Genomic DNA, 55,277 nt, shown 5'->3' on the forward strand with positions numbered 1-55,277 from the left:
GCGTCCTTAGAAGATATTCCAAATTTGGTATCTTCATTGGCCATATTAATTTGCATAAGAATATCCTGACGTTTACCAAGGATGCCAGCAACACGGTCAATTTCAACAGCCAATCTTTCGCTATCAACAGAATGAATAATATCAAAGAGTTCTACTGCTTGCCGAACCTTATTGGTTTGCAAATGACCAATAAGATGCCATTCTACTTGATGTCCAATAGTTTGGGCCTTCTTAGTTGCTTCTTGTATTCTATTTTCGCCAATTGCCATTACTCCTGCGGCTATCGCTTCTTGTATTGCTGGAGTTTCATGATTCTTAGTTACAGCTACTAATTTAACAGAATTTCCTATATGTATTCGCGTACTACTTGTCCTATTTACAGCATTTGTAATATTTCCTATAATTTCGGTTAGGTTTTCAGATATAGACATAGTAAATCCTCCATTATATGCATTATTCGCGAATAAACATTAATTTCCTCTTACAGTATATCCTAAACCAAAAAAATATATTGACATTACAATGTTACGTCAAAGATATGCCGACATAATTCCACTTTCTAATTCTAATCATAAAAGGAGTAAATTTCAAGAAAAAATCTTGTAAGCAGTTTGCTTACAAGATAATCGCCGCACCTAATCGACCAGTGTGTCCATTTTCTCGCCGATAGGAGAAAAATAATTCATGATTGCAGGCAGTACATACTCCACTGACTACAATATTTCTATTCTTAACACCTACTTGCTCCAATCCCATGCAATTGGCTCTCCATAAGTCTAGATACCACCTATCACCAGTGGGCCTAACTAGCTTCTCCCAATCTTCGAACTGTTTTTTTAGCTTATTGATTACTACTTCATCAACCTCATAACAACAAGGTCCAATAGAAGGAGCAATACCAACTAAACAATCCTCTGGGTTTGTTCCATAATTAGTTTGCATGGCTAGTACTGCTTTTCCTGCAATATTTTCTACCGTACCTTTCCAGCCCGCATGAACGGCCCCCACAACTCCCTGCACAGGGTCTACTATTAACACGGGAACACAATCGGCAAATAATAGCATTAGAGGAAGTCCTGAAACATTTGTAATAAGAGCATCTGTATTTGGTATTGCTTCATCATAGCTTTTTGCGCCCTTTCCAACATCCTCAGCTGTAATTACCTTTACGTTATCAGTATGAAGTTGTTGTGCTGTTACAATATGATCTGGGTTTATCCCAATTGCATGACAGAATAGTTGACGGTTGGCAACTACATCCTCATCCTTATCTCCTGTATGTAACCCCAAATTTAAGGACTGAAATGGATGTTGGCTCGTCCCGCCCAAACGGCCCGATACACCATGTTTGATAGATAATTTATTAAAATGAGTAAATGTTCCATACCACAATCCATTACTCCCATAATTTAAAGTAAATTTTTCCATCGTACCACCACCCTCTCGTTATTCATTCTTACATACGCCACAACGTGTACATCCTGTAACACATGGAGCAGTAAACTTCTCTAATTCAGCCTCTTTCAATTCTTGCGCTAAGTAAGATGAATCTAATCCCATATCTAATTGTTGCCAGGGTAATATCTCATTCTGTTGATCTCGCTGCCTATATAAATAGTGTTCTTCTGAAAGAAAGTTCGCCTTCATTGCCTGTTTAAACCCCTTACTACCACCCCTTCTATGGGCTTCTAGTAAGGCTACAGCCAGGCGACGATCCCCTCTAGCTAATATAGCTTGAATATAAGCCTCTTTTGGTGACTCAACCAAAACTTCAATACCTTTTCTCTGGCGTAAACTAGAATTAATAAACTTCAGTCTTGCCTCGATCATTGAAACCTGAGCCATCGGCATCCATTGGAAAGGCGTAAAGGGCTTAGGAATAAACGGGTTAACGCTGAGTGTTAATTTCCCTTTACTACCTAGTGACTCCATATATTTTTTTATATTTTCAGCCATAATAACAATCTCTTCAATATCCTGTTGTTCTTCTGAAGGCAGCCCAATCATAATATACAAGCGAATGTGAGGAATACCTGCTTTGATGGACATATTGATCGCATTAAATAAATGTTCATCACTAATCGTTTTATTGATAATACGACGTAAACGAATACTTGCTGCCTCGGGGGCCAGGGTAGTCGTCTTATGCTTACTCACAGCTAACCCATGAATTAAACCCTCTGTAAGGGAGTCTGCCCTCAAAGAGGCCACAGACATATTCATTCCTTGCGCTAAAATCAAATTGCACAACTCATCAATCTCAGGGTAATCAGAAATAGCTGCGCCCATCAAGCCCACTTTATTACGAAACTTTTTTGCCTCTAAAATTGCTGTTTTCAATTTTTCCAAGGATCTGACACGAGGATTACGATAACAATATCCTGCCATGCAAAAGCGGCAATGCCGCCCGCAGCCACGAGCTACTTCAATTAAAAACATATCTCTAAACTCAGTATCAGGAGTTACAATGACCGTTTGTGCCTCATACTTATCTAAGTCCTGAATCCAGCGTCGCCCGACCTGATTCGGTATCCCCTCGGAATGTATAACCTTTTCAATTGTTCCATCTTCTTTGTATTTTACCTGATAAAAACAGGGTACATAAACACCAGAAAGTTGTGCCATTTGGAACAAAATTTCCTGCCGCGAGAGCCCGCGCCCCTTTGCATTGTAATAGGTATCGAGAATCTCATGAATTACCTCTTCCCCTTCACCAATGATGCAAATATCTATGAAATCAGCTAATGGTTCCGGATTAAAGGTAGCACATGGTCCTCCGACTATAATAAAAGGATCTCTCTCACTACGGTCAGCAGCTAATAAAGGTATCTTCCCTAGGGTTAAGATTTGCAAGAAATTAAAATAGTCCATTTCAAAGGTTAAGGAAAAGCCAATTAGAGGGAATTCATATAGCGGCCGCTGTGTTTCAACTGTCATTAAGGGTGTATTGGTACGAACATATTCTGGTTCTGTTTTTTTATCAGGTAAAAATAAGCGTTCACATGCTGTGTCGCCTCTTGAGTTAATTTGCTGGTAAATAATTTGAAACCCTAAATTAGACATACCTACATGGTACGTATTAGGATATACTAGCGCAAAACTCTGCTTCGATCCAGGAGCAAAAACCATTGCTCCCTGTTCCTCAGCTAAGGTTTTTTGTAGTTTTTCTTTTAAAAGCCATGTCAATATGATCACTCCATTTAAAACGCTCTATACTTCTAGACAATATTGATTCTTAATCAAATAAATTACAAATTAAAATCCATTTTTTTACAAATGCGCTACACGTTGCTCCAACTCTTCATGTTTTGCATCATTAAAGCGGTCAATCGTACTTAAATATCCAGTAATCCGCCTAACTCGCTTAATCTCCGACGCGGCGCACACAGGACAAACGTCCTTATCAATCACGCCAAGAAAGCCACACTTTTCGCAAAAGTCAACAGGGAAGTTAATGCCTGCATAACCCATATCCGATTGTTGCATATAACGAATAATCTCTTCTACCGCATCAAGGTTATTAATTGGTGGGGCTGCAAATTCAACATAGCTAATATGGCCTGCATTGGTATACTTATGATAAATGGCTTCTAACTTAATTTTATCATGTACACTAACGGAATAATTCACGGGAAGATGAAAAGAATTGGTATAATACTCTTTATCCGTCACGCCAGGAATTAAGCCATACTCATGGCAATCCATTTTCACAAAACGTCCTGCAAGTCCTTCTGCTGGCGTAGCTAATAAGGTGAAATTAAGTTTAAATTTATCCGTAGCTCTATCTACCTTATTCCGCATAAAGGCTACAATTTCTTCGCCTAAAATTTGAGATTCTTCTGCTTCACCATGATGATTGCCAGTCAAAGCAATAAGTGTTTCAGCTAAACCAATAAAACCAACTGACAATGTGCCATTTTTTATCACTTCGGCGATAGTGTCGTTTGGCTTTAGTTTATCTGAATCCAGGTATAGCCCCTGTCCCATTAAAAATGGCATATCCTTTACCTTCAGTTTAGCCTGCACTTGATAACGGTGTAATAATTGCTCACAAGTTAAATCTATAAGATCTGATAAACTCTGATAAAATTTCATTAAATTTCGTTCGGCTTTAATCGCTAATCTAGGCAAATTTATCGTTGTAAAGCTAAGATTTCCTCGCCCATCCGTTACTTCTGGGCCACATACATTGGACATTACTCTCGTACGGCATCCCATATAACCAACCTGATCGCCATAGGGCTTATTAAATGACGCATCCATAAAACTAAAAGTAGGATTCAGCCTTTGGGAGGCCACTCGAATTGCTAATTTAAATAAATCATAATTAGGGTTACCTTTACGCAGGTTAACCCCTTCTTTCACCCTAAAAATAATATTAGGGAAAATAGGATTTTCACCATGTCCTAATCCCCTCTCATAAGCAAGCAAAAGATGTTTTGTTACCATACGCCCAGCGGATGTAATATCTCCACCCACATTAATACTCGAAAAAGGAACTTGCGCTCCGGCTCTACTATGCATGGAGTTTAGATTATAAATAAAAGCCTCCATAGCCTGATATACTTCCTCTTCCTTGCATCCATCCATAAATGGGGCCATATCACGATCAAAAAAGGCAAAGGATTGACCACCATGCATATCATTTTGTGAACTTTGCAAAATAATGGCGGCTAAAGCTGCTGCTGATGTTGGCCGTTTTGGCGGACGAATAAAACCGTGCCCATTATTAAAGCCATTCTTTAATAATTTTCCAAGAGGGATTTGCACACAAGTTAGTGTTTTTCCATAAAAGTCCAAGTCATGTATATGAATATCCCCTTTGATATGGGATGACGCTATATGTTCAGGAATAAGGCGATTCAAATAATAGGCTTTACTAGCAGCACTAGCAATTTGTAGCATTTTCGCTGAAGGCGAGTTTGATATATTCGCATTCTCCCGATTGGTTTCTACCAATATTTCCGCAACCGCATCCATCAAGTAAGACTGGCCATCTCGCATACGAGTTCGCTTATCTCTATACAAAATATATGCTTTCGCAGTTTTAGCATGTCCCTTTTCAATCAGTATTTTTTCAACAGCATCTTGGACCTCTTCTACACCAAAAGTCCCAGCACTATATTCCTGTTTTAAGAAACGTAAAACATCCAATGTTAATTCCATTGCTAATTGTTTATCTGCTCCACCAACTGCTTTAGCTGCTTTAAAAATTGCTTCTGTAATTTTATTTTCGTCAAATACAACCTCACGTCCATCTCGTTTCTTGATTTTCATAACTACACCATATCCTCACTTTTAGAGTTTTAACTTGCCTATTCCTTATTCTTCATTAATAATTTTAATTCATCCATAAAATTATTAACATCTGTAAACTGACGATAGACGGAAACGAACCGCACATAGGCCACTTGATCCAATTCCTTTAGCCGTCTCATTACCATTTCACCAATCTGACCAGTCGATATTTCCCGCTCCATCGTATTACGAATATCCCGTTCTACCATTTCTCCAACCTCTTCAATCTTGCCAATGGGAATATCTCTCTTTTCACAGGCTCTTATAATTCCAGTTAATAATTTATTTTGTTCAAATATTACACGGCGTCCGTCTTTTTTCACTACGATTAAAGGTGATTGTTCTACCATTTCATAGGTAGTAAAACGACGCATACATTCTAAACACTCACGTCTACGTCGAATTGAATTTCCTTCTTCTGCCCCTCGTGAATCAATAACTCTACTTTCTATACAACCGCAAAATGGACAACGCATAATGTCCCCCTTCCAGATCTATTAACATATTGCTCCCATCAAGATGGTTCTATACTTAACCACCAATTTTAAAGGATCAACAAGCCTTTTTCACTTATGAATCTTTAACTATTTTGTTTTACTAGATGTTGTGTTTTAATATTTACTTTACGCCATATCTTGTGCTTCTCCTGCTAAATTTATTATTATTTTTATTTAATCATAATAAAAAAAATGAAACGATTGCTACTTTTAAAGAATTTGCAATCGTTTTATATTTTTTTATATGTAAATACGACTATTCTTCAACTTTTTACTTATCCAGATGCTTCATATCAGCAAAAGCTGTGGTTTCAACTAAAATAACATCAAACCCTATTTTATTAATTTTATCCCAAGGAATTACAATGTCTTCACTACGACCAAATAACCCTAAGAATCTACCATTTCCTGGCACCACAATCGCTGTTAGCTTACCGCTTTCCACATCGATTTCGATATCTGTGATCGCTCCCATTCTTTTACCATCAACAATGTTGATTACTTCTTTAAGCTTAAGATCTGATACACAATTGGTAATACCTTTCACAACATCCACCCCCCAATACATTCTATGAGGGACAAGAATATTTATGATATATCCGTAGAACGTGAATATCGCTATCCATTCATGGTTCTTTTTTAGATTTTTCTACATATGCTAGACACTCATGACCCGAAGCCCTCCTGACAACATCAGCAGGCGATGATGAACTTTTAATCCCCATTGCCTTGCACCCAAAAGGGAAGTTCTTATCCCAAGTAGTATAAAGATAAATACAGTTACGGCATAAGGGTCTTTCCATTATCATTTCCACCTCTAAAATAAGTAAACCACCAAAGTACAATAACCTTCAATACAATGCCCTTTGTACTGCGTTACTGTACCCTTGTGGTTTGCAATCTAAGTAATTATTTTTACGCTTTATAGTCAATAGTTACCCCGATGGTCCCAGCACTGTGGCTAGCATGATTTGATGATTTTTCTTTCTCTTCCTCAGCTTGTTGATTTTCTTGTTGGGGTTGATGTTTTTTCTTAGGGTCTGGCATATATTCAGGTCTCTTGAATAAACGTATGCGTCCTATAGGCTTAACTCGTAATGTTTTCTCAATTCCTTCGATTGGCAAAATACCTCGATCTCTTTCCAAAACATCATCACCTCTTTAAACCCTTTAATTTATTTAAACATGCTTCTTTATACCTGTCAATCATTTAAGTCTTACAGTTTATTATTTATAAGATTAGGATCAAAAAGTGGCATTTTATCCGTTTGAATCAGCGCATTAACAATTTCTTGTTCAAAGATTGATAATGCGGTCATTTCAACACGCTCAACATATTCAATAAAGGTACAGGACCCTTTTGTTATGGCTTGATAAAGTCCATTTTTTTTATCCTTTCTTTCCATCACGAAACCACGAAATAACCCTTGACACTTTTTCCTTTCATATGTCATATCATCACCTCATAGTAACCTATGAAAAAACAACTTTTAATAGCACTATAGATAGTAAATAAGGTTTAAACTATCCTTTTATGTAATACCAGTAAACAGTAAATATGAAAAGAACACGAACTCACATGTTCGTGTCTTTCTCAAAAAAGTTAAAATTTATACGCAACAGTTGCACGGAAAGAAGTGTTATCTTTCGCTATTGATTCAGTTGCAATATTACTTCTATATAATAAGTTCAATGAGGTTGTTTTATCAAAGGTGTGGTTATAAATATAATAAGCACCTTTTTGACCATTATCCCAATCAGTAGCAATATTGGATTTACTGCCAGTATTATGAGAATACGCAGATAATGTATTTTTACTGTCGAATGCATAACTTACCCCTAGAACAAGGGCGTCATTGTTGGTATCAGCATCTGATCTAAGATAATCAGCTACAAAATTAGCTTTACCAGTAGCATATTGCACATCGGTACCCCAATAAGTTTTATCACTGCCAGCATTAGGATTAGACTTAGCAATGGTACCTCCTACAGTCCATTTTTTTGCTGGACTATAAGAACCATGAAGGGAATAAACTTTGTCTTTAGTAGTTTGATCACTTTTACCAGCAACGAATTGTAATGAAGTCACACCCGATTTTCCATCTACAACTAAACCATCAAGGAAAGACATATTCTCCCCAATATATGACTCACTGCTATAGAGCAGAGCAGTTGGCGTAATTGATACACCTTGACGTCCTAATTTATATTTAAAATCTTTACCTTTGAAGATTATGCCATATTGATCAAGAGTAACTAAACCGTTATTGCCATATTTATTTTGATCAAAATCTGCACCAATTTTGTCGCCACTCAAACTTTGAGCCGCAAAGCGAGCAAATAAGTCTACATTCTTATCTAAAGCAGTTTTAGCATTCAAGCGAAAACTAAATATTCCACCTTGAGTATCGGCCACAGTGTCTTTGGTATTTGAGCGATACTGGGTTTTAATTTGACTATCGAATTCGACAGGTGCGGCAAAGACAGCACCCGCGGTTAGAGCCATAGCGGCAGCAAGAGCAGTTGTTATTATCTTTTTCATTTTAATTCCTCCGACGTTACTTATTCTTCCCCATGGCTCTTGGTACTGCAGATCTCCAGATTTATTTGGCCCCGCCCACCAGCCTATCTTGCAACTACTTCCTAATGTTTATTGATCCTCACCTCCATATCACATAGGAACATTACAAAAAATTAGGTTTTACATTGCATTCTACATATAAATATCAAATTCCTTCTTATCTAAATACATTTGTATTTTTAAATAGTACATTTTCCATTTTTATCTAAAAAAGCAAATTAAATTATCATAAAAGTACTTTCAGGAAACCATAAAATAGATTTAATCTAGCATTCGACTAGGTATAAAAGAACATGATATAATAAACGTAATCCAATTTTTTTCTGCCGAATTAACAATTACAAAAAGGAGGGACATTACTTGAACTTACTAGCTCAACTACTTGAGAAAAAGAAAAAGGCAAATGAGAATAATAAGTCTTTTTTGAAAGCTGCAAAAGGCAAAGCCGGCAATACCAGCCACCAAATTCCTATGAGAAAAACTGGCAGAGGTAAATAATCCTCAATATAAAAACAGATCCTAAATGACAGAACATATGCTCTGTCATTTTTATTTTGCCCTCACATAAAATCATACTATGAATATATTGTCTATCTTTTATGGAGGATAATATGAATGCACTATATGTGAGAGTCTCAACAGATGACCAGGCCCTTAAGGGCTATTCACTAGACGACCAAATCGAGGCATGTCGCAAACATTTATTAGCACTTGGCTCTACCAACGTAGAAGAATATATTGACAATGGCTACAGTGGCGAATTCTTAGAACGTCCAGGCCTTGAAAGGCTACGGGAAGATCTGCAAAAAGGCATAATTAAAACAGTAGCTATTTATGATCCTGACCGTCTTTCCCGCAATCTTACCAATCAATTGATCATTGCTGCAGAAATAGAGAAAGCTGGTGCAACTATTACTTTTGTAACGGGTGACTATGACTCCTCCCCTGAAGGCCATTTATTTTTCAGCATGAAGGGTGCCATATCTGCCTATGAAAAAGCAAAAATACGTGAACGCACCTCTCGTGGCCGGCGAGCAAAAGCAAATAAAGGAAAAATCGTCTTTAATGCTCACCCTTTTGGTTATGACTGGGATAAAAAAAATAGCATGTATATGATTAATGAAGAAGCAGCTAGAACCATACGCTTGATTTATGATTTATGCATTAATCACGGATTTGGGTCTAGAAAAATTGCCTTAGAATTATTGCACCTCGGTGTTGTTGGCATTAACGGACGCCCACTCTCAACCTGTACTGTCTCACGTATACTCACCAAAGAAATGTACCATGGACAACACCATCTATTTAAACAAAAAACCAGTAAAACTGGCCAAAATACACGTGAAATAAAAACCAATCCTCAGGAGTTATGGATTCCCGTCAATATACCAGCTATAGTAACCAGAGAAATATGGGAAGCGGCCAAATGCAAATACAAAAAAATAAAAAATTAGCAAAACGTAATAATAAGCACCGTTACCTGCTGCGAGGATTATTATATTGTGCCCTCTGCGGACGCTCCATGACGGCCTATGCTCGCACTTCTAAACGTAAAACAGGTGACGATGTAATCTATTATTATTATTCCTGCATTTCGAAAGAGTCAAGCTCCTATGCACTTAATGGTACTCCCTGCACATGCCGTAGAATTCCCGTGGATGATTTGGATTCTGCCGTTTGGGAATTTATTATTTCTATCGCCAAAAATAATAGTCAGTTAAAAGATTACTTATATTCCAAAAATAACCTCACTTACTCAAAAGAAATTAGCTACTTAAATAACCTCCAATTAGAACTTAAGAAAAAACAGATGAATACTATGCGCTGGTATCATGAAAACACAATCGACTACGAAACAGCAGAAAAGGCATTAAAGAATATTAACTCAGAATTAGAGACTATTCATACCACCCTTTCTGAATTAACAATATCTCAAGAAAAAGAAAACCAGCTGGTTCTATCACCAGCTGATTTTTTAAAAGCCAAAACCTTTAAAGAAAAACGGAATGTACTCACGAAACTTCCCTATCGCGTCTATGCGGCGCGGCAAGAGGAACATTTTGAGTTCTTTTTTGAAAGATAATTTGCCGTCTCTTTATATTGTCATTTGTGTATCTGATACGTTAAGATCTGACGTCTTTAACATATTTTTGCCTCCTAGCACAACTCTGCTTGTTCCATATATTATATGAGAACAGTGAATAAATGTGCTAAGGAGTAATAAACTCTTCATTTAACATTTTCCTTCCATAATTCAACGAGCTTAAAACGGAATTCAATTTTTCCATCTTGTTGTTCCTGGTTATCCGCATATCCTTGCTGTTTTGGTATAGCGGTCGCATTTGTTATATCAATGAAACACAGGGGAGGAAATAATACGCACCACCAATTTTTCCCCTCTGCCTTACCTATTAAGATTCGTACTGCTTCATATTTTCCAGCTGGCAGCACCAAATTACCATATGCTTTTATCGGAAAATCGAACATTCCAATCTCAATATCTACTGGATACTGAGCGCCATTCTTACTTAAAACTTCTTCACTTATTGTAATGAGCTCTTGTTTATGCGCAACTACAACCTTCTTTGCAGCCTCTTTATTATTGGCAGCTTCTAGGTAAGGTGCCAAATAAGCAATTACTGCATCGCGCACTTTCAATTTTAACTGCTGATCTTCCGTGTTGTCACTGTTAGCCAGTACATGTAAGCGAATTAAATCTTCTTTACCAACAGATACAGGCAAGCTTTCTCTACCCTGTAACGTTAAAAATCCCCAGCCTGCTATTATAAAAAAACCTAAACCTAGTAAACCAAATCCCCATAATAATTTTCTCTTCACAGTAAATTTTCTCCCACCTGTTTATATATATTTACGCATATGACCAAGGGCTGCTTTTTCTAATCTTGAAACTTGCGCTTGCGATATTCCAATTTCATCAGCGACTTCCATTTGTGTCTTACCTTCAAAAAATCGCAAATTAAGAATATGTTTTTCTCTATCGCTGAGCCTGCGTAATGCATCCTTAATAGCCACCCCTTCTAGCCAATTAAAATCCAGTTGTTTATCATCACTAATTTGGTCCATCACAAAAATAGGATCACCGCCATCATGATAAATTGGCTCGAATAAAGAAATTGGTTCTTGAATCGCATCAAGAGCAAATATTATTTCTTCCCGTTGAATTTTGAGCTCGTCAGCAATCTCCTTTATAGAAGGCTCCCGGGAATGTCTGCTGACGAGAGAATCCCTTACCTGCAATGCTTTGTAGGCAATATCCCGCATAGACCTACTAACTCGAATGGGATTATTATCACGTAAATAACGACGTATTTCACCAATAATCATCGGTACAGCATAAGTAGAAAATTTGACGTTTTGCGAAAGGTCAAAATTGTCGATTGCTTTCATTAGACCAATACAACCAACCTGAAACAAATCATCTACATATTCACCCCGATTATTAAACCGCTGGATTACACTAAGAACCAATCGCAAATTGCCATAGATTAATTGTTCTCTTACCGATAGTTCTCCATTTTGTAGCACCACAAACAATTCACGCATTTTAGTAGCGGAAAGCACCGGGAGTTTCGCTGTATTAACACCGCAAATTTCCACTTTATTTATAATCATTTTTTTCCCCCCATTGGTTTCCATAAATCCATTTTAATAAATACCATACATGAGCATTATTGCCATGCATAGTTAGTTTTATTCACAGAACCATCGTAAACATTAATTGACAACACCTATTTTAGCTATCATTAGCAGGATATTTAAGTAAAATTGTAACGATCTACTACCAACAATTGTTACTATTTTTCTGCATAAAAAAAGACCTAGCTTAGCTAAGTCCTTTGTTAGGTCTATTCCATACGTAGTATTTCCTTACGTAACCTTTTTATAATTCTTTTCTCAATACGAATATCACAAAACATGATAATATAAAGTTTCCTTCTATTAAATATATGCGTAGTTTATTATACTATGCATATATTTTTTTGCGCACGCATGTACACGCACCCGCACACACTAACCGCGACCCTGTTTCACGCAAAAAAAAGCCTCAACATCTAGCGTTAAGGCTTGTTTTTGTACGTATTAGCGAATAGCTCACGAATAGGCAAACGTATATCAACATTATATTAAATCGCAAAATTGTTTAAATAACATCATAGCCAATCCTATAAAAATTCCTACAGCTGCTAGGTAACTTCCATTTGCGACTAACCTAGCAATCTTACTTCCACCAAATGCTGATAATATCATTGGACCTACTATACTTATAATCCCACAAGCAAATATAGCAAGTGTTCCATTCACGTATATCTGAGCATCGGAACTAGATCCAGATATTAAGTCCCTAAGTCCAGCATAGCAAATTGTTGGTGTTAAGCAACTAAAAATTATTAATATGATTTCACGCATTGCGTAAAACCTCCCTAGCATTATTTATAAAATCATCGTTGACCATGATCGTACTATCTCCTGGTAATTTAAAAACCTTATCGGTAATGTAATGCTCTCTAATGGCCCCAGTTACCGTATTTATGACCGTACAGATTGAAGTATCATAATTAAATGATATACGCTCCCATGACTTACAGCGTTTCTCAAGCCACAATCTAGCCCAGTTTATACCTATACGCTGCAGGGGATTTTTGTGAACATCTATGTAATAAAAATATGGTGATGTTTGAGTACAGCGTTTAATTTTACCTTGCTGATACAATGCCGACAATCTCCTTTGGGCCACTCTAGCGGATGGATATAGTAGGAGTTGTATTTGTTTTGCATCCAATACGCCCCACTCCGTTAGAGTTTCGATAAGCCTGTTGTCCCTTTGCTTTCCCGCCCGTCTGAAATTGTTCAATCTGCTGCACCTCCTCGGGATCAAGATAAGGTGTTTGTATCTCAATTAGTTCCCTTCCGTTTCTCCACATGGCCCTTCCTGGTATGGATGGTAATAATGCGCCCTCGCCTGAGTCTAAAATGATACGGCTATCTATGTTTGATATTACTTGGTAACATAAGCGGCCTGAAAAATTTGCCTTTGCATCTCCAAATGACTTGCTGGTGAATATTTTGGATGATGGCCTTTGCGTAGCAGCTACATTGCAAATTCCTACTGACCGGCACAATCTGAGTAATGTCTCTAGGTCTTCCTGTGCATCCTTATCTTTTAATTCTGCCAGCTCATCAATAATTAGTACGATATATGGTAATTTCGTTACGCATTTGGCATTATATTTACCGATATTAACGAATTTAGATTGTTTTAATAATAGTTGCCTTTTCCGCATCTCCTGCACAAGCCTATCCAGTGCCTGACAAGCGGTTTCTAATTCGGTCACTAGCATGACACGATTTTCAAGATAGTTATACTCTGACATTTTCAAGTCAATCAATACTATCACAGGCGGCTCTGGAAGGTTTAATAATGAGTTAGCGATAACATGTATAGCATTTGATTTGCCACCGCCTGTAGTTCCTCCTATTAGCATGTGGGGCAATGATGCGAGATCGATAACTTCTAAGCCACGCTTGCTATACCCTATTGGTATTGGCAAGATTCCTTTAAGTGGATAATCTGCCGAATAAGTAAAATAATCACCTAGTAGATCGGTACTGATATTTAATATTGCCATTTTACCGGATTGACTGATATCTACCTGAACATTGTTTCCGCCTGCTGCATCCTTGAAATAATCTAGCTTGCTATAAAAATCTTTAAAACTAACCCCTGCAGGGAGTGCAATAGTAAATGTATAGCCGTTAGCGATTTTCTTCTTAGCGTGGATTTGTGGCCTTCGCTTATCTTCCCATAGGGCTTCGATCGTTTCTGTAACGGCTAGAGGTATTTCCATGTTCAGCATTGGCATTATAATTGATCGAATATCGTTTTTTATTTCAGCAAAAATATTTTCCTTCATATAATATCCTCCTATAAAAATCCACATATCTCATGATCCAAATCCTCGCTTATTACTGGCATAACTACGGGCTCCGCTCTCCCGACCAGTCTCCTACTCAATAACTCTTCTATATAAATAGCTATCCCCGGATCAATCCCGCCTTGCATTTCTGCCCTGGCCTTATCGCGAACCCATGCGGAAAAATTATTTAGCTGGCAAATATACTTCCATACTTCCTGATCGTTGATATAAACTAATTTTTGGTTTGCCATTTCATATCACCTAATACACCAAGTCCTATAGCATTATCCCAAACTGGTTCTTCGCTAGTTTCTGCTGTTGGATAGTATTGTTTTAACCAGGGCTCCAAAAGAATAGCTCCCCCACCAGCTAATAACACAGGGTATTTAATACTTAACAATCTTTTAGATATATCAGCGTAAATTCTCCGGGTTAATTGACTGGCAATCATATCACCTGGATTTTCAGCAGCATTTTCTAACTCTAGGCATCCGTAATTTAATGTGAAGCTATCCACATCTCGAAACCTACCATTAAATACACAGACCACGTTAACTGTCCTGCTTCCGATATCAATAACAATGCAATTAAGGTACCTGTTTTTTCTTGCCCAATATGCTCCCCCGCCCTCGATGCCAACTGCTATATCATCCTCGGACAACCTAATATTATGACGTTGGCCATTAACTGTTATGATGTGATTCCCTGACAATAAATTGATATACTCTTTTTTTGTTGCTTGATCGTGTTGTTCCACTGGTAAGCCTGTTACTACCCGAATATCTGTCTCACTCGCTAGCAGCGCAATTGCTGTCAAGGATAATATGGCGGTGTCTTCGTGGATCTTGCTGCGGGATACCATTTCACGACGGAACCTAGATTCGCGCTCTGCGAGTTCTCCCAGGAAGTTCCTCTGCCCGTTGATAATAACGTCATAATCTCCATAATCACCTATCTTTAGTTCTCTTGGCTCTCCTACTGTTGATTTAATGCTGGCCCTTCGATTTCCGGTTATAGCCTTTAGAGTGTCACGACCACAGTCGATTGCTATTACTTGCATATCATCTACCTCCAGCAGAAATAATACATCTTTTCAAATTCATGCGAGTTACAGAATCAGCGACAGTGTTACTCCCTTTTACCGGGCAGTATTCAAATATTTCTCCATTAATCTTTTTAACTTGATGGTACGTAAACATATAGCCACACTCAGGACAACCATCTTCTTCTCGTTCTAGCTTCCATGAGTACACTACAAAATGCAGCCCACAAACTTGACAAATATAGCTGTGAGCAAAAGTCCCTTGTTTCTCTGCTATTCCCATTTCACCGATCAAAACTTTATCAACTAACCATTTATCCATTTAACCCGCCCCTTTCTATATAGTTCTCCATATGGTTTGCTATATAGATATGCACGATTATTGATTCTGATACACTTTTATTGAATAATTTTCACTAAAATAGATAAAAATAATAACGCTCCTTTAAATTGGAGCGTCTTCAAGTAAATCTTGTAAATTTATCTCTGGGAAATCATGTTTCAGTTTATTCCAGCAATCCCAAATATGATCCCTCGTAGGTTCATTAACATGTCTTTCCCATTTATTGTATATCGTACGTTCTACTCCCAAATAAATTGCCATTTCTTTTTGGTTAATTCCCTTACCGCGCTTAGCAGCTAATTGTAACCGCCAATATTCTAATCTATTTCTGCATTCCATATAATCACGCCTTGTCCAATTATTACCATTATGTTATTCTATATTTAATAAAAATATCCTTTAAGGAGATTTAAAATGATTAAAACACTCATCATGTTATTACTCTTATTCTCAATTCCTTATACCAGTGCAGCTACTCCGAATAGTGATATAGTTATAAACAATATCGATAAGGTCCTTTTAGGGTTTAAGTATTCCAATACTTCTACATGGGGTATGACTACTCGAAGCGTACATGAAGATATTATTGATAAAAATGTTGCACCAGTATTAATAAAAAACAATTGTGAAATTGTCACTGACATAAAGTACCTAGATAAATTACAAAGTAAAGGATATGCAGACTCTACCAGTGCTGAAAAAGCGGATTTGCTAGACATTTATAAAGATGATGGTTTTCTTTACTTAATTTTTATAGAAGTTGATCCTGTAAGGCGTGCTGCTGGGATGGGTTACGAATCATCTGCTCACGTTAAGATTATCGATATGAGAAAATCAAACTATATTTTCAGTGGTAAAGTAAACGGAATGACAAAATGGGGTGGTGCGGGGACTGCATCTTCTAATGTAGGAAAAGAAATTAGAAAGATTTTAGAGGAAAAAGTATTTCCACCAAAAATGTAATCTAGAATAATATAACTCCCCAAGCAATTAAGCCTGGGGAGTTTTCATTTTCGTTCCATAAACCACTTGCCCTGATCACAAAATAAATAAACCTGCTTATTACATATCCTGCAAGTATACCTCATTCCCATCCCACCAGCTTTTAATGATGCAGCTTGGCGAACGTCTAGGAGCTTGTCAACCTCAAATACCCGCCCATCTTCCCATTTAATTGATAATGGTCTAATGTTTCCTTGTATATCATGTCTTGCTGTTACTTCTACGAAAACCTTGTAATTGCTCATATATTTCACCTCTAAAACGAACATATGTTTGTTTTTATTGTAAGGTTTTTTGAAGTGAATGGCAAGTAGTAGTTGTTGGGAATTGTTTTACGTGTTATTCGTTAAAGTGAAAATGTGTTCTCTAAACATTTTATCGTCAATAATAGCTCCGCACGCTCTTTTATTTTATCATTATTATCTAGAACATCATTAATCCATCTTTCAATAGCCACGCAGATATCTTCACAAAATATATCAACTTGTAGTTGTAATGTATTATTTAATTTGTTTAAATGTATAGTACCCCGCCCATGTGGTGCCACAAAATTAAAGTCTTCTAATATTTTTCTTGCTTTTTGACCTGTAATGTCTTGAGAACCTTGGTGTAAATAAGAACATCTCAATGCGTAAAAATCATCAGCATTTAGAAACACATGAGTAGTCTCATTAGCCCCTATTTTACGCGTATATTTTAAAAGCATATATTTGTTATACCAATTTTTATATCTCATACCTGTATTAAGAAGATTAGGGCTTTCTAATTTACTACACATATCAGGTAAGGCAAGAGCCAGAGCTAATGCTGCATACCAGTTTTGCTCATTAATGGATTTCCTAACGGCATCAACAAATACTTTTATACTCAATACTATCACTCTCCTTTTATTATTTATCTTTTCGGTATAATCCATTAATAACCTTTTAATATAAATAAAAAAAGCCCCGCCCTACCGATTAAGGTAAGACGGGGCCTATAATTTATTTCCGTTTAAGCAAATACCCACCTGCAGCAGTACCAAGTATCCATCCGATCCGTTCCTTCTTGCGAGAAGATTTTTCTTTTTTCATTTCTTCCGCATTTATTTTTGCTTGTTTTTCTAGCTCTTGATTAGCAATTAATCTTGCTTGAGCGTTCGCCATGTCGGTAACATCTATTTTAGTGGTAGAAGATGTAGAAAACTTAAGTTCTCCATTCTCACCTATTTTGACATCCGGTTGACCAGATACATTAGGCACTTCAACTTCTTGACCATTTACAATGGCAATAACTTTCCCTTGTCGCTCCACAAATTGCAGGATAGCACCCTCTTGGCTTGGGGCTTGTACGGTTACCTCTCTGATTGTCTCGGTTTTAGTATTTATCACTTGCTGGGGTAATGTGACAACGGTTTGCGTATTGGTTTTCTGTGCTTGATCAATGATGTGCTGTTTCCACTGTTGGTATTCTTGCCTGCCCCAAAACAAAAGGGCCAGTACAACGACTAGCCCCAAGAAATATTTCCAATTATTTGCGATAAACGACTTGCTTGCATCTAGATTGATCATCTTTATAAACAACTCCAATCTGGTAATTCTACTGTTTGTCCTGCTAATGCGTGAGTGCAATCATTCAGAAACTGAATTTTACCATCAGTAACAAAACTATGACAACAACATTGCCGATGGTCGTCACCTTCATCCCATTTAACTCGTATTGACGGTGAAATAGTTGGGCTATCTGCATTGCCGTTATACTGCCATACTGGTTGGTCTTCAAATGCTTCAACATTAACCTTGTGTGGATATTTACAACCAGGGCAGTCGAATAATAGTGATTTATTGTTATTGCAAAAATTTACTTTTGGCATTTATAAACCTCCTACATAATCAGTAATACCCCTAGCAATTGCCCTAGCAAACTGATCACGCTTACCTTCATCTGCTAATAACGCTTCATCATCTGCATTGGAAATAAAGGCTGTCTCTACCAACACTGCTATTGCATCAGTATTGCTTAATACATACAGGCCATTAACGTGAGGCGTAGCATTTTTAATACCACGGTCAGCCGTACCTATTGTATTAATAATTTGTGATTGGATACACGTTGCTAGTTTTTCGCCACCAACCGATCCATTACAGTACCATGTTTCACTACCTTTTGCCTCCGTGTTAGCAGCCGCATTGCAATGAATAGATACAAATAAATCTGAACCAAAGGCATTAGATGCACCGGTAATTTGATATAGTTCGTTTTCCTGTACCTCTAGCACGTCATAGCCTACATTACGAAGATAACTAGAAACACGTTGCATGATATCCCTTGCAACAACAGCCTCTTGCAATCCAGTTGCCCCTTCTGCCCCCGGATCTTTTCCTGGGTAATGTCCGCCGTTAATTGTTATTTTCATTATTTATCCCCTCCTGTGATTTCAGTCTGCTTTCTTCCTAACATGGCAATGAGCGGATCAACGCCTTGCATACCCATGTCTCGTAAATTCTCTAGAATACTTTTCGCCTCAATTAAAGCTAGATATGCGCTCATAATCTCAGTGGCAGCATGGCCCACAGAATATCCTATAATAGAAAATTGCTCTAATTGATGTGCGGCTATCAGAGCAAGCATGTACCAGATTATTTTTTTAAGGCCTTCTCTCATTCCCCGGCTACTAATCGTGTCAGTTTGCCAAGCCTTTATAAAACCACCTGCATCTTTCGAAAGCACACCCCATTTTGTCAGCCAATCCAATACTACCAAGCAACCTAATGCCCCTAATCCCGCATTGTAATCACCAAATAGCCATGTAAGACAAACGCTTAACAATATTTTTATCTGCCATGCCTCAATAAGTTTTTCCCAGTGTTTAACTATTTCCAATTCTCCACCCCCCAAAAATTTATATAAAAATAACCGCTACTTAGCGGCATGGTTCCTTCGGCATATCGTCACCTACAATAAAAATAGAGCCCATCGGCTCTTATACGAGTTTAATACCTATTAATATTTAGACACTTTATAGATTGTAGTACCGTTTATCAAGAATATACAACCTGTCTGCTCGCCAACATAACTAGTAACTAAAGGTATTTTAACCCAACTTATAGCATCTTTACTGAGGTATGTACACCGCGACATGCCACAAACTACATAAATTCCTTGTGCTTTAACAATGCCAAGACTCGCTTCTTCCATTTCTAAAACACACTCAGCTTTAGTTATATCGTCAATCTCTGCAAGTTTTCCTTTAAAAACACCAGCTGAACTTCTTTTAGGTAATCCAGTTGTTCGCCCAGTTATTGTTACATAACCACGGTCTATCCCTTGTTCGTCTGATGCAAACAAAAAAGTTTGGTCTTTATCATCATTGAGGATAAAACCTACTGGTCGTTGCACGGCGTTTTCTGTGCTAGTCAAGCGGTAAATGTGGCGATTAGCGTAGCGATAGGTATATGGGTCGAAAAATTCAAAGTCGTCGATTTGCGGCACACTGATAAAGAGTACCCACCCATTTGGATATTTCTCGCCGCAGGAGATAGCAAAACCGTCCTTTGTAGCATTACTACTATGGATATGGTGCACTGGCAAATATTCGTCAACACTGTTATAGTTCTGCAACAATTCAAAGGTCGTAGGTGTTAAATATTTTACCTTGTAAAATCTCCCGTTTCCGACACCATTACTGTCTAATCCCCCTGTATTAGAAGCATTAATTGTGTTTTCAAGGAAAGAATATAATCCGCTAAAATTTTTCTTGAAGCAAATCAAATCGCTAGTAACAAAACCATGCGGGGCAGACGTTGTTACAATAGCCTTTCCGCCAGAAGTCGCAATACTAGATACTGTTATCGGGGTTTCGTATTGAAAGCAATTAATCGGCTCTTTCGCCGCGCCAGTAGGCAGAATGTAATTTCGTCTGACAACTGACAATTCACCTGCGCTATATGCGCCTATGGAAGAATAGTCGAAGTTATTCCCAAATTTGGAAACATATGCCCCGGAGCCTAATTCATGCAAAACAACCCAAATTCGACCACCATCAGTAGTGCCAAGAATAACATGTTTTGTAGCGTTAATTCCGTTGTACGGTACATACACGGTGCACTTAGATTTAACCGAAAAAGGATTAGCTAAATATCCAGACATGGTGTATGGGAATGCTGCATCTTGTGGATTTGTTCCAAAATCAAAAGGATGTACAGCGCGAATTAATTTCATTCCGTTTTTATCAAGTATTGGCGATAAACCACCACTACCATAAGGCGTAGCATCTGCTTTCACACCACCTATATTGCTAGTATGTTGATTATAATTCCACGCAGGTAATCCAGGTTCGTATTTGTAAAGTTTTTGTTCCTCTGATGTTAACGAAGCATTCGCCGAAGGAATCCGTTCAGAAGATACAAAAGTATCATCCGACACTCTATAAACTGGTTCGTAAATAGCAGATAAATCGAAGTCAACCATGCCGCCGTTTGTAGTTTTATCGTCACTTGCTGCTGCCGGGTAATTATGATATATATTCCCAAGTCTAGTAAAAAAACATAGTCTCATGCTTGTTTCACGCGAATAATTTGAAACATCTGGTCCACCCTTTTTAAAAGGTATAAATCCTATAGCACCTATAGAATCTCCTGTTTTCCAGTTAGGCAATGAGGTAATATCAACAGTCCCTGCATTTACTCCGTCTGTTACGGTTAAAATAGTACTAGCTAAAAAAGCTTTCCAATTTTCCAGGGATGCCCATTTAGTAGCATTTACAATGCGCGATACATTAAACCCATCACCATGAAAATAGCTCCCATCCTCAGCCGTGAATAGTGAAACATCAGTAAATAAATTTGCAAATGACATTGTTATATTGTTTCCTGTTCCCGTCATTGTTGGTACTGCGCCGCGTATTTTGGTTACTTCTTTTAAATCTTTAATCAAAAACTGTCTTCTACCACTGGTTGTGATTGTCATTGCATTTCCGCCAACAACTCCTGCGCCAATCTCATAAACCTTACCTATCTCGGCATTTAGATTGTTTTGGGGGTACAATTCAGCAGTTATTACTCCGCCTGTACCTACTATTGAGTCAATGGTGCAAATAACCGCTTTAGCTTTAATATCTGGCGTAAAGGAATATATCCCCCCTATTGCAGTTGTAGCAGTAAAAATCCTTTTATGAAGAGGCGAAACATCTACAGGAGAGCTTGGGTATTCTAACAGATATGTTCCTGTAGCCGTTCCTGTACTAATAATACTTGCCGTAAATGTTGCATAGGCGTAAATATTATTAATATAGAAAGTGGTTGGCTTAACTATTTTGATTTTATTATCCACAGATATAGCGCAAGGTTCATCAGTATAGAGTAAATTCCCGGCGTAAGCACTATTAGCCAACACCGCTAATTCAATTGTGTTTGCACCATCGTTGCCGGAAGGAATAATGGTAAGTTTAAAATGTTTTTGCGTTCCTTTTGTAAAAATGTTTTTTGTTACGCCAGGTGATATTGGTTGGTAATCTATTGGTATTGCGATTGTTGAACCAAATTGCCATACCTTATATGCATATAATGGGCTATCTACCGCGCCATTAAAGGTAATGGTAAGGCTTTCATGCGCCGCCAAAGAACTTGCTGGGATTTTAAAGATTGTTTCGCCTTTTTTGAGCGATATTGTATTCCCAGATAATTCCGATGATGTATAACCAACTACTTGAGACGAAAACCAAAGACCAGTTGTTTTATCAAGCTTATTAACTTGAAAAGCAACGGTTGCCCCATAATCAGCGGCACCATTATTCTCAATTATGATAGTAAGTTCTTTTCCATATTCAACTGGGACACTTACGGCTTTACTTGTTAAAGCATTGGTTGCAATTTCTATGCGGTCTATAATTTCAACCGTTTTTAGTTTTGTTGGCGATAATAAAGGCATTTAATAGTCCCCCTTAATTTATTGTTACTGCCGGAATTACCGTAGGCAATCCATCAACATATGTAATAGCTGCCTGTGTGACTGTAAATGTTCCTAAGTGCGAAATGTGAGTAGCAGAAATAATTGTCACATTGCCGTCGTTGTTATAAGTGATGGTAAGCACTCCAGTTGCATTGTCTGGCCAAGTTATATTTAACGGTGAAGTAGGTCGTCCGTATTGGTTATAACTTATTGTCGAAGTAATGGTATATGCTTCGCTTCTAAACCATGACTTTATTGAATCCTTTAGAGTTAACAAAGCATTGCTATTAAGCATCCCATAATTTGTGATATTTGTTGCTGTTGATCCTAATGTTATGCTTAAAGTAGAGGTTGCAACATAAGTTACCCGCATATACGCCGCGTTGCTCGGTGATGCTGTCGTGTAATTCGTATAAGATCCATCCACAGATGATATAAAAGTCTTATTTGAGTCATAGTAACAGATATAACGTACAGTACTAAAAAAATAACTCGTACTAGCCGATATAGGAATAAAATCTGTTGTCTTCCAACCAGATTGCGTTGATGTCGCTCCAGTAGTCTTGTTGAGGATTGTATCTAAATAACTCGCAATCGAATTAACAAGGTTATTGCTTGAAACATAAACATCTGTATTTTTTACAGCATTACTTGCTAGTGGCGGTACATAAGCTGACTTTTGCCAACTGCCTGCACCACTTGCACCTAGCTTAATATACTGACCATTATTTGTTATTGTTGGATCGTTGGTGACTAAACAAATCGCATTAGCACCATGGGCCAAATCAGTGTTCATTAATGCAACTGTAGTAAATGCTAGGCTACCAATATTTTGAGCTGCAAGATTCGCTGCATTAGCTGAACTCGCGGCTGCAAGATTTGAATTATCAGCTTCTATTGCTTTTTGTGTAGCAATTACAGCTTGCCCAGTAGCTTCAGTCGCTTTGGTTGTGGCTATTCCTGCCTGAGTAACCGCTGTAGCAGTAGACTCTATAACAGCATTTTCAATTGTTTCGTTAATATTAGTTTCCGACTGTAATACATCATTTTTAACGTTTTCCACTATGGTTATTGCAGCTTGAGCTGCATTAGCGGCATTCGTTACCTGCGCAACTGATGCTGCCGATCCTTGATCTATAACAACTATATTATCTGTTCCTCTTACTACTATTACATTATCTGCCATTATTTCGTTACCTCCGCTGCTACATAAAACCCGCCTACTAAATTTGTTTCCACATATTCACCAGCACCGGACCACTGATTGTCATATACATATTTCGTGAAATCGTTTGGAGTTGGTCCATCTGCTGGAATACTTGCCATTTGTGTTGATGTTAAGTAAAAATAATACCATCCGTTTACCGCATCTGTTACAACTACTATTGCTTCTGCCAACACTCCACTCTGCGTTGTTGTTTTTATCTGACATTTACCTGCTAAATTCGTTAAATCAACAGGGGTATCACCTCGCCTCCATTGGATTGGTCCTGAACTAAAACTATTTCCTTGTCTTGCATAAAAATCATGTATTCCTGCCAATCAAATCACCATCCTTATATTGCCGTAATCAACCAAGTTGATGATCCACGCTTATAATACTTATCTTCATCTATTACATAGAGTAACCATCCTTGACGCGGAATGTAGTAATCCCACGCTCCACCAATAAACTGTGCTATCTGTCCATCTTTCCCCGCCCATACACCAGTGCTACTTGATGGAATAATATAAGCGTCTCCTTCTAATGGAGACGCTGGCGGAGCTGTCATATCTTTATCTTTTACGGTACGGTCTACCAAAAAGTCTAGCAGATTCAATCCTTGGTTATGTGTAACTTCTTTTTGTGCCTGCGACTGCACGATATAGGGCAGTCCCAAGTTTGGTGTTTTATCTGACATTAAATAATTTCCTCCCTTACTGTTCCTCTTCCGCGAGTTTCGCTAATTTGATAAATTCTAACGGTGATATTACTTTGTACACTACCAAAATCAGTTATTTGGTTAGCGACAGGGTATGTTGCTATTTTTGCTGTAACTGCTATTGTCCTTTTTACTGTACTACCACTCATAATATCGACTTCATATTTCTCAGATGTTTCGTTTAGGGGAGCATCTGAAAGGTCCTTCCACTCACCGTCATAGCGAGTTCTACGCATCCATGTCAAAGTAATATCTCCATTACTGTTTCTCACTCCCTCTACATGACAAGGTGCAAACGGTTTACTCATTGTTGCATTGTCCGTAAATGTCGTATTTGTGTATGTTAAATCGTCAACTGACTGTGTGGTTGGTCCAATCCGATATTGCCTTGCTGTATACCAATCACTACTATTTGATGTAATCTTGCCTAAAGTATTGGACGTTAGTAATACAAATCGCTCATTAATTGCATGTTGGCTAATTTTACTCTCGGTACCTAGTCTACCACGCAATAATCCTGACAACCTGTAAGTGTCGGTATTCAAAAGCGTAGCTGTAGTAAACTGCACTATTTCATTTCCTATTACTGCTGCATTATAGCCATTCAGTACATCTATTTCTGGTCTAGATTCCAATGTTCCGTTAATTAAAACAATATCTATCGTATTTTTATTATCCCAGAAATGTTCAGCTCCTGCGGCTAATTCAGTAATTGCATATCCCATTATTGCGTTTGCCGTGTGTTGTTGTAACAGGTCATACGTAGATCCATCATCGGACGTTTTAAAGATGTTGACTCCTGCGTAAACTTGACCAGTAGCTGCAAAATAAATCGAATCTGTCGCGCTGGTATCTCCAGGTAATTTTGGTATATCTATAAACTCAAAATATACTTGTGTGGCTGCATCTCCTTCACCTAATACTGTACTAGGATCAATGACTCTCTCCACTCGTTCATAAATAGTACCTGCAATTGCCACTGCTGATATTTTATTTAACCCCGGTTTTCCAAAAGATGATTGAGCCACGATGCAAGGATATAAGTTTCCTAGTTCATCTTCAAGTTTTAGCACATCACCCGGTAATACATCGGCATATTTACTTCCTAGAACTGTCTCGTAGGCAGTGCGATTTATCCATGCCTCATATAGTTTAGTATCCGCTAGTTCTTGCGCCTGCGAATCCGTCATTACTAGGCCTGAATCAATTGATGATTCTGTTTTCCCACTAGTTAATTGACGTTTACTAGATATTGTTTGATCTTGGTAATCAAAATCTGGTGATACATATTTTACAGTTACACTTCTAGGTAATTCAAGTTCGTCCGTTATTGTAATTTTTAGAGGTTCTGTGCGTTCTGTTTCATAGGCCCCCATATCTTCATATGGGATGATTAATGCATTTTCAGCGTGGCGCTGACGAAAATATATTTTCCCATCTCGTTCTACACCATCGAATAAATGCGTTAACATTAATGGTTCAATTTTATCACGTCCACTACTAGCACGCTCAACACTATAACCATTGACTGTAATCCCTTCAAGATCTGTAGTGTCTATATCAGATTGCTCTAGACCAGATTCAACAGTTATTTCTTTTATGACTTCGCTTAACCCATTTCTTTCTATTTCTATTTCAAATGTAAAATTTGGGATTCTACGACCAAAGTCATCTGTATAGATATCTTTAAAGATAATATAGGCTAACCCTCGATAAGCAGGTACGTTCCCAGTGCCCTCGATTGATTCCATGTAACTATCTGGTAATTGGTCCTCTGTACCTGAATGGATTGTAAATTCATGTTTTGCTGTATGTGGCTCAACCTTCAGTATAAATGTTGCACCATCTAGAATCGTATCCTCGGTAGATTTTTTATCAATAATGAACGACACAAATCCATTACTATAATAGGTTCCAAAATGAGCATCCGCATATTCTATACCGCTACTATCCTTAACACCTAAAACTTGCGAACTATCAACGTTTTTTGCTGTAAGCGTCCATGTTGATGTGGTTTGAGAATCTACACTTGCAAAAGTAAGTTTATTCTTATATTCTCCTGTTACTACGTATTTTGATTCGTATAAAGGAAATGCTGCCCCATCAGCCCATACACGTTTAATACGATTGATTGGCCCTTTACCAATTGCTACTGCGAAAGAGACACTGTAAGTGTAGGTTGTTACTTTCGCACCGCCTCCTTTTCCACCTTGTCGACTCGTTTTTTTATGTTCTACATATTTCGTACCCCACATGATGTTTCCAGCAACTCGTGCAGCACCTCCATATATTTTTCCAATGCTTTTTCCGTATGTTGATGTTTGGATTTGTAATCCTGACATCTTTGCCCCTTCAATTTTTTGTGGGAAGAGATAATTTTGATCGACATAGCTTCCAGCCATTGTCGCAACTCCTACCCAAAACGCATTCCATCCTGATCCTTGCGCTAACGCTGTAAATAAAATAGTTGCCATTAATCTACTACTCCAGGAAATTGAAATGCGTGCCGGATGCGCTTCTGCCAGTTTTCATCCATTCTCGTTTCTATGACTTTTCCAATTCCAAAGTCACCGCAAGCATGAATAAAAAATCCATCATATGATACTATTCCTAGATGGTGATCAGGGAATTTTTCTTTCATGGCAAATGTCAAAATATCTCCCGGTTTTACTTCCCTAACTGATATTTCTTTTAGATGTTTTTGAATCTCAGGATACATTTTTTCTTCACGACAATAGTAAAATGCCGTTTGCGGATAATCTACATTATCAGCAATACTAATTCCTGTTATTTCTTTATATATTCCGCGCACAAATCCGATACAATCACAAGCTACACCTTTTAAACTTTGTTGATGTTGCCATTTTGTGCCGATCCATGATCTTGCCGTCTTTATTATTTCATCTCGATTCATCTTTTTACACTGCTCCCTTCAGATACAGTATTAGCAGATCCCTGTGACGGATAACTGGCTGCATAATCATTCCCAGGTACGTGTGGCTCACCGCGAAAATTAATGACATTATTAAATTTATTCTTACACGTTGAAAAATTACCGTCACATCCGGCAATACACTTAAATGTATCACCGACTGCAACGGTAAATGTTACAGGAAGAAATGTCATAATCTTACCATTAATCTGTTTATATTCTTTAATCTCAAATGATTTGCCATTATTATTTCCGCTGGTAAACTCTAATAGGCCGTAATCAAAGTATTTATCTATATTTACTAAATTGGTATCAAATGTACCGTTTTCATGCACTGCTATAACTTGTCCTATAAAAGTATAACTGGTTAAGCTTTTACCGCATTTTGCGTCTCCTATGGTAGCTCTACATGTTTTTTGGTATATGTCGCCCGATTGTTGTTGGTACGCTTGCATTAAACCTCTTATTTCAGCTGTGAATGCTTGTTTTCCCATGGATATTTGTCCTAATGTTCCACGGCGGATCACACGTATAGGATCATTTGTATTTTTCCAGTTACATAAGAATATTTGAATTGCAGCCCCGTCATAACGTCCTGTTAGTATATCTTCTTTTGTTACTTTCTCGCTATCTATCATTCCGTCTACATCCAAGTTGTCAACTGCCATATCACGGGATGTTTCCACGGCTGTTGGAGTAAATCCAGTAGCTGCTTCATAGGTTACTCCGCCTATCAATATATCCTGATCATGACTGGTAAATCCCATAATAGCACCATCTGCAAGGGTTAATTTCCAACACCATGCGATTGTCGTAACTTCATTTTGAAGCCATGAAATCATATTTTTACCTCAATCAGCGATATTTCCGACATTGAATAGTTGTTAAAATCCTCAATGCTGGTGGGAATATAATCTGCATCAAAACGAACTGGTACATCAAATTCAAAATCAGCGGTAATAAGTTTGCCGATTAAACTGGTATTGGTGATAGTGATTGCTCCCGATTTATGATTAATCGTAATCCCAGTATTTATATAATTTCCTGCGGCATATAAAATGACTGTCCCCTCTACGGGCTTTCGAATGATGCGGGTTTCGCTTTCCTCTCCTGATATATACTTTTTTAATAGTTGCATTTGACAGGGAACTACATCTACGGTACCGATGATTTGATTTACCGCTTTATAATCTGACCAATCTTTATATCTAAAACCATATGCTCTGCCTTTTCTACACCGCCTAAAGGTAATTAACTTTGTAATATCCTTTTCATTTTTAACACCATGGGCAACATTATATTTACATCTGCCAAATTCCCAGTTTTGGTTTCTCTGCTCACTAGCTGAAGAAGTAGTCATGATGTCAGTGGAGTATTCTGGCCCACCTTCTGCGCCATAACTGATTCCTTCAGGAAACCTTATTTCATGAAATGAATTACTGGATGTATATGGTTTTGGTATTATATAATCCGACATTATCCATTCCTCCTAAATGCCCGTTGCATACCTCTTGCGGCAGCTGAACCAACTTGACTGCGTGATTGCCTAAATGATCCAGCATCAGGTGTTGAAACATTCATATTCACAACCACTGGTCGTTGACTTTGTCTTTGCTGTGATTGACCGCCACTTAGAATATTTCTAGTTTCATTAGCAGTATGCACATACCCTCCGCGATTAAAATTAATTAATTCAGGACCTTCTTCACCGACTAAGGCTAAACCGCCAGGATAAGAACCGCCTTTTGCAAAAAATTTTTTCACACTAAGCTTATTTAATTGATTTTGTCCATAGTCACTTATTTTTGGTGTTTTTGAGCTACCTGTCCCGCTCGAAAAACTATTTAAAATATTACTAAACCAATTTTGCAAAGGTTGAAAAATCAATTGTTGATAAGCCATTTCAGCGAACATATTTTCTATAGATGTCGAAATATCTTTTATCGTTCCTTTAATACCTTCTCCTAGACTTTCTACTCCTGTAAGCATGTTTTTAAAATGATCCGAAGTCTTACTATTAACGTTATTCCATGTCTGCACCATGTTGTCAGCTAAATCAATTTGCTGATCCTTGATTCTTCGTATAGCTTCGCTTGCTGCAGTAGTCATGTTGCGCCCTGATATTTGTTGCAATTGTTCGGTGGCGGTTACTTTTTCTTGTTCAAGCTTAACCCGGTCTTCCTTGGAGGTAGTTGCTGCCGTTATTTCAGCATCAATTGCGGTAATCTTAGACTGCAATGCCTGCCGATTTAATGCATCAATTTCAGCATATGTTTTCCCTTCAAGCTGTCTTAGCATGTTATTATGCTGCACGTCCAAATCATATTGCTGTAGTTTATTATCACGGATTTTTTTATTACGGGCAATTAATGCAAGCTCTTTTTTCTGATCAATCTCTTCATTAATTTTTGCTTGTACATTTTCGTATCCATCGCCTTTTCTTCCAACTTCTTTCTCACGTTCTTCTTTTTCTTTTCTGATTTTTTCCAACTCAATTTGATATTCAGCCTCGGCTTGTGCTTGTTTGTCATTGAGTATTTGAGCACCCATTAATGCACCATTATTTTTTAAAGCAGTCCATGACTCATTCCATACTTTGTTTATTTTAGCTGTGGCTATTTTTTCATACTCAACCATTTTATCTCTAACGGCTTGTGTTTCTATTCCGTATTTCCCAAAATCAATGGCTGATTTATCAAGATCACGTTGCATGTTTGCAAGTTCATCTTTGAGTTTCATTGATGATAATTCGAAAGTAGTGCTTGATTCTTCTGTTATTTTTTCATTGAGTTTCGCCATCATATCGGCTATTTTATCGTTGAGTTTTTGAGATTCTTCATAAGCCTTTTCAGCTGCTCTTGCTTCTTTTGCAGAATTATCTTTTTCTGCTCCAGGAAATTTTAATCCTAAGGCATTAGGGTCAATATTTGGCATTGCAGGTATTGGCGGGGTATTTCCTTCTTCCATATCTTTTCTAGTCTGATCATAGCTATATTGCTTTTGATATTCATCAGGGGTTAATTCAACTCTAACAGTTTTCTTAACTATCTCTTTTTTAGGAATAAATCCCTTGTTGGTATACTCTTCTTGTTCAACTTCTTGATTTTTGTAATACTTCCCATCTTCATAAAATACTTCAGCTTTTTTATTATAGCTATCAATACGGTTCTGATTTTTGAAGTAGTCAATTGCTACGCTCGTTGCCCAAGCAGCTGCTACTCCAACACCTAACCATCCACCTGCAAGGGCTAGAACAGTTTTCCCTAAACTTCTCACTGCATTACCCATGGCCCCTGCACCTGTGACCGCGGCAACTTGGGCTTCCCTTGCAGCTACAATGGTGGCTAAATGAGCATCCCGTACAGCGATTAATTGCGTTGCTAGTAAAAAATTACCGTCCTTTGCCATTTTAGCGGCTTGCAATTGCATTAGTCCCGCTTCTTCTGCTGTTACGCCTAATTTAATATAATCAGCAGCAAGGCCACGTATTTGTCCAGCAAGAACAACATTACCTGATTCCTCTGCTCTTAAAATACCAGCCGATAAGATTGCATTTTCTTTCTTGGCTACTGCTTTTGCTTTTTCAGCAGCAATGATAGTTGCTGCTGCTCCTTCGACCATAGCCATTTCTTGTGCAATGAATTTTTGTGCCAAGATACCTTGTTCGGCATATGCTGTTGTTGTCGCCATTACGGTACGCCCTAGCAGACTATTCGACGCTACTGCTCCATTTGTGGCAGCTGTAACATTTGTATACATGGTTGCTATATTTTGCAGGACATACCATGTAGCAAGCCCACGACCTACAGCGACCACATTGTCAGAAACCCATCCCGCTGCCGTACCTGCAACTTTAAGGGCAGGAACAGCAACTGTAGTAACTGGTAAAAATAACTCCTGTAGATCATCACCTATTTTTACGATTTTTGTTGATATATTGGTTAAATCTTTTTGCAGTTCAGGATTTATTTCCACTACCTTTGTTTCTGCATTTATGGTGATAAGTTTATTTCCAATTTCACCTAGCTGATTTTTAATTGCATCAAATATAGGCACTGTTCCAGTAGATCCAAGTCTAGTGATACCCTCTTTGATTTGATCAATTTTCCCAGAAAATGTGTTTTGAGTGTATTCACTAGCTACTTTAAAACCTTCGAGACGAGCCATTAAGAACTTGAATAACCCCTCAGAAGATTCCTTTGCTGCTTTAATATCTTTGTCTTTAAGTCCTAAAGCAGTGGCTAGTGTGCTGCTGGATGCTTGTATGCCACCTTGTACTAAATCACGCAATTCCTGTACTAACTGAGTGTTATTCAACCCTAGAGACTTAACTGCATTTACACCCGTACTAGTTAATTGTACAATTTCCTGCATGGTCATTTTCGCGGCAAGACCTGGGCCTAATAGTCCACGATAAGTATTAACCATTTCTTCTGACGTGGCAGCAGTTCTTAGAGCCTCATCATTCAACTGTCGCATAGTATCCTTTGAGATACTTATTGCATCGCCCCACTGCATTGTCTCGCCATTTAGCGTAGTCATGGACATGAGAATTCCCGCAATACCAATTTCATTTGTTTCCATGGTTCTGCTGAAATTCAGTGTCATATTCATGGCACCACTCGCTGCTGAACTAAGGGCATTATAGGCCATAACTCCAGCAGCAACTCCAGCGGCATTATAAACCGCGCTACTAGATGAAACACGGCTCATATTTGACACTTGCTGCGTGGCTCGCGCTACGGAATCTTCTAGTTGTTTAAATGCACCGCTCGCTTGGTCAAATGCCACTATTTTTATTTGTACATCTTTTGCTCCCATTATTTCTCCTTTCGCGAATTATCAATTGTCATACGTTCCAGCAATCTTAATTTCGCAAAATCAGCAGGGTTTAGATCTACATCTAGGAGTTCAATGACAAAATTAATAGCGGTATAATCTAAACCGATTACGCCGCCATCAATTACTCGCCACTGAGTCTGTATGTTTTTCCAAATACCCCATATCCTTTTGTTTTCGAAAAATAAATTAGGACATTTATTTTCGCACTTGGGGCAGTCAGTATTAAGCTTAGCCTTTTGGCATACTTCGCAATACTCTGCCTTTTGCAGATACCACTCCCAAATGCTTCTTAGTTTTTTATTGCTAAATCATCATTATATGTCATATTGTAAGTTCTAAGTGCAATGTAATTTGCTATGTTGTTACTTACATTATCAAGCTGTCCAGGGTAGATGTTGTCAATGATCCAGTCGTAAGTATCTTCAATTAATTCTCCAAACTTTCTATTTTCACCAGTTTTAGGTTTGCTAAAATTGCAACCCGCTTCATCCATAGCCTTACGTTCTTTTCTTGTGAGCGGTCGTGGTTCTGGCACAGTCCCAGCTGCTATTAGCTCAAGTAAAATCTCTCTATTTCTAGCTTCTTGCGCTTCGCGTTTTTCTTCCCGCTCTTTTGCCTCTTTTAGTTCTAATTCTCTAATTTCTTGTTCAGCCATTTTAAACTACCATCCTTTTTATTAATATGTTGCTTGTCCATTAACTAACGTTACGACGATTACTGCATTTTCCACACTGTTACGATAGAACCCCTTAAATGACAATTCCACTACAACACCTTTCGGGCCGTCAATTGTTGGGCTATTACGTTCATACATTAGTTCAGGGATTTTAAATTCTAATGAGTGCGTGCCATTTGTTAATTTTAATGCTATTTTTGATGTTGTTCCTGCCATGGCTTTGTTTAACAAGGTAGCATCCGTGAATAAAGCTGTTACATTACCGGATACTCCAATAATTCCCTCATTAACACTTCCCCTAAAGCCACCACTACCCAAAACATACGTGTCACCGTCAAGTCCCATATCTAAGTTAAGATCTGCTTTTGTGACAACCGCTAATGATACTCCATTATCCGTAATCGATGCTTGAAAGTTACCGAATTTAGTAAGTGGAATAGGCGTTAGCGTTGTATCAAAACTTGCATTAGAGATCGTTTCTTTTGCTCCCATAACATCAATGTTAGCAGTTAAATCACCATCTCCACCAAAGCTGATCCCAAACTTTCCAACCTTACACCCGTTAAATAAAAAATACTGGCCAATGTCAGGGAATGCTTGTTCTAACACTAATGATGGTTGGCTTAGACCAGGTTTAAAAACATGTGTATATGGTTCTGATGCTCCCGTTGTCACTGGATCTCCAAAAATCGCTTTAAGCCAGTACCCAATACCTAGTTCATCCACTGGCACTGCAATTGATCCTGAAACGTCAATAAACCCCATACTTGGTTGAGCAGGATCACGTCTCCCTGTTATTGTTTTATCTTCCGAAAGATTTTGTTTCGATTTAACTTTTGATGATTGGATTGGCATTAAAATACCGTTTGGCACCGCTGGTGTCGTATTATAAGTTGTCTCAAAATCCATTGCCAGCTGTCCACGGTAACCTTGTGCTTGTGTCATATTTACCTCCTAATACTCTAATTTCGTACCCATTGTCACCTGCATGTTTAGCGTCAAATTCATCCTCCCTGGGTACTGTGGGAAATTGCTACCTGGGTCAATATCATAATCAGCCTCGTTGACTGGGTAACTTGGATTTAATTCTGCTACTGTCTCCAGTATTAGTTGTCCAAGTGTATCTGTTTCAACGAGTCCTGGGTATGAGATATCGTTTCCTGAAACAATAGGATTTTTGTTATAAATGCACCATGCAATAGTCGCCATATATGTATTTTCTGGTTTTCCTGCACCTTCTAACTTTGATCCAGGCAGTAAAACTATATATGGACAATCGTCAGCTATAGGCGGGCTCTTTTCATCATAGCCATCATACAATTTAAATGTCTTGCCGTATTTTTCTTGACAAAATGCCTCTATCTCTGCACTTCCCCTAATAGCTACGCGCCACCGCTCGGAAATATCAGTAACCTTAATTGTCGGTATAAACATTACACACCTCTTGACTTATTGATATACTCAAATATCTTATCCTCTACCTTTGGACTGATCTTTCCTTCTAGAGCCTTGCGCATAGGATCAAATGTCTCACGAGCAGGGATAATCATGGCTGGTTTTGCTGATAAAGGAACGTTTCTAGATTTAAAATAATCACGCATTTTCTGCGTGATTGTCCTTACTTGTCCTGCTTCAATTTTTTCACCGCGTTTGATTGCTGAATTTGAAATCCACCCAATTGATTCTGACAAATCAGCAGGATCATATTTTGCTCTTACGGCACTCGCCATTTTACCAAGTACCCCAAATGTTTTTTTGTTTGTTTTTTCAAGTTTTGCCCTCATTTCCGCAGGCATAAATTTTGCGTATCTTACTCCACCAGGCGCACCACTTTTAATGCCATCTTTTATTTCTTTACGGACAAATAAACCAGCTGCCTGCATGCCCTTACGAATCCATACAGGCTGGTTTTTAATCATATCTTGTAAAAATGGTGTAGCTCCGTCAGATATGTCTATTTTCATGTTTGCCATTACATTGCACTCTCATTTGCAGTGCATTCGATACGGTATACTCCAGCGGAATAATTAACTATGTGAGCATAATTCCAAGTTTTGTTTTCATAGGTAATCGTATCGCCTAGTTTCGGATCAAGAATAACAGTAGTAACTGATCCGTCTGGTTGTTTTATTGAATTTGATTCCTGAACCTCAAAAAATGCCCTATCAGATGTTCCTTGCTGTCCAAAAGTATTACCTTTAGCATTATCCTCACCAATCTCTACTATGGCCAAAATTGCGTTATTGTTATATAAAACACTCTCAGCATGTTCATTAGGATTAAAAATGATGATATCCAAGTCAGCTATCATTAAATCTTTTAAATTCATTTTACACCTCCTAGATAGGAGAAAAGAGAGGGATTATCCCCCTCTTTAATAGTTAAGCAGCACAGTTGCTGTTGTATCTGCGGTTGCTTTCACATTCATAGCGTATCCGATATGTGTATTACTTGTTGAAACATTAGTAATCTTATTAGCTGTATCATCCCAGAATAACTCATCGCCAATACCCCAGTTAACTCCAGTTGCGGATGGGCATGTTCCGATTCCTTCTAGCAATACTGCACCTGTTGCGCCGTTAGCAATATTAGTTAATGCAATGCCACATATCTTCCCTAACGGAATTACTTGTCCTACCACAATATCTGCTGTAGCCGTGTAGTCAATGCTTCTATCATCTTGCATAAAAGTAAATTCTTTAGCCATATTATTTAATTCCTCCTAATTTTAATAGGCCGTAAATACTACGGCCTTAATTTATTACACTCCTACGTTTTTATAGAATCCACGGAAGTCTAGCGCACTTACGCCAACGTCATGCCGAATACGGTACTCCATACCGTCCACATCAAAACCAACACGCGATTCCATAACTGGGGTATCTACGCCGTTAAGATAATTGACCTCGATAGTATCTACTAGTCCAGGGTTAGCCGCTAAGTACCATCCTGTAGCATTTGTTAGCATAGCGTCAGAAACTAAAGTTAATTTATTGAAAAATGGATTCATTGTCTGGTTTGATTTAGTAGGATCAACACTTGAACCTATAAGTTGAGACCCTGTTACCATTAAATCAACTGGAACAATTAAAAACTCAGGATCAATGTTCAAATATTCTTTTTTACCAATGTTTTGTTGTTTACGCATCAAAGCAGCGGCTACACCTAAAGAAATTACCGACATTGCAGTACCAGTCCCTGTTAAATTTCCATGGTTAGCGTGGAACAGTGCTACATTGTCTAATGTTATAGCAGCATTATTGTTTAAAATATCATATACCATGCGATTAATCATGCGCTTAGCCGCCATGGAATACTTATTAGGTAAAGTAGATAATGCGCTCATATCATCATTGATGATAGCTTGGCGAGATAATGACCATTTACGACCATACGTGCCGAGTTGAACAGTGCTTTTACCTTCACTGACTTCAGCGTGTTTAAATTCACCCAGTTCTGTTAATGGCTTCAATTCGTCTGCTTCAGATAGGCGCAATCTGGTAGCTGTTTTAAAATCAGACAAGCTACCTTTACGTGTCCAAGTCTGAAATGTAGTTTGTGCAGCATTGTATGCCTGTGACATTGATTTATTGGCGATGTTAGCCAAGATATTAGGAAAATCAGAAGTTCCAGTGATTGCGTCGCGCACAAGCCCCATAGGATCATTGTACCCTGCACGTTTTCCTGTTTGACGTTCATAGCAATCACGAGCAAGGTCTAAAAGCTTCATACCTCGGAAATTTTCTGCTCCTGTTGCTGGTTTTTCATTAGTTAAGCCGCAACGCATAGCAAGTCCATCAGTAACGGCTGCTCGGAACTTATCGGCTTCGTCAGCGCCGACAGAGAAGTTAGGTCTTGCTGTTCTTTCTGCTTGTATTTTTTCAAGAATTGCAGACCGAACTTGATCGACTGTTTTACCTTCAGTGATATATGTTGACGGATCAACATCAAAATTACGACACATGGTCGTAATTTCAGTGGTACGTGTTCTTTCCTGCTCGATGGCGGCAGAGCGAATAGCATCCGCAGCCTCTTGTGCTTTTCTTGTTTTTTCTGCTTCAATAGCGGCCAATTGTTCTGGTGTCATATTAAAATCACTCCTCATTTCTTCTTCTGAATTACAATCGCAAGGAATATTACCGCATTTTTCGCAACTCACAGTAAGTTCCTTGCTTCTACCAACACCAACAGATGAATCTGCTGGAATAGTCACAATAGATATTTCAATAACCTTCCATTTACGGGCAACATAACAAGGTCCAGCAAAGCGCCCATCACTAGACATAGCATTAGCCTCTACATATTCCCAATCTTCTGGTTCAACACTATATCTGCAACTAACTGCTTTCAGAGTTCCACTAATTACTTTTTTAAAGTACTTATCACTTTCCTCATCATCGTCGAATCTAACTACTGCTTCTCCTCGATAATTAACAATAACAGCGGACTCAATTCCACCTATCGGTAAGTCCCAATTATGATTAAATAACAGTACACCAATGCTATTTAATTGAGTCAAATCGCAAGCACCTGGAGAGTGATCAAGTATCTCAATATCTCCCCATCTAACTACTTCCGTAGTCTCACTCGAAAAAGATAGAGGAACTGTTCTTTTTTCAATATCAATACCTGCTTTTTCGAATGTCATACTACGTTGCAACGGTTCCTTATTGCCCCATGCGGGGTTTTTATTCCTCTGCGCCATCTTGCGCACCAACTCCTTTCGTTGTTTGATTTGGCGGATCTTCGAATAGTGAAGGATCTAACGGCTGTTGATCTTGTATATAAATATCTAATTCCAGTCCTAATTCTTCAGCCATTGCTTTTTCAGTTGCAGCCTGTTCTAAAACCTCCTGCCAGTCCTTGCCTTGCGTCCCACAAACCTCTGCAAGCGTTGTAATACCGGCTTTTAATTCCTCTTTGCTTGCATTAACCTCTTTTAGCGGATCAATCCACGTCCATCCAGGTGTTACCCATACGCAATCAAAGTATCGTTCTTGATCACTAAAAAAGTCTGGGGCATTTATCAGACCCGCTAATACGCAAGCTGTAATAAATTCCTCCCAGACAGGCTGGCAAAAGTGTGTAATTAAAAAACGTTGTATCGGTATGAATGTTTTTCTATCTTCCAGCAGGTTTTGACGTGCTGCAGAAAAATTACCATCAATTTTACGGGTTACAACGTCAGCAGAAAGACCAACACCAGCAGCTGTCTTTCTTGATTGTATTTCTACGTATTCACGAGCAGTACCAGCATTGCGCTTTGGCTCAGCAAAGGTCATTTTTTGCCCTGGTCGCAAATATTGCACTATGCCTGGTGTGAGATTATCAAGCTTTTGACCTTTATCATTTGTCATTGTTCTGCCAGTAGTTTGTCCGTCATCCGTTTCCACGAAAGCAGCAAAGCAAGCCGCTACCCTTGCAGCAATCATTTCTGCATCAAGGTATTCATCAATGTTATGAATGCGTTGCATTACTCGCGCTAATTCTGATATTCCACGTACCTGCGTTGCTTGCTTCTTCTTCCACAAGTGGATCATGTTTTTAGCTTCAATACGATAAGGCTCATATGTTTGAAATCCTTGTGGATCTATATGATAAAACCAATATGCGACGGGTCGCAAGGTATCTTTAACCTCTACGCCCGATAATATGGCATTATCCATATATGAAAGATTCATACTGCCTACTCGATCTGGCTCCATCATTTGTAACTGAAACGGTATTTTTGCTTTTTCAGAAGTCTTATTAAAAAAAGCTTCGCCATCATAGCACCAGCGCCGAATCGCTAGTGACTGTAATTCATAGAAATCACTTTGCCCAGTTATATCGCAGTTTTGCGGTTTTGCCCATATTTTCCATAGTGTTTCAAGGGTTTTATTCGTTTTTACGTCCAGTTCTCCTGATTTTTTGCGGACTTTTGGCTGTGGTTTAATTCCTGTACCTACTACATTACGGTCTAATGCACTCGCAACACCTTCCGCAAGATCACTATTGCGTTCCAAATTCCTAGCCCTTTTACGAATAATATCACGTTGGTGGCGGTCTATTTGCTCGGCTGTGCCATCAACTGTTATCCAATCATTTCCGAGCCTATCAGTTCTTGCCGCATCATAGTTTCTAACCTCATTAATACCGGCCTTTGCCCATGCTCGTTTAAGAGCCCAACTTGGTGATACTAACTCAATTGCCTTTTCTATAAAACTCATGATCTATCCCACTGGCAGTATGTACGATTATCTCCTGACTGACTAGCTATGCGAGCTAGTAGATCTTTTTCCCTTGCATACAGTGCTGGTAGTTCTGATCGTCTAACAAGCCTGCCACTAGTACGATATTCGATAGCGGTTTCAGCATCTGCAATTGCTTTTTGTACATTATTAAGTTGTTCTTGTAATGTTATTGCCAATAGTTTCACCTCCTTTCACTGCTATTTAACTATTCATTACTTTCATCATTAATTTGTTGTGCATTATTAGCAAAATAATTACTTACCTTTTTATATTCCTCTCTCTTACCTATTAAACCAATTACTAGTATTAGAAAACCAGCCACCCGAATTTTGAGTAGCTGGTTTTTCTTCGTCAATATCATTTTCTTCATCTTTAATCGGTCGCAAGTATCTCACTCTGCACATTTCAGCAGCGGCAGCAGAATAAACTGCGCAGTCAAGCAAGTGATTAGCAGATCCACTAGTTATCTTTTGCCATTCCTCTGTTATTTCCCCTGTTCGTTTATCCTTCAACGTGACTTTCTGCTCACTAGTTAAGTGATCAACATATTCTTCAGGGCAATCTTTAAATATGCTCCAACTTCCATGGTCTGTAGGGTCTTTACGCATCCTACCAAATAACATATCTTTGAAAAAGTGTCCATCTACAATCCATAACTTTAGTCCACCATATCCATCTTTATCAATATTTGTTACGCTATATGGTGCTGTCAGACGTTTTGATGAACCTTTAACGGGCCTGCATACTTCAGGAAATCGTGAACAGAATTCATATACTTCATCAGTTCTAAAACCCGAGTCAATAGCTGCTAGATTAACGATGAACGGCTCACCATCTTCATTGCAATATTTCTGATCAATTATAACCTGTTCTAACTCAAACCAATTTTCTATCCTCCCATACTCTATTAGCTTACCCGTTACATATGGTCCCCAAGCTTTGATTTCATACCAAAAGTGATTTAATTGAATATCAACTCCTGCGGTTATGAGTTGAGTTCCATCGGGAACAATGCCACGTTCCCATTGATGTTGTTGTTTTAATAAATCAGCTGACTTATTTTCGCTAACTTCATCTTTCCATGGTTCACCTAACCAAGAATTTACAAAGTTCATAAATTTTTCAGGAAATGGCTTTGACTTAATAAATTCTGCTGCCACATCACCAAATGTCAACCACGGTGAATAGATACTATTAATATGAAAGCCGACCTTCCTTACCGTATTCACGGTGTATTGTCGGTTTTTCCATTTGCCTGCTTTAAGCATATTTAATTTATGATTATCATTTATAACTCCATTACACTGCTCACACTCGTACCAGGCTGTATCTTTAGCAGTTTTTGCTGTCGATCCTTTTGGCCATTTAATACCCTTTAATTTCAATGTCTGTTCATGTCCACAATGCGGACATGGAACGTGGTAATCCCGGATTACATCACAGTCAAGTAATTCCTGCCAAATAGCTCCTGTAATTAGTGTAGGCGTAGAACAATATAATATCTTTCGATTATTTTTATATGTTTTAGTACGTTCTTTGGCTAGTGGTATTGGACCAGCTTCGCGACCAGCAAACTGAGGAAATTTATCCGTCTCATCAAAAATAATATATCGGCATGGACGCGTTGCCAAATCAGCTGGACTATTAGATCCAATCAACGCTGCGTACATTCCTGGAAATTGCAATTCACATTTACTGGACTTATTTTTTATAAATTTCTCTTTCAATGCAGGTGATTTTTCCAGCATTGGTTGTATTCTGTTTTCACTGGTCCATTCTGCGAGATCGTCAATAGGGTATATGATAATTGTTGGGCTTGGGTCCTGGTCAACGATATACCCTAGCACATTCATAAGAGCCTCAGTACCGCCGATCTGTGAAGCTTTGCAGAATACTATCTCCTCGACTTCAGGCTCATTATACTGATCCATAATCTCCCTTAGATAAGGGGTACGTTCAGTTCTCCACGGCCCAGCTTCATTTGATGTTTTACCATCGAGAATTCTATATTTATCTGACCACTCGGATACTGTCAGTCGTTCTGGTGGTTTCCATGCTTGTTTCTCAATATCAGACCAGTTAGGTTTTACCCTTCCTTGGCGTGTACGCTCCGTCGCGGCTATAACTTTCGAGGAGGTAGTAGACTTCATCACGCAACACCCTTTCCACCTCTCTTATTGATTGATTTGCAATTTGTGGTGCTATTTTTTTTTCGAATTGCCTAAGACCTGATTTTAATTCTAATATCCTAGAAGCCCATTCCATTTGTACATCATCAATTTTTATTAAATCTCCTTGAATTTTATCAAGGGATATCTTTTCTTTTTCTGATTTTATTTCCCTGAAATCAGCATCAGCTTTTAATTTTCTTGCTTCATCACTAAGGACTTTCTGCTCCCCGTTGCCAGTCGTAGCCCCTTTTCCAAGCCATTCATTTAGTTTTTTTATGTCCCAGCTTCCGCGACCTTCTTTAGGTGCTCCTTTCTTAGCCCAACCTGACAAAGTTTCACGAGTAACACCAAAAAAAATACAAGTGTCTGAAGTGCTATGAACAAAAGTCCTGTCTGCTTTTTCCATATTATTTTTTTCAGTCTTTTTTACAACCATCGTTACCTCCGTTTGTCAGAATGTCAACCTAAAAAAACAATTTTTATGCGAGGAAATGGCGGGGTTTTCCGACCTTCGGTCGTTTTTCGCTTAGGGAGTACCTTTTATTCCATAAAATGTATAATATTATCTCCCGCACACTCACTTTTACCCATTTCCCGTGTCTTGTTAATGGTTATAAATACAGGATTTACATTGCTATGTTCCCTATGGTAAAGGTAATCGCCTGTGTATATTCCACCAGTTGCCATACGGTTCATAGCCAATCTAACAGCTTGTTTATATTCGGGACAATTATTACAAAGATTAACTCTGAAATTATATTGACACCTTTTACATACACCATTATCATGCTCAGCCATTAGTTACTCACCCACTTGTTTCCACGCTTATACCCCTTCGGCTCACTCTCTCGCATTAACTCCCGCGTTTCATCTTTGGGTTTCCTTCGCCCCATAGTACAAAAGCGTTCCGCAGTATGGTCAAGTTCAGGAGCTGTACACTCTTTGCTAGTATAGTATATACATTCTCTATCTCCACACCTTACAATCACACTACCACCTCTCTATTTTAATAGGTATAAATACAAGCCCATACGTCAGGATACAACTCGCTTAAATAGTTGCGGCAATGCCCTTTTATTTCTTCTGCATGTTGGCGATTTTCTCTGAGTTGATGGTGTTTATAGCATAGTGTACAACCCTTTTCCTTTATGTCTTCCTTGTATGATCCGCATGGTTCGTGATGAAATTTTTCTCCTAAAGGAACGCGACACTTGCAGCCTGGTACAATACAGGTGTAATTGTCGCGTTCATGAATTTCTTTATTTAATTTTGCTAACGGCTTTCCCGTGAGCCTTATTACCTCTCTCTTTTGCATTGCAGTATCATCCTAATATTTTAGTCATTTTGGGCATAAAGAAAGACCCATCCGTAAAGGATGAGTCTGTATGTCACGTTATGTAAACCTTTTAGAGTCCGTACCAATTGACTTGATTATCTCATATTTGTAAAGTTGTGTCTATACTTAGTTTTAAATTATTTATCGTCACAATATAAAAGAAAAACCGCCTTAATTTGCGGCTCTTAACTCTTTTTTATTAAAATACATAATGTCATTTTTAAACATCCTTGGAACCGATAAAGGAAATATATCGTGAAGTACTCCATAGCGATACCACGGGTTTGATTGTGTCCCATATGGTCCTTCCATTGCTTTAATTGTACCGGAACCATATTTTGTTGTAACTCTTTCGCCAATTTTCATTTCAACACTCCTTAATTATTCTTTGATTAAACCATTCTAGTTCTATGTAATTAATTTCTCCTGTTGCTACCTCTAATACCATATGGTTACAACAATCATCGAAGTATTTTAAGTCTTGACCTAAGTACTTGAATAAGCGTGGAGTTTTTGACAATTTGTGACTCATTAAAAATTCTTGATTTATTTTCATTACTTAACTCTCCTTTATAAATCATTAAAGCATTTTATAGCTTCATCATAATTTTTAGTGAATAGCAATGTCTTCCCAATACTTCTATTTATTTTTTCAACCGCATAATATCCACACTCATATTTATTTAAATAGTAATCGCCTTTACTCTGTAATGTTTCCATCTTTACCGCCTCCGTTATATTTTTGAATGCTGCGCCCCGAAGGGCGCAACAGCTTGCAATCTTTATAGGTGCGTATCCATGCCGGTTATACTTGTAAAAATAGTTTGCAATTGATCTTCATAGACCCCGTTAAATTCTTGAATGACTTCGTTTTTACCATCGGTCCATTCATACGTTTTTTTATTAACTCTACCAGCTGTAATTTTAAGAAACTTCATTGTATATGTGTCAGTTTCATCTAAAGTGATGAATAAGCGATTTGCTTTACTTTCATTCTTGACAAGTGTCATTCTTAGTGTATTGCCATCAGCCAAAAAGTTTTTACTGCCTGTCATTGCTATAAATTTATTTCCGCCCAATTGATTTAAAATTTCTCGCGTTATTTCCATCTTTACTGCCTCCGTTTATTTAACTTCTATGTTTAAATTATAATCTAAGATGTTTATATTGTCAATGCTTTTTAATCATCTATGTTTATTTATTTACAAAGATGATTAAATTTGTTACAATGAAAATAAAAAGGATGTTTATTATGCCAAAAACAGATAAGCTGCCAGATAATGAAGCTAGGGAAATTGAATTTGAAATAAAAAAACAAATTGCTGGTGCAGGTTCAAATGTATCTGATATTGTTAAACGGTTAAATGAAGAATACGGTACTTCAGATACGCCACAGGCTATAACTAGACAATTAAAACAAGGTACAATCCCTTTATGGAAAGTCTTCCGCATTGCAAATGTGTTGGGCTATGAAATTCAATGGATAAAAAAAGAAACGTCCACCAATTAAGGTAGACGTTTCTTTTTATCTACTTTCATATAATTTATTATTTAATTCTGATAGGGATTTTTTAGTGCTTTTAGGCTTTTTATTTCCGCTAGAGTTACTCCCTCCACCCAATACCCATGGCCCTACAGGCTTTACTTCTGTTTGTCTATGAGTTGGTGCCATCTCTTTCATTAATTTATAAATCTCATCATTTATTTTTCTGTCTGCATCTTCGTCGTTTGGGTAAACTTTAGTTTTGCACTTAGGACATACATGTATTCGCTCCTTGGTATGATAGATCATTAATATTCTACAATTTTGGCAAAACCATTGTTCACACTTCATATTCTCACATCACCCGCCCGTAATTCATTCTTGAAACATGTTTGCTCCCATGACGGCGAAGACTTCTTTATCTACTGTCTTTATGCAAAGATTTAAAAGCCTTATATACTCAGTGTTTTCTGTCTTTTCTCCTGTTTCATTCTTTCGGTCATGCTCGGCTATGCTTAATCTTTGTTCTAAATTCCCTTTTATCTTTTTAGCTGCATTGATCGTTATTTGTGAATTTTCTATGACCAATTCATCTGGTTTACGCTTGGCTTTTTGCACATCTTTTAATTTCGTTGTGCCTTTTTCTTTGTGGTCTTGATATACTGCCTTTTGATCTGCCACTGAAAGGGTTGCAAGCTCCGCAGCAGTAGAGAAATTTATATCACCTTTTTTAAATTCTTCTTTGTATTCTTCGGTTAAATTACTATCAATCCGTTCATATCTGCCTACTTGTGTTTTGGATATGTTTAACGTTTCGGCAAGCAATTCCTGAATGCGTCCTGGTAGATTATGTTCTTTTTTATATTCAGCGAATAATATTTTTAATTCTTTTAATTGCTCAGTCTTTTCCCAGTCTGATAGGACACGAGCTGTAGAGTTAGTATGTATTAATAAAATTCTTTCTTTAATGCTCTCAAAATTAGTTTTTAATGTTGCTGGTACAAATTCATATTTTTCCTTTCCCTCTTCTACTAGGGCTATACATGCAAGTCTCCGCCTATGCCCTGCTATAGCTTCATATTTTTTAGTACCCTCTATCGGTTTTAGAATGAGATTTTGCTGTACTCCGCCAAAGAGTTCAATACTATCTTTCAGGTCTAAAATATCGTTTACGTTATATCGATTGTTTGGATTTGGAACTATATCAAATACACTAACTTTTATAATTTCAAAAGGATCTGATTCGTTTTTTACATTTGGTTTAATATTTTCGTTGATTGGCTTGTCAAGTCCTAATAATTCTTTAATGCCCACTTTCTTTTCTTTCAACGTTTTCACTCCTTTGTATCCAAATTGGATACATTAACTTTTCAGATATTCTTCGGCTAGTTTCATATAGTCAACTGCCGCGGAACTTCTGCGCGAGTATTCGGCAATCGGTTCTTTAGAAAATGTGCTCTCTCTCATTTTCTTAGTATCTCGAATGTGTGTAGCAAAGACAGGGTAATTATCTTGATTTTTTAGTCCTTCCCGGTATTCCTCGCTCGTTTCATCTTTTACATACTTGGTCACTAGACAACCTCGAAAGAATAAAGAAGGGTTTGTTTCTCTTGCCGTTTGAATTAGGTCTGTAAGCTGATTTAGTCCCCAAAATCCATAGATGTCTATGTTTAATGGTACAATCACTTCGTCACTGGCGACCAATGCATTATCTGTACCAATGGTTAGATATGGCGAATTGTCAATAAAGCAAAAATCATATTCATTCTGTACTTGGCTTAATGCATTCTTTAAAATCATATTTTTCCCGATAATATTGTCGTCCTTGGTAATAATTTCAAATGCATCTTTTAATTCTTTATTGGCTGTAATGATATCAAGGTTTTCATATTCTGTATGATAAATTGCATTTCTAATATCTATTCGTTCGGTCAATACATTGGCAATAGTTACATTATGGTGCTGCATCTCAAGGAATTTTGTCGCGTTACCTTGTGGATCTAAATCTATTAAAAGCACCTTTTTATTAAAATATTGACTTAAAATATGACTTAGATTTACGGCTGTTGTTGTTTTACCTACGCCGCCTTTGTTGTTTACGATAGATGTTGTTTCCATGTGGGCCTCCTTATACACTTAATTGTTTTAGAAATTTTGACTCAGTATGTTCTTTACTCACTACTGTGAAGACGTGGACTTCATCGACTACTACACTTTCTCTTCCTGGAGTTCTTTTTACAGTTGGTGGGTAATCTATCATTTCAAGGTATTTTGTAGGAACGCCTATATAGTTTGAGTCGTCGGTAAATAGTTCAATGTTTCCAAAGGTCAAGTGTGTTCTGTTGATAGGTTTTGATTGTTCACATACGATACTGTGATACAGTGCATATATTTCATCCTCGCTTGCACCTGTGCAGACTCTCATTTCATCTTTACCTTTATACAGCCAAACATTTTTTTGCTTAGCTTCTAGTTTGCACTGGATTTTCCAAAATTGATCTTCGGTAACACTGAGCATAAACCAATGTGTTGCAATTAAATTCAGTTCATGAATTTGAAATAATCCGAATTGACCAATTGATAGGATATTCTTTGCTACTTTATTTACAAGGACTAGTTTTTCACCTTCCATCTTTTCAAACGTCTCCTTTGGTTACCTTTGCTAGAGGTGTTTTATCACGCCATTTTCCTTTCACGAGTTGGAATCTTCCAAACACTATCATTTTTGCTTCTGGTGCTTTATCTTCATCGGAGAATAAGTACCATTTCTTTTCTGGGTCAACTATTAAAATAAATTTAGTTAATCCTTTATTTGCTGCATATACCTTAGCTCCACTCTTAGCGGTTCCCTTTGAAGGATATGGATTACTTATCATGTATAGCCGCCTCCTTTTCTTTTGTCTTTAATTCACAGAAATACCTTAACGCACATCCAAGTGTATAGGTATTTTTTTCTTTACATGGGCTAGAACGATAGATTCCTTTGCATGGGATACTTTCTACAATTACCTTTAGTCCCTTTTCTGTGGCTTGTCCTAGCTTTGCCAGCTTCATAAGTTCCAGTGATCCCATGTTCTTTAATGATTTCTCGTTCATTTCCATTCCCCTGATTCTTCTAGATGAAATTTACCATCATCAGAACATGAATGACATTCCACTATGTCATTTTCCATAAGAACCCCAAAATCATTTCCTTCATGCCTCTTTCTGCATTTTTTGCAATATGCGATAATCATCCCGCTTCTACCTCCAACATGGCTAATAAGGATGCCTTACATATTGCCTCTGGTGCCGTTTTTGATTTATATCCACGCCAGCCATTCCCATTTTTTAAAACCCTAAAATGATAATAGTCTTTTGGAGTATCAATCATAATTATCAGTAATCCATCATCTTTAAGCTTTTTAACGATTTCCCATGCTGCTGCAATGTCTAGTGCGTAATCTTTACATGATTCGATATCCTGGCAACCTGTGTCATTATGGATTGAAATAATAGTTATATGATCATGCATGATATGCTTTGCTACTAATAGGCTTAACTCATGACCTTTAGCTGCTAATACCTGCTCTCTGGTAATGAATTGATCTATTTGCTCATAATCAGCTTTCATCGTTTACACCTCGCATTTTTTCTAAACGTATACTCAACCATATTACGCACATCTGCTGCTAAATTAACAGCATCATGGATCTCATTAGGTGATATTTTGGTTTCATTCATAAACTTTTCGAGGAAGTTTACAAGATTATAATATTGCGGGTCATTCCTGTAGCGTTGCCTTGCAATATATTCATGTTCTTTCATCTACTGCACACCCCTCCGCCAGCAATTCAGCATCTGGTCCCTCGCCATACAACTCCGCGCACCTCTTAGAGTCAGGATTATATAAAAACACACAACCATCACCACTAACACTGCAAGAATAACGTCCCTCTTCAGGATCAAATGTAGCGCATTTACAACTCATTTCTGTCCCTCCCCCAGTAATTCGGCTCGTTTTTGGCAAGCTTTAAATCCACAACATTGCCTACAAGCATTCCATTTTTCGTTGTAGTGTAGGTGGTGGCAAATACCATTGTTACATCCAACCACCAACCGCCCCAGCTCAGCGTAGATTTCTTGTTGCTCAATGAAGTCGGCAATTTCATCATATGTTTTATGAATATCCCTTACTTTCAACTTTGACCAATTACCGCGCATAATTTCTGCTGCTGTTTTAGCATCCATCACCGTTTCCTCCCAAAGTCAACTCTTCCACTCTCATCTGCTTTGGCTAACACTTTTAAGCAAGTCTTACATGTTACTTCTGACGAATTAGCTTCATATGTTTTATCATCTAACGTCCATACTTGATTACAAATACTAGCTAATTTCACGGAACTACCCAATCTAACCTTATAACCACAATGTAGTCTTTTCTTGCGTTCTATAATGTTTACTACTCCTATAAATGCCATCATTCTCCCTCCCCATGAAAGGCGGTATCACCCGCCCAATTCCAAAGCCTTTGCTGCCCTCTAGCTGGTATTGGGTCTATTGCTTGTATGTTGGCTAATATCCACGCATAACGACCTGGTGTATAATCACCAAATGCATATTCATTTCCCATTACCTTTACATCGTTTTCTAATATGGCAGCAACACGCTTCTGATCGCCTATTGTAAGCGATATTCTTCCAACTACTTTGAGGCAATCTACTAGGTTGGCTATTGCAATGACTGCACCATAATATTTACCTAGTATTGGGAACTGCAAGACATTTTTAAAAGTATCTGTAAAAGCAATATCTCTTTGCCACTGCCCCCAACCTTGTCCCGCATGAATCGCAATCTTACCCCGATACTTAGTTGACCATGATCTAGTCTCTATCTGCTTTGCACCGCAGGCAATTAGACTCGCCCACGGTTGCAGGATGGTTATTGCTTTCATGAATTTTCACCATCCTTGTTGATGAATTTTTCAATAAGCTTTTTCCCTATTTTTCTAAACTCTTGATACCCTGGATTACTAGGGTCATTATTCGGCCCTAAAAATTCTTTAGGAGGCTTATTAAGAGCATTTTTATACATATTGAATGAGTTATCAGCTTTAAGCTTACGAATAAATTCTTGAGGCGGTTTTTCATTTAACAACGCCTCGCGTAATGCTCTATGGTCTGTATTGAACATAGATTCATAACACAACATTGCCCAATAGCATTCCTCATAGCTTGGCATTTTGCCGTCTTTCGCTGATTCAATGATCTCGCTTAACGTTCTCATGTTATCCGGCCCTTTAACTGTACACCTTATCGTTATTTCACAATCTTTTGCCATGTTATCCCGCCCTCCCCAATATAACCTCTTTCCTACCATCCTCATGCAGGCCAACCATGTGCCTTGTAATCCTCAAACTTACAGAGCAATTATTTATCATTTTCCAAAATTCGCGGTAACAAGTCTTCATTTATCAGTTTTAAGAATTCTCGGTAGCAAAATAGGTACTGCAAAGGTTCAGGGACCTTTAAGTCTTTAGGCCATTCAGCCATAAGCATTTTCAATCTTTTTTCGGCTTCTAATCCCAGCCTTGCATGATTCATTAATTCATCCGTTAATTGTTTTTGTTCTGGTGTGGTATGTTCTCTACCGAAAGGCCATACAGCTACCATACATTCACCTTTTTCAATCTTTTCAATTACATCTGTTTCCATTAGTAACCCTCCCTTACGCTCTAATGTATATAACCCCTACTTTTTTACCGTTCTATGTTTAACTTGCAACTGTGAAATAGTAATTGCAGTACGTTCCGATAAGTGCGTTTCACCTTTTTCAAATTCGGCTAAATAGCTTGTTACCGCTTCGACATCATCAAACCTATATTTAAATTCCGTAGCACCAAATATATAGTCATCTTTACCGCAGTGGAAAAACCCTTGTCGCATGGCGTTGTGTTGCCCTGCAGTACGAGGTTTCTTTTCGATAACTGAATAATATGTATCCCCGAAGTTCTTTTGCACCATTACAGCGTAATTTTCTGATACACCTTTTATCTCCATGGGCTTTTTCCAGTCGCTAACTTTTACTAAATCACCTACTTGCAAACTATCTAAAATAGCCTTAGTTACCTCTGTATAAGAAACATATCCTTTCATGTTCATTCTCCTTTTTTTCTTTTTACAATTATGTTTATCTAATATACGGTAATGTTCTCCGCAAACATCACATTTGAAGCAACATATTACAGGCGATCTCCCCATTTCACTCACGCCCCTGTCTGGCCTTATAGGATTTTGCATGGATCTTTATAACCACGCCCATTATTTTTACTAATCTCTCTTAGATCATGCCCTGAAGAATTTTCTATGTGCTCACTAACTTTTGGCTTGTCCTCAACATAGTAACGATTTGTTAATAATGTTGCCCCTGTTGTATTACATGGATCAACTACCTTACCCGCCCCTCGATCCGCGTAAACAATACTTTGACAATCACGGCAGCGGGCTTTTGGTCTACTAGGATTCATATTGCAAAAATACTCGGCTCCACATTTACACTCTACGCGGTACCTTTCTTGTTCTGTTGTATATTCATATACTGGCTGCGGTCTAATCCAGTCTAGTTCCGGTAGTCCAGTTACATGTATAGCGACAACATTCTGCATATCAATTGTTATTAATTCGTCATTTACATGCTGAGAGCAAATGCTACGTGTTAAACGATTGGGACGTTTAATTTCTTCCATGAGGCATTCAACCATTCGCGCTGGCAGACACATTGAAGGCTTTTCCCCAGTGTTGAGTAGAATTTCAATTGACATGTAATCGCCTGTTTCCTCTTCGCTATCACATTCAAGGCTATCGTTTATTTGTTCAATGGTTAATTCTTCCACTTGCTGAATAAGGTTTCTATTCCTTTCATATAGGGCTTTATAATCATTTTCCATTATGTTAATTTGCTGCTTGGCTTCTCTCAGTTCTACACATTCACAATCATCTTGTATTTTTGCTAGGGTTTCCCCGGTGTCGTTAGATGTAACGGCAGATACAATTCCTAGACTGGCAATCTCGTTTTCTTCTGGCATGGCATAACTGTACTGGCATTTGTTTTTTGCCTCAGGATCAAACGGAAATACTTCATATTTATTTAAAACCCTACGTGCCGGGCACTCTTCGTAATCCGCCCTGGTGCAAGTTTTGCAGGTTGTCTCTATCACAAAGGAGTACCAGTCCTGAAAGTCTTCTACATTCATCGGTAACGTAGTTTGTAGTTCCAATATTTCTTTGTGAGCTTTCTTGGCCTCAGGTGTAGGCAGAAACATTGGATGCAATTTAGCTACTGAAGCAGTTAATTTTTCGTCGGCTTCTTTATCTAATGCACTACGGCGGTAAGCAATGGCTTTATTTATTCTCGTTTTACCGTGCCGTAGTTCGGATAAAAACGCTTTATCCGTGCTTTCGAGTCCTGCATAGATATCGATTGCATCTTTAAGAACGTCGCTCATGCATATGGTCCGTATGAATTGCGCTTTTTCACTGCTTGATAAATAATTGTTCATTTCTCCACCCCATTAATTTATTTTTTATGCCCTCGTTGCATGAGATGTTGGGCTTTCTTTATGCTCCTCTGCCGTGAGGGCTTAGCTAAAAAGGGATTTCATCGTCTGGAAGTACTTCGTACCCAAAATTATCCATTGGACTTTTTTTATCAGATGCAGTAGTACCGTTACTTGATGCAGCTGTATGGGTTGATGGATTCTTGGTATCTAAAAATTCTATGTTTTGGGCAACTACATCAGCAGCACGTCGTTTAATTCCGTCTTTTTCATAATCACGGATTTGTAAACGCCCTTCCACTAGTACACGACGACCTTTTGTAAGGTTGTTTCCACAAACCTCGGCCAACTTGTCCCATACTACAACAGGAATAAAATCAGCGCGTTTATTTTCACCATACCCTGTATCTACCGCCACACTAAAAGAAGCTACTGCTTTTCCCGTTTGGGTGTATCTGACTTCTGGATCGCGGGTTAGTCGCCCGACTATGATTACTTTGTTCAAGTTTTTCGCCTCCTTTTTTCTTTGGCTTACAAAATTTACAATCAGTATAGTAAGGGGTTTCGCTTGGTCTTTTGCAAATCTCGCAATGTGATGATAATGTACGCCATGTTACACCGCATTCCTGACATTCCATATTTACCATTGGACTTATATAACCAACTACCCGCCCCTTGCCGTTGCATTTTAGGCAATAGTCTCTTGTAGTAGGTCCTGGTATGCATTTCATTTTTATCCCCCTCTGAAAGTTATTTGATCGTCTTCTGGTATTTTTATCATGCGGTAATGTCGGTATGGATAATTATTTTCGGTAAATCCGCGATTGACAAAGGCTATATAGTACCCTTTGATTGGTTTTGGATCTTCTCGCCAACTACTGGCATGTACTGTCTTTATTTCCGGCACTGGATGGATTAGGTTTTTACTACTTGTCCACCGCAGTCCATGAACTTTTTCATCGGCATTTGATGCATTGAAAGTGTTGTTACTTTCTTTGATAAAATAATTTGCTAGGCGTTCATGATCTTCTGGTTCGCCTGCAAACATCTGAATTTTTGTGAATCCTAATTGCCAATACTTTTTAATGTGCTTTATGCCTAACCCGATATTGTTTATTAGGATGTGGTGATGTATACGGCCTTTCTTATGTTCTGTTACCGCTATATATTTAAGTACGGCTCCTGCTTTCTTCCATTGGGTACGCAATTTATCAAGAAATTTATTAAGAAACTTTTTTGCCTCTTTTGGTTTTGGTTCTTCCATTTCTTTACCATAAGTGCAAGTAAGATAAAGATCATCTTCATGGAAGTTGGCACTCATTAGGTAATAGAGTTTTTCGTATGCCCTTCTTTCATTGCTTTTGGCTTGTGGTCCTGATGTAGGATTTTGGTTTTCTCTTCTTGGCCTTTTAGCGGAGCTATTTCTAATGGTGTGGTAATCGATGTTGTCAATTATCTTTCCAGCTTGTATCCTTTTCCTTTTATACGACATGTAATTTCTCCCATTTCCAACTATTTTTCCTATTGAGGTATATTTATTTACGAATGGAATATACTACTCATATAAGGTGTATAGTTTTGTCCTAAGATTAATTAGTTTTATCAAGTTTATTACGGCTTCGAGAGCCGTTTTTTATTGAGTTTTTGTCGTATGTAGAGTATAATTAAAGCAAGTTGATTTTATATCTACATACGATCTTTTTAGGAAACGCTTACAACTATTTGCCGTAGTTGTAAGCGTTTTTTATTTATAAACTAGTCCCCAGTCTTTTCCATCTGGTCAATTAACATTGTTTTAATTTCTATTGCTTTTGTACTCTGCCATTGGGATATAAGCTGCCTTCCCCACGTTAGGTACTTGCCGAATGTCACTGCTACATACACTACGATTAAGGTCAGCACTATATCCATTATTGCGCCCCCTAATTTCGCTTAGCAAACGTTCACATTCATCCTTATCAACTCTTACACTGACAGGCCCTGACTTACTTTCGTATTCCAATTGTTTTTGAGCTAACCACTCACCGTAAGGTACTTTTTCAACATATGATACTGTGACAATGTCAGTTGAGGTACCAGGTTTTAGTGCGTCCATTAATACGCTCATTATTTACTTACCACTTCACGCATACGGTTAATAAGATCTGGCGACACGATAGCTTGTTCTGACTCTAAAAACTCCCGAATCAATGCCCTTGGTGAATCTACTGCTGGCTCATACTTACGTAATATAATCCGGTCACTATCAACGTAAATTTCTAAAGCATCTTTTTCAGCAATATCTAAGGTCCTTCTAAGTTCAATTGGAATTACAACCCTGCCTAGCTCGTCCACTTTACGAACAATACCTGTTGATTTCATCATATTTCCCCTTCACTATTTAATTAGAAATATTTATTCCTCTTTTTTGCAATTCTTCCGTCCAAATTTCTTTCATCTCGTCCGAACAATGAGCCATTGCATCAACCCATGTAGCACCACGCCCATTTTCCATTTGAAACTTCATTTGATAATACAAACTTTGTGGGTTATGAGGAAATAACGGGTCATGATCCACTGCACACTCTTGGCATACCTCAGCTCTTGGCGGCAACAACATCATAGATGACATTTGGATCTCCTCAATTTCAATGTTCTTTCCTCTACGCTTCCCTTTTGTAATTTTCATGGTTCAATCACCTTTCTAACGGTAATTCCGCTTTTTCTACTAATTACGCTTATGTATTGGATTTTTACATTTGGCTTTGGGTCCCAGCCTGGACGATTAACGTTATTCCTGCATTTCTTGCACCTGCGTATAGCATTGATAAAACCTTCTAAGGCTCCTTCTTGCCACACACAAGTAATACATGATGCTCCTTGATTCTGGTATAAGCTCATTTGTTTTTACCCCGGTTATATCCGTTATCAAAACCAGTATCATATCCTGTTTTATAACCTCTTTTTTCTATCTGAGTTATCGCGTAAAATAGGGTTACAAATACACCTGAAATAAAGGAAACGGTTACTATCGTCGCTACATACAATGTATGTTCCAACCTAATGTCCTCCCATTGACTGCTCACATACGGTGTGATACAATCCAATTAACTGATTTCTTAAGGGCCACTCTGCAAAGTGGTCTTTTTTTATGCCCCAAAAGCTAAACACGCACCAATTAAAAAACATGCAACTGCTCCAAATTGTAATAACATATCCCACAAAATACTCCATTGACTCGGCTTTGTTTGTTTGCTAACTCTGTGGATCTGCCTATATTCACCGATACTAACGACGTTGCGCGGTTGTAACACTTCGATCACCTCCCTGTGCGAAATAATCTCCATTACCTAGCGTCTTGGTCACGCGGTTTAAGGCATAAGTTAATTCAAGCTAACCTTTTTATAATTGGCGATTATGCCCTAGTCTTTTTCTGCTTTCAATATCACTTTTAAAACTTTTACCATGTATTACGCTATTAACTGCAAGTTTCATATCCAGTCTCCATCTAGTAATTTTCTTTACTGCAACACCACAACAAA

Annotated in this window: 80 protein-coding genes and 1 pseudogene (2 of these 81 running past the window's edge); 5 read left to right on the plus strand and 76 right to left on the minus strand. The window is 38.0% G+C overall.

What is annotated here, in order from left to right; all coding sequences use genetic code 11:
• The 9 genes from UFO1_RS12095 to UFO1_RS12140 form a co-directional block, all read right to left on the minus strand.
• On the minus strand, window positions 1-431 hold the 5' portion of the coding sequence (locus tag UFO1_RS12095; protein WP_038671095.1) for a YggS family pyridoxal phosphate-dependent enzyme. 271 nt of this gene lie to the left of the window's left edge; only the first 431 of its 702 coding nucleotides appear in the window; it begins with the start codon at window positions 429-431; its stop codon lies off the left edge, out of view.
• 184 nt (window positions 432-615) lie between these two features.
• Window positions 616-1,428 (minus strand): peptidoglycan editing factor PgeF, encoded by an 813-nt coding sequence (gene pgeF, locus UFO1_RS12100; protein ID WP_038671097.1) that lies wholly within the window; start codon window positions 1,426-1,428, stop codon window positions 616-618.
• 18 nt (window positions 1,429-1,446) lie between these two features.
• Entirely contained in the window at window positions 1,447-3,186 is a 1,740-nt protein-coding gene (locus tag UFO1_RS12105; protein WP_038671099.1) for a TIGR03960 family B12-binding radical SAM protein, read from the minus strand.
• Window positions 3,187-3,270: 84 nt separating this feature from the next.
• Window positions 3,271-5,277 carry an anaerobic ribonucleoside-triphosphate reductase gene (gene nrdD, locus UFO1_RS12110; RefSeq protein WP_038671101.1) on the minus strand — a complete coding sequence of 669 codons (2,007 nt, stop codon included), beginning with the start codon at window positions 5,275-5,277 and terminating at the stop codon, window positions 3,271-3,273.
• Between the two features lie 38 nt (window positions 5,278-5,315).
• Window positions 5,316-5,774 (minus strand): transcriptional regulator NrdR, encoded by a 459-nt coding sequence (gene nrdR / locus UFO1_RS12115; RefSeq protein ID WP_038671103.1) that lies wholly within the window; start codon window positions 5,772-5,774, stop codon window positions 5,316-5,318.
• Between the two features lie 292 nt (window positions 5,775-6,066).
• Window positions 6,067-6,342: a YlmC/YmxH family sporulation protein gene (locus tag UFO1_RS12120; protein WP_038671105.1), complete on the minus strand. Its 276-nt coding sequence runs from the start codon at window positions 6,340-6,342 to the stop codon at window positions 6,067-6,069.
• Between the two features lie 368 nt (window positions 6,343-6,710).
• A complete protein-coding gene (locus UFO1_RS12130) occupies window positions 6,711-6,941 on the minus strand; it encodes a hypothetical protein (protein WP_038671109.1) in 231 nt (76 codons plus the stop codon).
• A gap of 71 nt (window positions 6,942-7,012) precedes the next feature.
• Window positions 7,013-7,249, minus strand: coding sequence for a hypothetical protein (locus UFO1_RS12135; protein ID WP_051788919.1), 237 nt, complete (start codon window positions 7,247-7,249; stop codon window positions 7,013-7,015).
• Between the two features lie 149 nt (window positions 7,250-7,398).
• Entirely contained in the window at window positions 7,399-8,337 is a 939-nt protein-coding gene (locus UFO1_RS12140; protein WP_038671111.1) for a hypothetical protein, read from the minus strand.
• A gap of 399 nt (window positions 8,338-8,736) precedes the next feature.
• On the opposite strand from UFO1_RS12140, the gene UFO1_RS25230 reads away from it, so the two are divergent.
• The 3 genes from UFO1_RS25230 to UFO1_RS25760 all read left to right on the plus strand — a co-directional run bounded on the left by UFO1_RS25230 (window position 8,737) and on the right by UFO1_RS25760 (window position 10,459).
• Window positions 8,737-8,874, plus strand: a complete 138-nt coding sequence (locus tag UFO1_RS25230) for a hypothetical protein (protein WP_158442810.1) — start codon at window positions 8,737-8,739, stop codon at window positions 8,872-8,874.
• A 113-nt stretch (window positions 8,875-8,987) separates the two neighbouring features.
• Entirely contained in the window at window positions 8,988-9,830 is an 843-nt protein-coding gene (locus UFO1_RS25755; protein ID WP_236639182.1) for a recombinase family protein, read from the plus strand.
• A complete protein-coding gene (locus tag UFO1_RS25760; RefSeq protein WP_236639183.1) occupies window positions 9,803-10,459 on the plus strand; it encodes a zinc ribbon domain-containing protein in 657 nt (218 codons plus the stop codon). Before UFO1_RS25755 ends, UFO1_RS25760 begins: the two co-directional genes overlap by 28 nt.
• 146 nt (window positions 10,460-10,605) lie before the next feature.
• Here the strand turns inward: UFO1_RS25760 and spoIIR are convergent, their stop codons facing one another.
• From spoIIR to UFO1_RS12190, 9 genes are all read right to left on the minus strand, one after another.
• Complete coding sequence (gene spoIIR / locus UFO1_RS12150; RefSeq protein WP_038671113.1) at window positions 10,606-11,214, minus strand: stage II sporulation protein R; 609 nt, start codon at window positions 11,212-11,214, stop codon at window positions 10,606-10,608.
• Between the two features lie 21 nt (window positions 11,215-11,235).
• Window positions 11,236-12,009 (minus strand): RNA polymerase sporulation sigma factor SigG, encoded by a 774-nt coding sequence (gene sigG / locus UFO1_RS12155; RefSeq protein ID WP_038671115.1) that lies wholly within the window; start codon window positions 12,007-12,009, stop codon window positions 11,236-11,238.
• A gap of 507 nt (window positions 12,010-12,516) precedes the next feature.
• The gene (locus tag UFO1_RS12160; RefSeq protein ID WP_038671117.1) at window positions 12,517-12,804 is read right to left on the minus strand and encodes a hypothetical protein; all 288 of its coding nucleotides are present in this window, start codon (window positions 12,802-12,804) and stop codon (window positions 12,517-12,519) included.
• On the minus strand, window positions 12,797-13,177 hold the full coding sequence (locus UFO1_RS12165) for a hypothetical protein (RefSeq protein WP_158442811.1): 381 nt from the start codon (window positions 13,175-13,177) through the stop codon (window positions 12,797-12,799). The genes UFO1_RS12160 and UFO1_RS12165 overlap by 8 nt, the downstream gene beginning before the upstream one ends.
• Window positions 13,134-14,309, minus strand: a complete 1,176-nt coding sequence (locus tag UFO1_RS12170) for an FtsK/SpoIIIE domain-containing protein (protein ID WP_051788920.1) — start codon at window positions 14,307-14,309, stop codon at window positions 13,134-13,136. The genes UFO1_RS12165 and UFO1_RS12170 overlap by 44 nt, the downstream gene beginning before the upstream one ends.
• Window positions 14,310-14,320: 11 nt before the next feature.
• Window positions 14,321-14,563, minus strand: a complete 243-nt coding sequence (locus tag UFO1_RS12175; protein ID WP_038671121.1) for a hypothetical protein — start codon at window positions 14,561-14,563, stop codon at window positions 14,321-14,323.
• Window positions 14,545-15,372 carry a ParM/StbA family protein gene (locus tag UFO1_RS12180; protein WP_038671123.1) on the minus strand — a complete coding sequence of 276 codons (828 nt, stop codon included), beginning with the start codon at window positions 15,370-15,372 and terminating at the stop codon, window positions 14,545-14,547. Before UFO1_RS12180 ends, UFO1_RS12175 begins: the two co-directional genes overlap by 19 nt.
• Window position 15,373: 1 nt before the next feature.
• Window positions 15,374-15,676: a hypothetical protein gene (locus tag UFO1_RS12185; RefSeq protein WP_038671125.1), complete on the minus strand. Its 303-nt coding sequence runs from the start codon at window positions 15,674-15,676 to the stop codon at window positions 15,374-15,376.
• 123 nt (window positions 15,677-15,799) lie between these two features.
• Complete coding sequence (locus UFO1_RS12190) at window positions 15,800-16,036, minus strand: helix-turn-helix domain-containing protein (protein WP_038671127.1); 237 nt, start codon at window positions 16,034-16,036, stop codon at window positions 15,800-15,802.
• 75 nt (window positions 16,037-16,111) lie between these two features.
• Between UFO1_RS12190 and UFO1_RS12195 the strand changes: the two genes are divergently transcribed.
• Window positions 16,112-16,660 carry a hypothetical protein gene (locus UFO1_RS12195; RefSeq protein WP_038671129.1) on the plus strand — a complete coding sequence of 183 codons (549 nt, stop codon included), beginning with the start codon at window positions 16,112-16,114 and terminating at the stop codon, window positions 16,658-16,660.
• 44 nt (window positions 16,661-16,704) lie between these two features.
• Here UFO1_RS12195 and UFO1_RS12200 read toward each other — a convergent pair whose 3' ends face one another.
• From UFO1_RS12200 to UFO1_RS12355, 33 genes are all read right to left on the minus strand, one after another.
• Window positions 16,705-16,944, minus strand: coding sequence for a hypothetical protein (locus tag UFO1_RS12200; protein WP_038671131.1), 240 nt, complete (start codon window positions 16,942-16,944; stop codon window positions 16,705-16,707).
• 101 nt (window positions 16,945-17,045) lie between these two features.
• Window positions 17,046-17,570, minus strand: a complete 525-nt coding sequence (locus UFO1_RS12205) for a hypothetical protein (protein ID WP_051788921.1) — start codon at window positions 17,568-17,570, stop codon at window positions 17,046-17,048.
• Between the two features lie 112 nt (window positions 17,571-17,682).
• Window positions 17,683-18,249 carry a hypothetical protein gene (locus UFO1_RS12210; protein WP_038671133.1) on the minus strand — a complete coding sequence of 189 codons (567 nt, stop codon included), beginning with the start codon at window positions 18,247-18,249 and terminating at the stop codon, window positions 17,683-17,685.
• Between the two features lie 2 nt (window positions 18,250-18,251).
• On the minus strand, window positions 18,252-18,551 hold the full coding sequence (locus UFO1_RS12215; RefSeq protein WP_038671135.1) for a DUF6527 family protein: 300 nt from the start codon (window positions 18,549-18,551) through the stop codon (window positions 18,252-18,254).
• Window positions 18,552-19,094 (minus strand): N-acetylmuramoyl-L-alanine amidase, encoded by a 543-nt coding sequence (locus tag UFO1_RS12220; RefSeq protein WP_038671137.1) that lies wholly within the window; start codon window positions 19,092-19,094, stop codon window positions 18,552-18,554. It lies immediately after the preceding gene.
• Complete coding sequence (locus UFO1_RS12225) at window positions 19,094-19,561, minus strand: phage holin family protein (protein ID WP_038671138.1); 468 nt, start codon at window positions 19,559-19,561, stop codon at window positions 19,094-19,096. Before UFO1_RS12225 ends, UFO1_RS12220 begins: the two co-directional genes overlap by 1 nt.
• A gap of 120 nt (window positions 19,562-19,681) precedes the next feature.
• A complete protein-coding gene (locus UFO1_RS12230) occupies window positions 19,682-22,606 on the minus strand; it encodes a hypothetical protein (RefSeq protein WP_038671140.1) in 2,925 nt (974 codons plus the stop codon).
• 13 nt (window positions 22,607-22,619) lie between these two features.
• A complete protein-coding gene (locus tag UFO1_RS12235) occupies window positions 22,620-23,813 on the minus strand; it encodes a hypothetical protein (RefSeq protein WP_038671141.1) in 1,194 nt (397 codons plus the stop codon).
• Window positions 23,813-24,169, minus strand: coding sequence for a hypothetical protein (locus UFO1_RS12240; RefSeq protein WP_038671143.1), 357 nt, complete (start codon window positions 24,167-24,169; stop codon window positions 23,813-23,815). The genes UFO1_RS12235 and UFO1_RS12240 overlap by 1 nt, the downstream gene beginning before the upstream one ends.
• Window positions 24,170-24,183: 14 nt before the next feature.
• Window positions 24,184-24,528, minus strand: a complete 345-nt coding sequence (locus UFO1_RS12245; protein WP_051788922.1) for a DUF2793 domain-containing protein — start codon at window positions 24,526-24,528, stop codon at window positions 24,184-24,186.
• Window positions 24,528-27,023 carry a phage tail protein gene (locus UFO1_RS12250; protein WP_038671145.1) on the minus strand — a complete coding sequence of 832 codons (2,496 nt, stop codon included), beginning with the start codon at window positions 27,021-27,023 and terminating at the stop codon, window positions 24,528-24,530. The genes UFO1_RS12245 and UFO1_RS12250 overlap by 1 nt, the downstream gene beginning before the upstream one ends.
• A complete protein-coding gene (locus UFO1_RS12255; protein WP_038671147.1) occupies window positions 27,023-27,463 on the minus strand; it encodes an NlpC/P60 family protein in 441 nt (146 codons plus the stop codon). The genes UFO1_RS12250 and UFO1_RS12255 overlap by 1 nt, the downstream gene beginning before the upstream one ends.
• Window positions 27,460-28,323, minus strand: a complete 864-nt coding sequence (locus UFO1_RS12260; RefSeq protein WP_038671149.1) for a DUF2163 domain-containing protein — start codon at window positions 28,321-28,323, stop codon at window positions 27,460-27,462. The genes UFO1_RS12255 and UFO1_RS12260 overlap by 4 nt, the downstream gene beginning before the upstream one ends.
• Window positions 28,320-28,958 (minus strand): DUF2460 domain-containing protein, encoded by a 639-nt coding sequence (locus UFO1_RS12265; protein WP_051788923.1) that lies wholly within the window; start codon window positions 28,956-28,958, stop codon window positions 28,320-28,322. Before UFO1_RS12265 ends, UFO1_RS12260 begins: the two co-directional genes overlap by 4 nt.
• Window positions 28,958-32,302, minus strand: a complete 3,345-nt coding sequence (locus UFO1_RS12270) for a phage tail tape measure protein (protein WP_038671151.1) — start codon at window positions 32,300-32,302, stop codon at window positions 28,958-28,960. Before UFO1_RS12270 ends, UFO1_RS12265 begins: the two co-directional genes overlap by 1 nt.
• Entirely contained in the window at window positions 32,302-32,607 is a 306-nt protein-coding gene (locus tag UFO1_RS26205) for a DUF1799 domain-containing protein (protein ID WP_084159932.1), read from the minus strand. Before UFO1_RS26205 ends, UFO1_RS12270 begins: the two co-directional genes overlap by 1 nt.
• A 5-nt stretch (window positions 32,608-32,612) precedes the next feature.
• Window positions 32,613-32,978 (minus strand): hypothetical protein, encoded by a 366-nt coding sequence (locus UFO1_RS12275; protein WP_038671153.1) that lies wholly within the window; start codon window positions 32,976-32,978, stop codon window positions 32,613-32,615.
• A gap of 21 nt (window positions 32,979-32,999) precedes the next feature.
• Complete coding sequence (locus UFO1_RS12280; protein ID WP_038671155.1) at window positions 33,000-33,944, minus strand: phage tail tube protein; 945 nt, start codon at window positions 33,942-33,944, stop codon at window positions 33,000-33,002.
• Window positions 33,945-33,953: 9 nt separating this feature from the next.
• Entirely contained in the window at window positions 33,954-34,433 is a 480-nt protein-coding gene (locus UFO1_RS12285) for a hypothetical protein (RefSeq protein WP_038671157.1), read from the minus strand.
• Window positions 34,433-34,972 carry a hypothetical protein gene (locus tag UFO1_RS12290; RefSeq protein ID WP_038671159.1) on the minus strand — a complete coding sequence of 180 codons (540 nt, stop codon included), beginning with the start codon at window positions 34,970-34,972 and terminating at the stop codon, window positions 34,433-34,435. Before UFO1_RS12290 ends, UFO1_RS12285 begins: the two co-directional genes overlap by 1 nt.
• The gene (locus UFO1_RS12295) at window positions 34,972-35,328 is read right to left on the minus strand and encodes a hypothetical protein (RefSeq protein ID WP_038671161.1); all 357 of its coding nucleotides are present in this window, start codon (window positions 35,326-35,328) and stop codon (window positions 34,972-34,974) included. The genes UFO1_RS12290 and UFO1_RS12295 overlap by 1 nt, the downstream gene beginning before the upstream one ends.
• Window positions 35,329-35,373: 45 nt before the next feature.
• Window positions 35,374-35,706: a DUF2190 family protein gene (locus UFO1_RS24085; RefSeq protein ID WP_051788924.1), complete on the minus strand. Its 333-nt coding sequence runs from the start codon at window positions 35,704-35,706 to the stop codon at window positions 35,374-35,376.
• Window positions 35,707-35,760: 54 nt separating this feature from the next.
• Window positions 35,761-37,704 carry a prohead protease/major capsid protein fusion protein gene (locus tag UFO1_RS12305; RefSeq protein WP_038671164.1) on the minus strand — a complete coding sequence of 648 codons (1,944 nt, stop codon included), beginning with the start codon at window positions 37,702-37,704 and terminating at the stop codon, window positions 35,761-35,763.
• Window positions 37,688-39,208 carry a phage portal protein gene (locus UFO1_RS12310; RefSeq protein WP_038671166.1) on the minus strand — a complete coding sequence of 507 codons (1,521 nt, stop codon included), beginning with the start codon at window positions 39,206-39,208 and terminating at the stop codon, window positions 37,688-37,690. The genes UFO1_RS12305 and UFO1_RS12310 overlap by 17 nt, the downstream gene beginning before the upstream one ends.
• Complete coding sequence (locus UFO1_RS12315) at window positions 39,205-39,408, minus strand: hypothetical protein (protein ID WP_038671168.1); 204 nt, start codon at window positions 39,406-39,408, stop codon at window positions 39,205-39,207. The genes UFO1_RS12310 and UFO1_RS12315 overlap by 4 nt, the downstream gene beginning before the upstream one ends.
• Before the next feature lie 105 nt (window positions 39,409-39,513).
• Window positions 39,514-41,382, minus strand: coding sequence for a terminase gpA endonuclease subunit (locus UFO1_RS12320; RefSeq protein ID WP_051788925.1), 1,869 nt, complete (start codon window positions 41,380-41,382; stop codon window positions 39,514-39,516).
• Window positions 41,312-41,839 (minus strand): hypothetical protein, encoded by a 528-nt coding sequence (locus UFO1_RS12325; protein ID WP_038671170.1) that lies wholly within the window; start codon window positions 41,837-41,839, stop codon window positions 41,312-41,314. Before UFO1_RS12325 ends, UFO1_RS12320 begins: the two co-directional genes overlap by 71 nt.
• A gap of 104 nt (window positions 41,840-41,943) precedes the next feature.
• On the minus strand, window positions 41,944-42,201 hold the full coding sequence (locus UFO1_RS12330; RefSeq protein WP_038671172.1) for a hypothetical protein: 258 nt from the start codon (window positions 42,199-42,201) through the stop codon (window positions 41,944-41,946).
• Between the two features lie 208 nt (window positions 42,202-42,409).
• The gene (locus tag UFO1_RS12340; protein WP_038671176.1) at window positions 42,410-42,718 is read right to left on the minus strand and encodes a hypothetical protein; all 309 of its coding nucleotides are present in this window, start codon (window positions 42,716-42,718) and stop codon (window positions 42,410-42,412) included.
• 192 nt (window positions 42,719-42,910) lie between these two features.
• A complete protein-coding gene (locus UFO1_RS12345) occupies window positions 42,911-43,105 on the minus strand; it encodes a hypothetical protein (protein WP_038671178.1) in 195 nt (64 codons plus the stop codon).
• 1 nt (window position 43,106) lies between these two features.
• A complete protein-coding gene (locus UFO1_RS12350; protein ID WP_038671180.1) occupies window positions 43,107-43,295 on the minus strand; it encodes a hypothetical protein in 189 nt (62 codons plus the stop codon).
• A 14-nt stretch (window positions 43,296-43,309) separates the two neighbouring features.
• On the minus strand, window positions 43,310-43,459 hold the full coding sequence (locus UFO1_RS25235) for a hypothetical protein (protein ID WP_158442813.1): 150 nt from the start codon (window positions 43,457-43,459) through the stop codon (window positions 43,310-43,312).
• 62 nt (window positions 43,460-43,521) lie between these two features.
• The gene (locus UFO1_RS12355; RefSeq protein ID WP_038671182.1) at window positions 43,522-43,848 is read right to left on the minus strand and encodes a hypothetical protein; all 327 of its coding nucleotides are present in this window, start codon (window positions 43,846-43,848) and stop codon (window positions 43,522-43,524) included.
• A 143-nt stretch (window positions 43,849-43,991) separates the two neighbouring features.
• On the opposite strand from UFO1_RS12355, the gene UFO1_RS12360 reads away from it, so the two are divergent.
• Window positions 43,992-44,249 carry a hypothetical protein gene (locus UFO1_RS12360; RefSeq protein ID WP_051788926.1) on the plus strand — a complete coding sequence of 86 codons (258 nt, stop codon included), beginning with the start codon at window positions 43,992-43,994 and terminating at the stop codon, window positions 44,247-44,249.
• 15 nt (window positions 44,250-44,264) lie between these two features.
• Here UFO1_RS12360 and UFO1_RS12365 read toward each other — a convergent pair whose 3' ends face one another.
• From UFO1_RS12365 to UFO1_RS12470, 25 genes and pseudogenes are all read right to left on the minus strand, one after another.
• Window positions 44,265-44,573 carry a hypothetical protein gene (locus tag UFO1_RS12365; protein WP_038671184.1) on the minus strand — a complete coding sequence of 103 codons (309 nt, stop codon included), beginning with the start codon at window positions 44,571-44,573 and terminating at the stop codon, window positions 44,265-44,267.
• Between the two features lie 24 nt (window positions 44,574-44,597).
• Entirely contained in the window at window positions 44,598-45,551 is a 954-nt protein-coding gene (locus UFO1_RS12370; RefSeq protein ID WP_051788927.1) for a ParB/RepB/Spo0J family partition protein, read from the minus strand.
• Between the two features lie 33 nt (window positions 45,552-45,584).
• Window positions 45,585-46,340 carry a ParA family protein gene (locus UFO1_RS12375; RefSeq protein ID WP_038671186.1) on the minus strand — a complete coding sequence of 252 codons (756 nt, stop codon included), beginning with the start codon at window positions 46,338-46,340 and terminating at the stop codon, window positions 45,585-45,587.
• Between the two features lie 10 nt (window positions 46,341-46,350).
• Complete coding sequence (locus tag UFO1_RS12380) at window positions 46,351-46,854, minus strand: hypothetical protein (RefSeq protein ID WP_038671188.1); 504 nt, start codon at window positions 46,852-46,854, stop codon at window positions 46,351-46,353.
• A 4-nt stretch (window positions 46,855-46,858) separates the two neighbouring features.
• Window positions 46,859-47,098 carry a hypothetical protein gene (locus tag UFO1_RS12385; RefSeq protein ID WP_038671190.1) on the minus strand — a complete coding sequence of 80 codons (240 nt, stop codon included), beginning with the start codon at window positions 47,096-47,098 and terminating at the stop codon, window positions 46,859-46,861.
• The gene (locus tag UFO1_RS12390) at window positions 47,088-47,318 is read right to left on the minus strand and encodes a hypothetical protein (protein ID WP_038671192.1); all 231 of its coding nucleotides are present in this window, start codon (window positions 47,316-47,318) and stop codon (window positions 47,088-47,090) included. The genes UFO1_RS12385 and UFO1_RS12390 overlap by 11 nt, the downstream gene beginning before the upstream one ends.
• Window positions 47,315-47,458, minus strand: coding sequence for a hypothetical protein (locus UFO1_RS25240; protein ID WP_158442815.1), 144 nt, complete (start codon window positions 47,456-47,458; stop codon window positions 47,315-47,317). The genes UFO1_RS12390 and UFO1_RS25240 overlap by 4 nt, the downstream gene beginning before the upstream one ends.
• Window positions 47,455-47,835, minus strand: coding sequence for a hypothetical protein (locus UFO1_RS12395; RefSeq protein WP_038671194.1), 381 nt, complete (start codon window positions 47,833-47,835; stop codon window positions 47,455-47,457). The genes UFO1_RS25240 and UFO1_RS12395 overlap by 4 nt, the downstream gene beginning before the upstream one ends.
• Window positions 47,832-48,029 carry a hypothetical protein gene (locus UFO1_RS12400; RefSeq protein ID WP_038671196.1) on the minus strand — a complete coding sequence of 66 codons (198 nt, stop codon included), beginning with the start codon at window positions 48,027-48,029 and terminating at the stop codon, window positions 47,832-47,834. The genes UFO1_RS12395 and UFO1_RS12400 overlap by 4 nt, the downstream gene beginning before the upstream one ends.
• Window positions 48,016-48,192, minus strand: a complete 177-nt coding sequence (locus UFO1_RS25450; RefSeq protein WP_173406220.1) for a hypothetical protein — start codon at window positions 48,190-48,192, stop codon at window positions 48,016-48,018. Before UFO1_RS25450 ends, UFO1_RS12400 begins: the two co-directional genes overlap by 14 nt.
• Window positions 48,189-48,452: a hypothetical protein gene (locus UFO1_RS12405; protein ID WP_038671198.1), complete on the minus strand. Its 264-nt coding sequence runs from the start codon at window positions 48,450-48,452 to the stop codon at window positions 48,189-48,191. Before UFO1_RS12405 ends, UFO1_RS25450 begins: the two co-directional genes overlap by 4 nt.
• Window positions 48,452-48,685, minus strand: coding sequence for a hypothetical protein (locus UFO1_RS12410; RefSeq protein WP_144390884.1), 234 nt, complete (start codon window positions 48,683-48,685; stop codon window positions 48,452-48,454). Before UFO1_RS12410 ends, UFO1_RS12405 begins: the two co-directional genes overlap by 1 nt.
• Window positions 48,682-49,155 carry an ASCH domain-containing protein gene (locus UFO1_RS12415; protein WP_038671202.1) on the minus strand — a complete coding sequence of 158 codons (474 nt, stop codon included), beginning with the start codon at window positions 49,153-49,155 and terminating at the stop codon, window positions 48,682-48,684. Before UFO1_RS12415 ends, UFO1_RS12410 begins: the two co-directional genes overlap by 4 nt.
• Window positions 49,152-49,541: a hypothetical protein gene (locus UFO1_RS25565; protein WP_038671204.1), complete on the minus strand. Its 390-nt coding sequence runs from the start codon at window positions 49,539-49,541 to the stop codon at window positions 49,152-49,154. The genes UFO1_RS12415 and UFO1_RS25565 overlap by 4 nt, the downstream gene beginning before the upstream one ends.
• Window positions 49,542-49,630: 89 nt before the next feature.
• Complete coding sequence (locus UFO1_RS12425) at window positions 49,631-49,915, minus strand: hypothetical protein (protein ID WP_038671206.1); 285 nt, start codon at window positions 49,913-49,915, stop codon at window positions 49,631-49,633.
• Window positions 49,916-49,951: 36 nt separating this feature from the next.
• Window positions 49,952-50,356 carry a hypothetical protein gene (locus tag UFO1_RS12430; RefSeq protein ID WP_038671208.1) on the minus strand — a complete coding sequence of 135 codons (405 nt, stop codon included), beginning with the start codon at window positions 50,354-50,356 and terminating at the stop codon, window positions 49,952-49,954.
• 128 nt (window positions 50,357-50,484) lie between these two features.
• Window positions 50,485-51,759, minus strand: a complete 1,275-nt coding sequence (locus tag UFO1_RS24090; protein ID WP_051788928.1) for a DUF5651 domain-containing protein — start codon at window positions 51,757-51,759, stop codon at window positions 50,485-50,487.
• Between the two features lie 85 nt (window positions 51,760-51,844).
• Window positions 51,845-52,261, minus strand: a complete 417-nt coding sequence (locus UFO1_RS12440) for a single-stranded DNA-binding protein (RefSeq protein ID WP_038671210.1) — start codon at window positions 52,259-52,261, stop codon at window positions 51,845-51,847.
• Window positions 52,262-52,489: 228 nt separating this feature from the next.
• Complete coding sequence (locus tag UFO1_RS12445) at window positions 52,490-53,248, minus strand: hypothetical protein (RefSeq protein WP_038671212.1); 759 nt, start codon at window positions 53,246-53,248, stop codon at window positions 52,490-52,492.
• Window positions 53,249-53,551: 303 nt separating this feature from the next.
• Window positions 53,552-53,863: a hypothetical protein gene (locus tag UFO1_RS12450; protein WP_038671214.1), complete on the minus strand. Its 312-nt coding sequence runs from the start codon at window positions 53,861-53,863 to the stop codon at window positions 53,552-53,554.
• Between the two features lie 104 nt (window positions 53,864-53,967).
• Window positions 53,968-54,117 (minus strand): annotated as a pseudogene (locus tag UFO1_RS25765) (AbrB/MazE/SpoVT family DNA-binding domain-containing protein); the annotation flags it as partial.
• A 19-nt stretch (window positions 54,118-54,136) separates the two neighbouring features.
• Window positions 54,137-54,424 carry a hypothetical protein gene (locus UFO1_RS12460; RefSeq protein WP_201771018.1) on the minus strand — a complete coding sequence of 96 codons (288 nt, stop codon included), beginning with the start codon at window positions 54,422-54,424 and terminating at the stop codon, window positions 54,137-54,139.
• Between the two features lie 208 nt (window positions 54,425-54,632).
• Complete coding sequence (locus UFO1_RS25245; protein WP_158442817.1) at window positions 54,633-54,794, minus strand: hypothetical protein; 162 nt, start codon at window positions 54,792-54,794, stop codon at window positions 54,633-54,635.
• 90 nt (window positions 54,795-54,884) lie between these two features.
• Entirely contained in the window at window positions 54,885-55,049 is a 165-nt protein-coding gene (locus tag UFO1_RS25250) for a hypothetical protein (protein WP_158442819.1), read from the minus strand.
• A gap of 88 nt (window positions 55,050-55,137) precedes the next feature.
• Window positions 55,138-55,277, minus strand: partial view of a hypothetical protein gene (locus UFO1_RS12470; protein WP_038671220.1) — the 3' end only. Its footprint extends 142 nt past the window's final position; 140 of the gene's 282 nt are visible here — the last part of the coding sequence; its start codon lies off the right edge, out of view; its stop codon occupies window positions 55,138-55,140.

The sequence above is a fragment of the Pelosinus sp. UFO1 genome, from assembly GCF_000725345.1.
Classification (GTDB): Bacteria; Bacillota; Negativicutes; order DSM-13327; family DSM-13327; genus Pelosinus.

Coding starts and splice junctions, on each gene's coding strand:
- pgeF (WP_038671097.1), bottom strand. CDS start 1,428: ATGGAAAAATTTACTTTAAATTATGGGAGTAATGGATTGTGGTATGGA.
- nrdD (WP_038671101.1), bottom strand. CDS start 5,277: ATGAAAATCAAGAAACGAGATGGACGTGAGGTTGTATTTGACGAAAAT.
- nrdR (WP_038671103.1), bottom strand. CDS start 5,774: ATGCGTTGTCCATTTTGCGGTTGTATAGAAAGTAGAGTTATTGATTCA.
- UFO1_RS12135 (WP_051788919.1), bottom strand. CDS start 7,249: ATGACATATGAAAGGAAAAAGTGTCAAGGGTTATTTCGTGGTTTCGTG.
- UFO1_RS12140 (WP_038671111.1), bottom strand. CDS start 8,337: ATGAAAAAGATAATAACAACTGCTCTTGCTGCCGCTATGGCTCTAACC.
- UFO1_RS25755 (WP_236639182.1), top strand. CDS start 8,988: ATGAATGCACTATATGTGAGAGTCTCAACAGATGACCAGGCCCTTAAG.
- UFO1_RS25760 (WP_236639183.1), top strand. CDS start 9,803: ATGCAAATACAAAAAAATAAAAAATTAGCAAAACGTAATAATAAGCAC.
- sigG (WP_038671115.1), bottom strand. CDS start 12,009: ATGATTATAAATAAAGTGGAAATTTGCGGTGTTAATACAGCGAAACTC.
- UFO1_RS12160 (WP_038671117.1), bottom strand. CDS start 12,804: ATGCGTGAAATCATATTAATAATTTTTAGTTGCTTAACACCAACAATT.
- UFO1_RS12170 (WP_051788920.1), bottom strand. CDS start 14,309: ATGAAGGAAAATATTTTTGCTGAAATAAAAAACGATATTCGATCAATT.
- UFO1_RS12175 (WP_038671121.1), bottom strand. CDS start 14,563: ATGGCAAACCAAAAATTAGTTTATATCAACGATCAGGAAGTATGGAAG.
- UFO1_RS12180 (WP_038671123.1), bottom strand. CDS start 15,372: ATGCAAGTAATAGCAATCGACTGTGGTCGTGACACTCTAAAGGCTATA.
- UFO1_RS12185 (WP_038671125.1), bottom strand. CDS start 15,676: ATGGATAAATGGTTAGTTGATAAAGTTTTGATCGGTGAAATGGGAATA.
- UFO1_RS12190 (WP_038671127.1), bottom strand. CDS start 16,036: ATGGAATGCAGAAATAGATTAGAATATTGGCGGTTACAATTAGCTGCT.
- UFO1_RS12195 (WP_038671129.1), top strand. CDS start 16,112: ATGATTAAAACACTCATCATGTTATTACTCTTATTCTCAATTCCTTAT.
- UFO1_RS12200 (WP_038671131.1), bottom strand. CDS start 16,944: ATGAGCAATTACAAGGTTTTCGTAGAAGTAACAGCAAGACATGATATA.
- UFO1_RS12210 (WP_038671133.1), bottom strand. CDS start 18,249: ATGATCAATCTAGATGCAAGCAAGTCGTTTATCGCAAATAATTGGAAA.
- UFO1_RS12215 (WP_038671135.1), bottom strand. CDS start 18,551: ATGCCAAAAGTAAATTTTTGCAATAACAATAAATCACTATTATTCGAC.
- UFO1_RS12220 (WP_038671137.1), bottom strand. CDS start 19,094: ATGAAAATAACAATTAACGGCGGACATTACCCAGGAAAAGATCCGGGG.
- UFO1_RS12230 (WP_038671140.1), bottom strand. CDS start 22,606: ATGCCTTTATTATCGCCAACAAAACTAAAAACGGTTGAAATTATAGAC.
- UFO1_RS12235 (WP_038671141.1), bottom strand. CDS start 23,813: ATGGCAGATAATGTAATAGTAGTAAGAGGAACAGATAATATAGTTGTT.
- UFO1_RS12245 (WP_051788922.1), bottom strand. CDS start 24,528: ATGTCAGATAAAACACCAAACTTGGGACTGCCCTATATCGTGCAGTCG.
- UFO1_RS12250 (WP_038671145.1), bottom strand. CDS start 27,023: ATGGCAACTATTTTATTTACAGCGTTAGCGCAAGGATCAGGATGGAAT.
- UFO1_RS12255 (WP_038671147.1), bottom strand. CDS start 27,463: ATGAATCGAGATGAAATAATAAAGACGGCAAGATCATGGATCGGCACA.
- UFO1_RS12260 (WP_038671149.1), bottom strand. CDS start 28,323: ATGATTTCATGGCTTCAAAATGAAGTTACGACAATCGCATGGTGTTGG.
- UFO1_RS12265 (WP_051788923.1), bottom strand. CDS start 28,958: ATGTCGGATTATATAATACCAAAACCATATACATCCAGTAATTCATTT.
- UFO1_RS12270 (WP_038671151.1), bottom strand. CDS start 32,302: ATGGGAGCAAAAGATGTACAAATAAAAATAGTGGCATTTGACCAAGCG.
- UFO1_RS12275 (WP_038671153.1), bottom strand. CDS start 32,978: ATGGCTGAACAAGAAATTAGAGAATTAGAACTAAAAGAGGCAAAAGAG.
- UFO1_RS12280 (WP_038671155.1), bottom strand. CDS start 33,944: ATGACACAAGCACAAGGTTACCGTGGACAGCTGGCAATGGATTTTGAG.
- UFO1_RS12285 (WP_038671157.1), bottom strand. CDS start 34,433: ATGTTTATACCGACAATTAAGGTTACTGATATTTCCGAGCGGTGGCGC.
- UFO1_RS12290 (WP_038671159.1), bottom strand. CDS start 34,972: ATGGCAAACATGAAAATAGACATATCTGACGGAGCTACACCATTTTTA.
- UFO1_RS12295 (WP_038671161.1), bottom strand. CDS start 35,328: ATGAATTTAAAAGATTTAATGATAGCTGACTTGGATATCATCATTTTT.
- UFO1_RS24085 (WP_051788924.1), bottom strand. CDS start 35,706: ATGGCTAAAGAATTTACTTTTATGCAAGATGATAGAAGCATTGACTAC.
- UFO1_RS12305 (WP_038671164.1), bottom strand. CDS start 37,704: ATGGCGCAGAGGAATAAAAACCCCGCATGGGGCAATAAGGAACCGTTG.
- UFO1_RS12310 (WP_038671166.1), bottom strand. CDS start 39,208: ATGAGTTTTATAGAAAAGGCAATTGAGTTAGTATCACCAAGTTGGGCT.
- UFO1_RS12320 (WP_051788925.1), bottom strand. CDS start 41,382: ATGAAGTCTACTACCTCCTCGAAAGTTATAGCCGCGACGGAGCGTACA.
- UFO1_RS12325 (WP_038671170.1), bottom strand. CDS start 41,839: ATGGTTGTAAAAAAGACTGAAAAAAATAATATGGAAAAAGCAGACAGG.
- UFO1_RS12330 (WP_038671172.1), bottom strand. CDS start 42,201: ATGGCTGAGCATGATAATGGTGTATGTAAAAGGTGTCAATATAATTTC.
- UFO1_RS12340 (WP_038671176.1), bottom strand. CDS start 42,718: ATGCAAAAGAGAGAGGTAATAAGGCTCACGGGAAAGCCGTTAGCAAAA.
- UFO1_RS12345 (WP_038671178.1), bottom strand. CDS start 43,105: ATGAAAATTGGCGAAAGAGTTACAACAAAATATGGTTCCGGTACAATT.
- UFO1_RS12350 (WP_038671180.1), bottom strand. CDS start 43,295: ATGAAAATAAATCAAGAATTTTTAATGAGTCACAAATTGTCAAAAACT.
- UFO1_RS25235 (WP_158442813.1), bottom strand. CDS start 43,459: ATGGAAACATTACAGAGTAAAGGCGATTACTATTTAAATAAATATGAG.
- UFO1_RS12355 (WP_038671182.1), bottom strand. CDS start 43,848: ATGGAAATAACGCGAGAAATTTTAAATCAATTGGGCGGAAATAAATTT.
- UFO1_RS12360 (WP_051788926.1), top strand. CDS start 43,992: ATGCCAAAAACAGATAAGCTGCCAGATAATGAAGCTAGGGAAATTGAA.
- UFO1_RS12365 (WP_038671184.1), bottom strand. CDS start 44,573: ATGAAGTGTGAACAATGGTTTTGCCAAAATTGTAGAATATTAATGATC.
- UFO1_RS12375 (WP_038671186.1), bottom strand. CDS start 46,340: ATGGAAACAACATCTATCGTAAACAACAAAGGCGGCGTAGGTAAAACA.
- UFO1_RS12380 (WP_038671188.1), bottom strand. CDS start 46,854: ATGGAAGGTGAAAAACTAGTCCTTGTAAATAAAGTAGCAAAGAATATC.
- UFO1_RS12385 (WP_038671190.1), bottom strand. CDS start 47,098: ATGATAAGTAATCCATATCCTTCAAAGGGAACCGCTAAGAGTGGAGCT.
- UFO1_RS12390 (WP_038671192.1), bottom strand. CDS start 47,318: ATGAACGAGAAATCATTAAAGAACATGGGATCACTGGAACTTATGAAG.
- UFO1_RS25240 (WP_158442815.1), bottom strand. CDS start 47,458: ATGATTATCGCATATTGCAAAAAATGCAGAAAGAGGCATGAAGGAAAT.
- UFO1_RS12395 (WP_038671194.1), bottom strand. CDS start 47,835: ATGAAAGCTGATTATGAGCAAATAGATCAATTCATTACCAGAGAGCAG.
- UFO1_RS12400 (WP_038671196.1), bottom strand. CDS start 48,029: ATGAAAGAACATGAATATATTGCAAGGCAACGCTACAGGAATGACCCG.
- UFO1_RS25450 (WP_173406220.1), bottom strand. CDS start 48,192: ATGAGTTGTAAATGCGCTACATTTGATCCTGAAGAGGGACGTTATTCT.
- UFO1_RS12405 (WP_038671198.1), bottom strand. CDS start 48,452: ATGGATGCTAAAACAGCAGCAGAAATTATGCGCGGTAATTGGTCAAAG.
- UFO1_RS12410 (WP_144390884.1), bottom strand. CDS start 48,685: ATGATGGCATTTATAGGAGTAGTAAACATTATAGAACGCAAGAAAAGA.
- UFO1_RS12415 (WP_038671202.1), bottom strand. CDS start 49,155: ATGAAAGCAATAACCATCCTGCAACCGTGGGCGAGTCTAATTGCCTGC.
- UFO1_RS25565 (WP_038671204.1), bottom strand. CDS start 49,541: ATGGCAAAAGATTGTGAAATAACGATAAGGTGTACAGTTAAAGGGCCG.
- UFO1_RS12425 (WP_038671206.1), bottom strand. CDS start 49,915: ATGGAAACAGATGTAATTGAAAAGATTGAAAAAGGTGAATGTATGGTA.
- UFO1_RS12430 (WP_038671208.1), bottom strand. CDS start 50,356: ATGAAAGGATATGTTTCTTATACAGAGGTAACTAAGGCTATTTTAGAT.
- UFO1_RS24090 (WP_051788928.1), bottom strand. CDS start 51,759: ATGAACAATTATTTATCAAGCAGTGAAAAAGCGCAATTCATACGGACC.
- UFO1_RS12445 (WP_038671212.1), bottom strand. CDS start 53,248: ATGTCGTATAAAAGGAAAAGGATACAAGCTGGAAAGATAATTGACAAC.
- UFO1_RS12450 (WP_038671214.1), bottom strand. CDS start 53,863: ATGAGCGTATTAATGGACGCACTAAAACCTGGTACCTCAACTGACATT.
- UFO1_RS12460 (WP_201771018.1), bottom strand. CDS start 54,424: ATGAAAATTACAAAAGGGAAGCGTAGAGGAAAGAACATTGAAATTGAG.